The sequence below is a fragment of the Aeromonas sp. R9-2 genome, assembly GCF_040908025.1.
Taxonomy (GTDB): Bacteria; Pseudomonadota; Gammaproteobacteria; order Enterobacterales; family Aeromonadaceae; genus Aeromonas; species Aeromonas veronii.
Genome location: NZ_JBFOCX010000034.1, coordinates 1 through 56,702 on the forward strand (window position 1 = coordinate 1; position 56,702 = coordinate 56,702).

The following is a 56,702-nucleotide window of genomic DNA, read 5'->3' on the forward strand; positions in this document are numbered from 1 at the left end:
ACTTCGGCATGAAGGCTCATATCGGTGTCGATGCCAAGAGTGGCCTGACGCACAGTCTGGAGACCACGGCAGCCAATGAGCACGACCTCAATCAAGTGGGAAATCGGCTCCATGGCGAGGAGGCATTTGTGTTCGCTGACGCAGGATGTCAGGGTGCAGAAAACCGTGAAGAGCTGGCGGATGTAAAGGCACAATGGGCGATTGTGATGCGACCTGGCAGGCTCAAGGAGCTCAAAAAGCATCCGCGCAAAAACAAGGCTGTGATTGCCTTTGAGAGGCTCAAATCCAGCATCCGCGCCAAAGTGGAGCACCCGTTTCGGATCATCAAACGTCAGTTTGGCTTTGTGAAGGCGCGGTTCAAGGGGCTGCGCAAGAACGACAACCAACTGGCGATGTTGTTTACGCTGGCGAATCTGTTTCGCGTGGACCAGATGATACGGGCATGGGATAGCTGTGCCCAAAAATCGAGATAAGCCTCGAAAATGAGGCTAAATGGCGCTTAATAGCCGAATACTTGCGGAAAAAGTCAGGTTTTTGGAGTGATGTGCATTTCAAATGCGGACAAAGAGTTCGTGGTGAAGGTGCGATCCACTTGTTCGCACCTTCCTTAATAAAGCAGGCGGCTCCAGTCCAGGTATCAAATTTATCGATATAGCTCAGTTGAGTTAGGATGACCATCTATAACTAAGGGGCCAGAGGCGCCATAGTTGACGCACCGAGCTTTGATGAGACCTTCTCTTGCTTTGGGTAACTTGAGGAAATCGTGGCAATGACCTGTCCAAGGGAGTGCTATCAAGGGGTAGGGCAGTCAACATCTAATGACATACTCACTGGCATACCAAGAATTTCAGAAACAAAAAAGCCCAACCGAATCAATCAGCTGGGCTATGTAGATGGCGGAGGAGGTGGGATTTGAACCCACGGATGGTCGCCCATCGCCGGTTTTCAAGACCGGTGCATTCAGCCGCTCTGCCACCCCTCCGAACGGCGTGCATACTACGCTAAGCCCTTGTTCATATGCAATACATATTTCCTGTGGGATAGTGTGCGGGAGCAAAATGGCAGGTGGCTTGAAATTGTTCCTCGTCATCCCTATTTGTTCTACATACAATGCGTAAACATGCAGTAACAAACAGCGATCACGAGGCGGCTGCTCGCCGTCTCACCCGGACATCAAGAGGACACCCAAGATGGATACCCGTTCTATCTACACTGGCACCCAAAGTGCCGTACGCGATACCAACAAGGTGCTGCGTAACACCTATATGCTGCTCTCCCTCACTCTGGGCTTCTCTGCCGTGGTGGCGGGGGTCGCTACCGTGATGAACATGCCGCCGCTGCACTGGGCCGTGTTCCTGATCGGTGTCTACGGTCTGATGTTCCTGACCGAGAAGAATCGCAACAACGGCATGGGTCTGGTCTTCACCTTCGCCCTGACCGGTCTGCTGGGCTATAGCCTGGGCCCCATCATCAACATGTACATGAACAATGGTGGTGGCGAGATCGTGATGACCGCCCTTGGCGGTACCGCGCTTACCTTCTTCGGTCTGTCGGCCTATGCCCTGACCACCAAGCGTGATCTCTCTTTCATAGGCGGTATGCTGTTCGTCGGTTTCTGGGTACTGCTGGTGGCCATGATTGCCAACATCTTCCTGCAGATGAGCGCCCTGAGCCTGGCCCTGTCCGCCATGTTCATGCTCTTCTCCTCCGGTGCCATCCTGCTGACTACCCAGCAGATCGTGCGCGGCGGCGAGACCAACTACATCTCTGCCACCGTCACTCTGTATGTCTCCATCTACAACATCTTCCTGAGCTTGCTGAGCCTGCTTGGCGGCAACCGCAACTAATCAAAAACCCCGCTTCGGCGGGGTTTTTATTGGCGTCGATTTTTGTCAGGATAAGTTGTAAATCAAGGATATGAAGCGAAGTGGCCCNGGGCCACTTCGCGCTTGGCGGGTTACTATCTCGCTCTCGTTTCGATCAAGGGTTTCACCTGTCTCATGCCGATGGATCTCTCTGGCCTGCTGCGCCGACTGCTGATTGATAGTCACATCGATTTTGCTTCGCTCAAGGGTGGTGCCTAGCATGCCCATGGAATTCTCCGGTTTGTTACGCCGACTGCTGACCGATAGTCATATCTACTTCGCTCTCAAGGTGCTGCTGGCCATTCTCGGTCTGCTCGCCTTCACCCTGGCCACCGGCAATATCCAGCTCACCGTGCTGCTCTCCCTCGGGGTAGTGGCGGGCGCCATCGCCGAAACCGACGACAGCCTGTGGGGACGGCTCAAGAACCTCGCCATGACGCTGATTTGCTTCATGTTCGCGTCGCTGTGCGTACAGTATCTCTACCCCACCCCCTGGCTGTTTGCCATCGGGCTGGCCAGCTCCACCTTTATCTTCGTGATGGTGGGGGCGCTCGGCGCTCGCTACGCCACCATCAGCTTCGGCTCGCTGCTGATCGCCATCTACACCATGCTGGGAGCCGCCAAGGCACCGGATCTCTTCTACCAGCCGCTGGCCCTCGGCGCTGGCGCCCTCTGGTACGGGCTGGTCTCGTTTATCTGGCTCTGGCTGCTGCCCTACAAAACCCTGCACGAGCAGCTGGCCCAGAGCTACTTCGCCCTTGGCCGCTACCTGCTGGAAAAGTCCCGCTTCTTCCCTGCGGACGAGCACGGCGCCCAGGCCATTCGCCACAATCTGGCCCAGCTCAACATCAATCTGGTGAGCGCGCTGACCCTCACCAAGTCGGCCCTCAACGCCCGCCTGAGCCGCCGCCACCCGGCGAGCCCCGAGCTTGCCAGCCTGCTGCGCCTCTATCTGCTGGCGCTGGAAATTCACGAGCGTGCCACCTCCAGCCACTACCCCTACAGCCGGCTGGAGGCGGAGCTCAAGCAGGGCATCGTACTGGAAGGATTTCAGGAGCTGTTTCTGCAACTCTCCGAGGCGTGCCAGCGGCTCGGTTACGCCATTCTGGTGCACAAGCCCTACGCCCATAACAAGCGCATTCACTGGACGCTGGAGGCCCTTGGCGATCAGCTGGAGTTCACCAATCTCAAGCAGCACTACCCGAAAACCCTGCTGACGCCGATGAAATTCCTGCGCCGCAATCTGGCCAGCATCAACCAGCTGCTGGGCAGCGCCGAAGTGCTGCAAAACCCCGAGCAGCCAGAGCAGGAGCTGCCCGCGCTGGCACGCCCGCCCCGCCTGCCGCTGCTGGCCCAGCTCAAGCAGCACCTCACCTTGCACTCCATGGTGTTTCGCCATGCGCTGCGTTTGTCACTCGGGCTGGTGATCGGCTACGGCATACTGCAAGCCTTTGATCTGGAAAAGGGCTACTGGATTTTGCTGACCGTGCTGTTTGTCTGCCAGCCCAGCTACAGCGCCACCCGCCGCCGACTGGTGCAGCGGATGCTCGGCACCTTCGCCGGCATACTGGTGGGCATTCCGGTGCTCTGGCTCTTCCCCGAGCTGCACGTTCAGCTGGTAGTGATGGGGCTGGCCGCCTTCCTCTTCTTCACCCAGGTGCGCAACAACTACAGCGCCGCAGTCTGCTTTATCACCCTCTACGTGCTGATGGCGTTCAACCTGCTTGATGGCATCGGCTTTGCGATCCTCGGGCCGCGGCTGCTCGATACCCTGCTTGGCTGCCTGATCTCCTACGGGCTGGTGGCCTGGCTCTGGCCGGACTGGCAATACAAGCGGCTGCCGACGCTGATCGCCAATTCGCTCTCGGCCAACGCCCGCTACCTCTCAGCGGTGCTGGCGAGCCTCAAGCAGCAGCGGGACGAGTCCATCGACTATCGGGTGGCGCGCAAGAGCGCCCATCTGGCAGACAGCGAACTGGCCACCGCCTGGCAGAGCATGCTGGTGGAGCCGCAAAAGCGCCGCCGCTTCCTCGATCTCTGCTTTACCCTCACCTGGCGCAACCACGCCCTGCTCTCCTACATCTCGGCGCTGGGGGCCCATCGCGACAAGCTGGAGGCCATCAGCGGGCTGGATGAGGTGCGCCACCACATCTGCCACACCCTGGAGCAAGCCGCCGGCCATCTGGCAGGCAACCCCTCCAGCTCCATCGGTGGTCAGAGCCCCCTTCTTTGCACGGACAGCAGTGCAGACAGCAGCGAGGAGCAGCTGATGCTGACCCAGCAGCTCAACCTGATCAGCGAGCTGGCGGATCAACTGCTGCATCTGGCCAACGAGAGTCGGTTGCTCACCGGGGATCAAGGCGCTACCATGCCCGCCCAATCCTGATAGCCCCATTAGCGAGGAGCCCTCATGTCTGCGTCCGAAAAACATCAGCTGGAATTCAACGGCCAACTCATCGAGACCGATGCCAAGGGCTACCTGCTCAACAGCAACGACTGGAGCGAGGAGCTGGCGCTGGTGCTGGCCGCGCAGGAGGGGATCACGCTTGAGGAGCCGCACTGGGAAGTAGTGCGCTTTGTGCGCGCCTTCTATCTGGAGTTCAACACCTCCCCCGCCATCCGCGCACTGGTCAAGGCGATGGAGAAGCAGTATGGCCCCGAGAAGGGCAATAGCCGCTACCTCTACAAGCTGTTCCCGGAAGGGCCCGCCAAGCAGGCGACCAAGATTGGCGGCCTGCCCAAGCCGGTGAAGTGCATCTGATCCCATAACAACGGGGGGCCGCAACTGCGGCCCCCCGTTGTGTTTGGTGCGCAACCTTCGCGCACCTCGTATTCATATCCCTCAGGCTTCCAGCAAGCCTTATTCTCGCTTGTCAGCCAGCGCCACCAACTGCTCCGCCAGCCGGTGACCGTGCAGGTAGGAGGTAATCAGCTCGCTATCCGCCTTGCCGATTTCAATCTGCTGATACCAGTGCGCCAGCATGGCAGCAAAGCCGCGCTGGGCCAGCACCGGCTGCCAGTCGTTGGGGCTAAGCATCTGCGCCTGCTTGTCGCGGGCGATGATGCCGCGGGTGCAGTTCTCAAGGTGCAGGGAAAGATTGTCGCCGTAGGCATCGATGCGCTCCTCGGTGATCCCGGCGCTGCGGTTCATGCTGCCGCTGATGGCGCGATCGCCGCTCTGCCAGCTTACGCTCACCCCGGCCAACAGGCTGTTGTCCTGCGCACAGGGGCGCAATACCGCATGAAAGTCGCCGCCCGGCACGCCGCCATAGAAGCAGAGGCTGTCGAGCACATGGATAAAGTCATCGAACATAAAATCCCGCGCCTTGCCCGGCAGGGCGAAGCGGTGTTTCTGCCAGTTCAGCTCAGTGAGCGGCCGAGCCCGCGCCTCGGCCATGGCGGGCAGATAGCGGCGGTTAAAGCCGGTAAAGAGGGCGCAATCTTGCGCGATGGCGAGGTTGGCCAGCGCCTCGGCCTCGGCCAGATTGTCGCACAGGGGCTTGTCGACAAAGGTGGGGATACCGGCGCGCAGGCACTGCTCGGCCAGCTCGCGGTGAACGGCGGTCGCGGCGTGGATCATCACGGCGTCGGGGCGGCTGGCCAGCATGGCCGCCACATCGGTAAAGCACTCGGCGACCCGATACTGGCGGGCCAGCTTTTCCAGCACCGATGGACTCCGGGTGCAGAGCAGCGGGGTGACCCGCTCATCGCTCGCCAGCAGCGGCAGATAGGCTTTTTGGGCTATATCCCCCAGACCAATCATGGCAATGCGCATCTCAACTCCTTTTCACTCGATAACGAGACAAGCGGATAACAGCCCGCACCATCGCAGGATTTACCCCGCAGATCCAGCCTGCCGTTAGCGCACTGGCTGGCATGTGCAGCTCTGTGCAAACGGCGATGTTATCTCGGCATGGCAAGATCGCTGACCGACTTGATCACCTCGGCCAGCCACTCGATGGCGAGATTGCCCTGGCTTTTGCGGTGTCTGCCGACCACCACCTCGAACGGCTGGGGCGCCCCGGCCAGCTCCAGCACACGAAAATCCCCAAGGGCGGCGATGGCCGACGGAATGCAGGCCGCCACGTCATTGACCGACATAAAGGCTTGCAGCGAGGTGTAACAGGGGAGCGTCGCCACCGCCGCGCTGGCAACCTGCTGCGGGCTCATCTGCCCTTCGAAATTGCCGACGCTGTTGGCTAACTGCACAAAGGGGATGGCCGCCAGATCCTGCGGGGCGTTGTCCGGAAGATATCGGGAGTCGCGGCGCAGCACGCAGCAGTAGTGATCCCGGCGCAGGGTGGCACGCAGCAACCCCGGGTCGAGATAGGCATCAAAACCAATCACCAGATCGACCTCGCCACTGGCCAGCGCCTCTAGATGCTGCTCGGCCTGAAAGTCCACCACATCGAGCCGGATGGAGGGCGCCTGAGTGCGCAGGGCGCTCGCCAGCCTTGGGATAATGGCGAGCTGGGCATATTCGTTGGCCATCACCCTGAAGGTGCGCTGGCTGCTGGCGGGATCGAAGGGGGTTGCCACAAAGACCCCGTCGATATCGGCCAGGATCTGCTCAAACCTGGCGGCCAGCTCGCAGGCGTAGTCGGTCGGCTGCAACCCGGCGCTCTGGCGGATAAACAGCTCGGCGGGAAAGAGGTCGCGCAGCTTTTTCAAATGGCTGCTCACCCCCTGCTGGGAGATCTCCAGCAACTCGGCCACCCGCGACACACTCTTGTATCTCACCAGCAGCACCAGCACCCTCATCTGCCTGATATCGATCTTCTCCACCCTTACCTCACCAATATAAGTTGTATCACATACAAACCACCCATGATTTACATTGTATCAGTGGCTATCTAACCTTGCAGCTCTTCCAGCAAAGCTAGGTTAACGATGAAAACTGTCATTATGATTGGTGCTCAGGGGAAAATGGGGCAAGCCGCCCTCAGTGGTCTGGGCAAGCACAAGGTCATTACCGCCAGCCGCTCCGGCGAGGGGTGTGATTTTCAGGTGGATATCACCAGCAGAGAGTCCATCGAGCGGCTCTACCAAAACGTGGGCTCCTTCGATGCAGTGGTCAATACCGCCGGCTATTGCGAATACGCCCCCTTTGGCGAGATGAGCGACGAGCAGTGGCAAACCACCATCCAGAGCAAGCTGATGGGGCAGATCAATCTGGTCAATATCGGCCTCAACTACATCAATCAGGGGGGCTCCTTCACCCTGATCTCCGGCATCCTCAATATCAAGCCGATCCCGCTGGCCATTGCCGATGCCACCACCAGCGGCGCCATCGATACCTTTGTCCAGTGCGTGGCCCACGAGCTGCCCCGCGGCATCCGCATCAATGTGGTCAATCCGACCGTGCTGGAAGAGGCGTGGGACGTATATGGCGAGATGATGCCGGGCTTCCAGCCGGTGCCGGGCGCTTTGGTCGGCAAGGCGTTTGAGCGCTCCGTCGATGGCTTTATTAGCGGCCAGGTGCTCTATGTAGATGCCTGATCTTCTTCAGACCTGATCCCAATGCCTTTGTAATTCTTTGTCGATGTTTTTCCTCTTCCCCGAAAGCTCTGCTCTCGGGGCTTTTTGCATAGAGGAACCGGAGTAGCGACAGAATATGATTTCATTTCGACGGCGGCACACAGATTTATGTCATCCGGGTCACTGTCAGAGCGGCCTCGTTTGGCTTACTATGGCGCTCTTGTCCCTGTTGCCGAGCAAAGGGACTATTTCAGCCATTTGCCGGAATGAATTACCGCTGACCAACGCCCTGTTTGGCCGCTGCTTATTGGCGCGGCCACTATTGCCTGTGCGCTATCGGCACTTATAAAACGCGTTATTTATGGATGTATAACGATGAAATCATCAATTGCACTCAAAGCCTTGTCGCCCTATATATTCGCAATATTGTCAGTTGGACTGATGTCCAGCGGATATCATGCGCTGCCGATCTATTGCGGCCTGGCCATTGTCGTCTATCCGGTGCTGGTTGCCATGATGGCGGACGAGTGGGAAAAACAGGGGCTGGTCTATCGCGAATCAACCCAGGTCGAGGTTGATGTCAATGTGCGCGGGATCCTGATCAAAGAGCAGAGACGGCATCTGGAGAATCTCTATTTTGTCTCGCCGGACGTGATGCAGACCAAACTCACCAGCCTCGCCCGCCTCAAACTGCTGCTCTGCGGCGCCATGTTTGCCGTGTCACTCTATGAACTCGCGCAGCAGGCCGAAGCACAATTTGCCCTGCACGCCGTCAATCAGATCGATATCAATCTGCTGGATATATGTGGCCTGATGATCGGCCTTGGTGGGGTGCTGTTTCTCGGCCACTGCGCGAGAAAAAGCCTCTCCCTCTATGGAACCTGTCGCCATAAAAACTATCTGGTGCAGAGCCATAACGAACCCGGCGTCCAGCTCTATAGCGCAGCCATTTCTACCAAGGCGGCAAACCTGCAAGTGACCCATACCCGCATGTTCGATGCCTTATTGGCGTGGTATTGAGCAACCCTTAATTGGCAATCTTCAATCGACCTCCCCCCTTTGGATCAAGATGGCGGGGCAGGAGGTAAGACAATAAGGCCCCATCCCAAACGCGCTCACGGACCACTCTGCCGTGACAGGCGCAGTGGTTGGTTGAGCCTCTATTGCCCTCCCTATAACCATCCTCTGCCCCTCCCCTTGCTTACTGCTTTATCAGAAGTCATCTGCCTGTCATCTGGCTGACATCCCGCGGTCATTTTCAAGCCATAGAGTTTTTCACTTATTTTTCATATGGATAGATAAGGAACATCATGACTTTCCCGCGCTCTTCTTATGTGGCTGTGGCCGTCTCGCTGGTCTTGCTTGGCGGCTGCCAGTCAGAGAACGAATCGTCTGCCGACAGCCAGGGCAAAACGGCCTATCAATACAGCACCAAAGCGGTCTACAGCCCGCAGCAGCAGGCGGAGAGCTACGAGCCAGCGCCTCAGGGGTTCAGCCCGGTCTTTACCGAGATGGTGGCGCGCCACGGCTCGCGCTCCCTCTCCAGCCCGAAATATGACGTGCTGACCAAGCTGGTATGGGAAGAGGCGCAGCGTCAGGGGGCGCTCACCACTCTCGGGCAGGGGCTGGGAGGCAAGGTCGATCTGGTGACGGCCGCCAACCAGAAACTGGGTTATGGCCTGCTCTCGGCGCTGGGCAAGGAGGAACACGCCAATCTCGCTACCCGGCTGGCGGCGCGGCTGCCGACCCTGCTCAACAGCAGCGAACCCCACTGCATCAAGGTGGTCACCTCGGGCAAGGACAGGGCCAACGAAAGCGCCTTCTACTTTATGGAGAGCCTCAAGCGCAACGTGAGCTATGTCAGCGACTCGGCGCAGTGCTACCTCACGCAGGATGACCCCTCGAAGATCGACAAAAAGCTGGTCAACAAGTTCGAGCTCTACTTCCACAAGACCACGCCCGAGGGGGATTACGCCCGCTACCTGCCCGCCTATGAGAGCTACCAGCGCTTTATCGGCGACGAGGATGCAGGAATCGCCCCGGCCCCCGAGCTGGCCAGGGCGCTGGATCAGCTTAAAAACCTGAGCAAGACCAAAGAGATGGCCCGCAGCATGCTGGAGCGTATCTACAGCAAGGGCTTTGTTGACTATCTGGCGGGCGGCGTCGAGTTTGTCGCCGTCAACCCGGAAGATGGCGGCATGACCTATGTGCGCGACGAGGTGGATGCGGCCCTGATGCTCTACAACCTCTTTATCATCGGCCCCGGCATGATCCGCGAAGCGCAGGCACAGGGCAGCGAGCCCTGGGCGCTGGAGCAGTTCCTCACTCCGGAGGAGTCTGCCTGGTTCTCCTACCTCTCCGATGCGGAAGATTTCTACGAGAAGGGGCCGAGCTTTGCCAACCAGAATGCCCCCTACGCCATTGCCCAGCCGCTGCTCGACGGCCTGTTTGGCGAGGTGCAGCGTCAGGTCGTGGAGGGTGAGCAGAGCCGACAGGCCACCCTGCGCTTTGCCCACGCCGAGGCCATTATCCCCCTCGCCGCCCTGATGAAGCTGGAAGGGAGCCGTCAGGGGGCCAGCGCGGATCAGCTGTTCAGCCAGCAGAACAACGAGTGGCGCGGCGGCTGGGTCTCCCCCTATACCGCCAATATTCAGTGGGATATCTACCAGAACGGGCAGCGGCAGGTGCTGGTCAAGATGCTCTACAACGAAAAGGAGATCGCCTTTAAAACGGGCTGCCAGCCCTACCAAAGCGGCAGCCACTACTACGATTTCGAGGAGCTCAAGCGCTGCTACGGCTATAACGGCTAACCCTTCACGCGCCAGATATGGCAATCACAAGGGGCGACCTGCGGGTCGCCCCAATTCACTCCCTTCCCTGCTTGCCAAAGCGGGATATGGCGATAAAGCCGCCTTCCAGTTCCATTTGCTGATCAAGCGCAAAAAATGATTAATTTCTGATGGTTATGTCACTTAAAGGCTCGCCTCGGCAGTTTCGTTTGGCTTACCATGGCCATTCAGAACCTGTTGAGCTGCGATGGGTTGCTGCCAGCGCAGATCAAGGGAGCATATTGGAAGCTGTAATCCACGGGCGGTAGTGTGTTATTCAGCACTGTTACACCTTGCTTAGAAAAGTTGGTGTATCAAAATTCGATCCCCATCAATTAAACGGAAATTGAGGTGTCAATGTTAAATGATGTAGCTTCAGAGTTGGAAAAATTACAAAAACTATTAAACAGAAGTAACTCTCTTTTTGCTTTTTCGACAGAACTCAGAGGTGCTCATTTCGATTCTAACTCTAAGCTCACAGAGCTGATTTATACATCAACGACAACACCTAAAAATGCAAATGCTACATATTTATTACGCTCAAAACCAATATCATTAAAATTAAAATCCCCCCTATTCATATCAAAAATAGAAATAACATCCTTTACCAAAAGACCAATAATAATATCTTATACCGATACAATTGGGACAGTTCACAGTCAAGTAGGCGACAACTTTAAAACTACTAATATCGAAGGAACTTTTCAATTAGTTTATAGCATTTGTGCTCCAATATCAGAGCTTTCTATATCTACAGTTGATGGAGAGGTGACTCTTAGAAGAGTTCAAGGCTTTATATTCTATGAAACAGCAACAACACAAAATAGCTCTATAGCATTATCAAATCATATTGATCGACTTCGCATTATTCAAAGCAAAGTTAATAAGATATATGATGAATTAACCTCAGAGAAGCTTTCTATAGAAAAACTTGGTACTGAGATCAAAGAAAAAGAAAAAATCTTTGAGAAAAAATCATCTGATCTTGACGCCATAATTTTAGAAAAAGAAGACCAATTAGAAGAGATTGAAAAGGAAATAAAAGCTATTGAAGGTAAACTAGTCGATCAAAAGTCTCAATTAGCTGAGTCAAGTGCAACACTGAGCTTAACACGTAAAGAAACTGAGAGCTTATCACAAGCCAGAAAAACTAATGCGGAAGCGCTAGAACAACTTCAGGCCAACGTTAGAGCCGAAAATTATAAATTACATCAATTACAGAAAGATGTAGATATATTTAGTGAGGATTTAAAGTCATTCACTGGCGAGACTAGAAAACAGCAAATATTTTATGGGGTAATTTGCTTGGTCTTGCTCTGCATTCTAATTTTTATAACAAATTCATTATTTGAAAGAGCTAGCGATTTAATCACCTATTTTGATAACGGGAAAATAAAAAGTATTTGGGATGTCATCTTAAGCCGCATACCATTCATGTTGTCTGTTATTGGTATAGTGACTTTCGTTGCAGAAGGCGTACGGCGATGCCTCAATCAAATTATGATTATTCACGAGCAACGCTTAGCCTTTTTAAGGCTATCAATCGTTGCTCGTGAAGTTATTGATGCATCCACATTAGACTGTGAGCTAAGTAAAGAAGATGTGGTTAAACTGAGAACCAAACTAAAGCTAGCTATGCTTCGCCAGCATATGGAAAAAGATCTCGGAAAAGATGTTGTCACTTTAGAATATATAAGTGATGAACAAAAAAATGCAGATGACGAGGAACTACATAAAAAAGCAGCCTAGCCATAAAATGGCATAACCGCATTTTTATATATAGATATATCCTTTAATAAAAATTTTCTAAAAATAAAAAGGCGACCATCCGGTCGCCTTTTTTATTTCTATCACTTTTCAATCAGGAAACTCACCGAGCCGGTCGCTTGGCACCATTGCCTTTAGCCGCAGGCTTGCCGCCCTGAGTGGCGGGTTTGGCCCCCGGCTTGGCAGATCCTGCGCGGGTCGGGGTTTTACCCTTATGGGCGGGTTTTCCGGCAGGTTTGCTTTTACCTGCATTCTGGCCCGCACTCTTGCCTTCACCCTGTACGGCCGGTTTGCCGTTAGCCGCCCCTTTCTGCAACTGGGAACCCACCGGCTTGCCGCCGGTCGGCTTGTTGCCTGTGCCATTGCCACGCTGGTGACTGATGTTGCTGTGACGGGTCAGGGCCGGTTTCAGCCCCTTGCCGCTGGCGGCGCGCTCGTTGCGACCTTCCGCCGGCACCAGACAGCCGGGACCGTTGCCAATCAGGTGGCCCTTGCCCATGGCGAGCAGGGCTTCGCGGATCATCGGCCAGCCAGCGGGGTCGTGGTAGCGCAGCAGCGCCTTGTGCAGGCGGCGACGGCGCTCGCCCTTGGCAACAAACACATCGCCACCGGTGCGGCTCACCTTGTTTAACGGGTTTTTCTCCGTGTAATACATGGTGGTGGCGTTGGCGAGCGGCGACGGATAGAAGTTCTGCACCTGATCGAGCTTGAAGCGGTTCTCTTTGACCCAGAGCGCCAGATTGATCATGTCTTCATCGGTGGTGCCCGGGTGGGCGGAGATAAAGTAGGGGATCAGGTACTGCTGCTTACCCGCCTCTTTGGAGTATTTGTCGAACAGCTCCTTGAACTGGTAGTAGCTGCCCATGCCCGGCTTCATCATCTTGGAGAGCGGCCCCTCCTCGGTGTGTTCCGGTGCGATCTTGAGGTAGCCGCCGACGTGGTACTTGGCCAGCTCCTTGATATAGCGGGGATCTTCCACCGCGATGTCGTAACGCACGCCGGAGGCGATGAGGATCTTCTTGATCCCCTTGAGGTCGCGCGCCTTGCGATAGAGGTTGATGGTCGGGCTGTGGTCGGTGTCCATGTGCGGGCAGATGGTGGGCCAGACACAGGAGGCGCGACGGCAGGTCTGCTCGGCCTTGGGGCTCTTGCAGCGCAGCTTGTACATGTTGGCGGTAGGGCCGCCGAGATCCGAGATGACGCCGGTAAAGCCCGGCACCTTGTCGCGGATATCTTCGATTTCCTTGAGGATCGACTCTTCCGAGCGGCTCTGGATGATGCGCCCTTCGTGCTCGGTGATGGAGCAGAAGGAGCAGCCGCCAAAGCAGCCGCGCATGATATTGACCGAGGTCTTGATCATCTCGAAGGCCGGGATCTTCTCGTTGCCATAGGCCGGGTGCGGCACCCGCTGGTAGGGCAGGCCGAATACGCCGTCCATCTCCTCGGTTTCCAGCGGGAAGGCGGGCGGGTTGACCCAGACGATGCGATCGCCGTGAGCCTGCGACAGGGCGCGGGCACAGCCGGGGTTAGTCTCGTGGTGCAGAATGCGCGAGGCGTGGGCGTAGAGCACCTTGTCCTCTTTCACCCGCTCGAACGCCGGCAGCTTCACATAGGTTTTTTCCCACGGCTTGGGTTTGGCCGGCTGCACCAGCACGGGCTGGGCTTCCTGCGCGGCAGGTGCCGCGTCGGTGGCATCGTCAGAGCATGGGGCCCCTTCCATATAGGGGTTCATGATGGGATCGATGCGGCCAATCTGGTCGAGCTTGCTCGAATCCACCCCTTTCCAGCCCGGCAGCGGCTCCTTGCGGATGACGGCAGTGCCGCGAATATCCTGCATGGTCTCGATGGTCTCCCCCGCCGCGATGCGGTGGGCGACTTCCACCAGCGGCCGCTCGGCGTTGCCGTAGATGAGGATATCGGCCTTGGCATCGAGCAGGATGGAGCGGCGGATGGTCTCGGACCAGTAGTCGTAGTGGGCGATGCGGCGCAGGGATGCCTCGATGCCACCGATGACCACCGGCACCTCTTTGAAGGCTTCTTTACAGCGCTGGGTATAGACCAGAGTCGCGCGATCCGGCCGCTTGCCGCCCACATCCCCCGGGGTGTAGGCGTCGTCGTGGCGCAGCTTTTTGTCGGAGGTGTAGCGGTTGATCATGGAGTCCATGTTGCCCGCGGTCACCCCGAAGAAGAGGTTCGGTTTGCCCAGACGCATAAAGTCATCCTTCGATGACCAGTCCGGCTGGGCGATGATGCCGACCCGAAAACCCTGCGCTTCGAGCATCCGGCCGATGACCGCCATACCGAAGCTCGGGTGATCCACATAGGCATCCCCCGTCACCAGAATGACGTCGCAGCTGTCCCAACCGAGCTTGTCCATCTCTTTGCGGGACATGGGCAGGAAGGGCGCCGTGCCGTAGCACTCGGCCCAATAGCGGGGATAGGAGAAAAGGTTGGTAACCGGCTGCATTTTAACCACCTGGAACAATTCGGGTCGCGCATTATACCGATTGCGGCCAAGGGGGGCGATGGCTTTTTGTCCCTATAGATCCCGCGGAATAAGCCGCTGCCCGCAATAGCAAGGGCGCCCGCAGGCGCCCTTGTGATGATGGAGGCTGATAACCGGCCCCGCTTGAGCGCGCAGGTCAGGGTTCAGGCCAGGATTGAGGCCAAAGTGCTGATCAGGGCGCCGGAGGGTGCGACTCCCCTGCCCCCTTGGCGGCCAGCGCTTCGTCTACCTGTTGATCCCGCGCCCCTGTCATGCCAGCGTGACGGGCGATCAGATGGTAGATGGCGGGCACCACCAGCAGGGTAACCAGGGTTGCCAGCGACAGTCCGAAGAAGACCACAGTACCCACCGCCATCCGGCTCTCGTAGCCGGCCCCCATGGAGAGCATCAGCGGTACCGCGCCGATAATGGCGGTGAGCGAGGTCATCAGGATAGGGCGCAAGCGGCGCACCGAGCCTGCGATGATCGCCTCCTCGAACCCTTCCCCGCGCTGGCGCAGCTGGTTGATGAACTCGACGATGAGGATGCCGTTCTTGGTCACCATGCCAATCAGCATGATCATGCCGATCTGGCTGTAGATGCTCATCTCCTGCCCTGTCAGCCAGAGGCCAAGCAGGCCGCCGAAGATGCCGAGCGGCACCGTCACCATCACCACCGCCGGGGTCAGGGTGCTCTCGAACTGGGCCACCAGCACCAGATAGACCACCAGCAGGGCGAGGCCAAAGACCAGCACCATCTCCCCCTGATTGTCGCGGTAATCCTTGGAATCACCGGCGTAATCCACCGTCATGCCGGTGGGCAGGTTGGCGTTGGCCCAGCCATCGAGGAAATCGAGGGCCTCACCCAGGGTGTGATCCGGGTGCACATCGGCGGTCAGGGTAATCGCCTTTTGCCGCTGGTAGTGGTTGAGTCGGTTGGCAGTCGCCACCTGCTTGACGGTCGCCAGGGTCGAGAGACTGACCATCTCGCCGTTGGCGGCCTTCAGGTAGATTCGACCGAGATCCGAGATGCCGTTGAACTCGGTCTGGTTGCCGCGCAGGTAGACGTCATACTCCTCACCCCTGTCCACATAGGTGGTCTTGCTCGCCCCGCCCAACAGGGTCTGCAAGCTGTTGGCCACGGTGGAGACCGGAATGCCAAGCTGGCTGGCGCTGTCGCGATTGATGGTCACCTGCAGCTCGGGGGTCTTCTCGGCGTAGTCGAGATCCGGGCTCAGCATCAGGCCGCTGCCCTGCGCCGCCTGTTGCAGCGCCAACCCTTGCTGGTAGAGCTCGGCATAGTCGTTACCCTGCAGCACGAACTGCACCGGTGCGGTGGAGCCACCGCGGAAACCGGGCTGGAAGGTGCGGATCATCACATCGGGAATGCCGGAGAGCTTGGCACCCAGCGAGCGGGAGAACTCGGTGGCGGTGACGTCGCGCTCGGCCCAGTCGGTGAGCTGGATGATCACCATACCGGTCTGATCGCCGCCACGGCCAAAGGCAGGGGTACTGAAGCTCAGCGCCTGCACCACCCCTTTGCCCAGCATCGGCATGATGGCGGACTCCACCTGCTGCATGTTGCGCTTCATCCGCTCGATGCTGGTCCCCTCTGCCCCCTTGACGAAGACATAGATGACGCCGCGATCCTCGGTCGGGGTGAGGCTGGTCGGCAGTTGGGTAAAGAGGGCACCGATACCGCCCAGACAGAGCAGCAGCACCAGCGGCGTCCAGCGGGAGCGATGCAGCACCCACGCCAGCAGGTGGCGATAGTGCCCCTCCAGCCAGCCGAGCCCGCGATCGAGCCCGGCGGTGAGCCGGTTCGGTTTATCAAGCGGGCGCATCAGCCAGGAGCCCATGGCCGGGGTCAGGGTCAGCGCCACCAGCGAGGAGCAGAGCACCGCCAGCGATAGCAATATCGCAAACTCGGTAAAGAGCCGCCCCACCATGCCATCCATAAAGGCGATGGGGACGAACACCATCACCAGCACGGCGGTGGTGGCGATGACCGCAAAGCCCACCTCGCGGGTGCCGTGCCAGGCGGCCAGCAGCGGCGGTTCACCCCGCTGCAGATGGTGGTGGATGTTCTCCACCACCACGATGGCATCATCCACCACCAGGCCGATGGCGAGGATCAGCGCCAGCAGGGTGATGAGGTTGATGGAAAAGCCGAAATACCAGGCGCCGATAAAGGCGGAGATGAGCGACACCGGCACCGTGATGGCCGGAATGAGCGTGGTGCGCCCCTGCCCGAGGAACAGATAGAGCACCGCCACCACCAGCACGGCGCAGATGGCCAGGGTCTCGTACACCTCGTCGATGGCCTGCTTGATAAAGATGGTGGAGTCGTAATCCACCTCGAGCTTGGCCCCCTCCGGCAGGAAGCGCTGCATCTCGCCGAGTTTCTTCTCGATCCCCTGCGCCACCGCCAGCGGGTTGGCGGTGGACTGGGCGACGATGCCGATACCCAGACTCTCTTTGCCGTTGCGCTGGTAGGCGCTGTCTTCGTTCTTGGCCCCCACCTCCACATCGGCGATATCGGCCAGATAGACGCTCTGGCCGTTGGCGGCGGTGGTGACTTGCAGTTGTTGGAAATCTTCCGCTGTGTGATAGAGACGGGCGATCTGCACCGCCATGGTCATGGAGTTGTTGCGGATCTCGCCGCCCGGCAGCTCGATATTCTCCCGCTTGAGGGCCTCTTCCACATCGCTCACCGTGATGCCACGGGCCGCCATGTCGGCCGGGCGCAGCCGCACATACATCACCTGGGTGAGATCGCCGGAGAGCGCCACTTCGCTCACGCCGTCCACCAGACTCAGGGGGTCAACCAGCACCCGGTTGGCGTAGTCGGTCATGGCGGTGCGATCCATCTGGCTGCTGCTGAAGTTGAGCCAGATCGCCACATCGCCGTTGCCACTGTCCTTGGTCACCAACGGCTCGTCCACATCATCGGGCAGCCGTGGCCGCGCGCGGGAGAGGGCATCGCGCACATCGGAGATCCCCTCCACCATGTTCCAGCCGAGCTTGAACTCGACGGTGATCATCGAGCGCCCCTTGCGAGTCATGGAGTTGATGTTCTTGATGCCGCTGATGCCGGAAAGCTGATCCTCGATGGGCTTGGTGACCTGACTCTCCATCACCGAGGGGGCCGCCCCCTCATAGGTGGTGGTGATGGAGACCGAGGGGATCTGCACGTCCGGCATCTCCCGCACCGTCAATTTGCTGAAGGCGACCAGACCAAACACGGTGAGCAGGGCACTGAGCACCACCGCCACCAGCGGGCGGCGAACTGAGATATCGGAGAGCCACATCAGCCGTTCACCTCGGCCAGATCACGCACCTGCACCCCATCACGCAGATTGACCAGCCCCTCGACCACGATGCGATCGCCGACCTTGAGCCCCTCGGTGACCCAGACGGTCTCCCCTTCGGTTTCGCCGAGCACCACTGGCACCCGCTTGACCCGGCCATCGGCCTCGAGACGGTAAACAAAGCGCTGCTCACCGGCATACTCCACCGACTGGGCGGGGATCAGGGTAAGCTGCTGGGCAGGCAGTGCCAGCTCCACATTGAGCAGCATGCCCGGGCGCAACTGACCGTTGCCATTGGGGATCATCACCCGCGCCTTGATGTTCTGGGTATCGTTGGAAATGCGGCTGTCGAGGGTGGTCAGGGTGCCGTTGAATTGCTGATCCGGCCAGGCGGTACTGGTGGCGGTCACCGCCATGCCGGGGCGCAGCAGGGCGAGGTAGCGCTCCGGCACCGCCAGATCGAGGCGCAGTTTGTCCAGTTCATCCAGATGCAACAGGGTGTCGCCGCTGTTGACCAGCGCCCCTTCACTCAAGTCAATCAGACTCACGGTACCGGCAAAGGGCGCCTGCAGGGTACGCAGGGAGAGCTCGTAACGGGCGGCATCAAGGCGTGCCTGCACCTGGGCCACGATGGCCTCCTGCCCCTCCAGCTCGGATTGGGTCACGGCGCCACGGGCCACCAGCTTGCGCATATCACTCAGCTTGCGGTTCTCGTCGCGCAGACTGGCGCTCTGCTCGGCCAGCTCCGCCTGCTGCTTGCCCGCATCCAGCGCGATCAGGGTCTCCCCCTTCGCCACGCTCTGGCCTGATTGCACCGCAATCTTGACGATGCGGCCGGTCACTTCGGGGCTGATGATGACGGAACGATTGGCCGCCAGCTTGCCCACCAGCTTGAGAGTCGGCTCGGCCAGACTCTGTTTGACGGTTTGAGTGCGGATATTGACCTGTCTGGTCGGTGCTTTGGCGGCGGGTTCGCTGTGACGCAGCGCCCAGACGCCGGCAACCACGATTAGAAGAAGGCCCAAGCCGAGCCAGATACGCATTTTCATCGAACAATCCATGAAGAGTGAGAGGGTAAATCCAGATTGGGGCCATTTTAGCCCCAGACTATGCCGTGACTATGTATAAATGTGACAAAACGTAACAAGAGCGGGATAAGCTCACTCTGTTTCAGGTCGCGCCGTTTGTTTTCACGCCACATCGCATACACTAACGACAATTTCCTTCGCAACCCGACTGACTGCCTATGCCCAAAATGTCTGACCACCGCTTTCTCACACGCCTGACCTGGCTCCTGTTCGCCGTGGTCATCCTGCTGATTGGTCTGACCTTGCGGCAAAGCCTGAAACAGATAGAACGCCTCTACCAGAGCGATACCCTCAACAGCGCCATCTACCTGCGAGATCGGTTCAAGCAGACCGAAGTGTTTCTGGAAGCGATGCGCGGGCAGGCCGAAGAGCGACTGCGCAGCGACCCCCAGTCGGTGCTCACCCGCCAGCTCTATGGCCATATCGAGGCGCTGCCAGAGGGGCTGGCCCTCGACAAACTCCCCGGTGATTTGCCAGCCGGACTGGCGGGCAACCTCACCGGTGACGGCCCGCTGCCGCCCCCCGGCAGTGCGCGGGAGGCGCAACTTCATTTGGCCCTGAGCCTCTCCCCCTTGCTGGCCACCGCCAGTCAGCGCCTGGGCAGCGAGATCGCCTGGGCCTACTTCACCGGGGTGGACAACTTTATCTACCTCTATCCCTGGATCCCCTCCAGCCAGTTTCGTTTTGCCCGCAGCATCTATGACAAGCACTACTGGCAGGATGCGCTGATGTCACCCAACCCCAGCCGGGACACCATTCTCTCCCGCCCCTACGAAGATTTTGCCGGACTGGGCACCATGGTCACCATGTCCCAGCCTCTCTACAAGGACGGCTCGCTGGTAGGGATGATCAGCATGGACATCCTGCTCTCACGCTTGCAATCGCAGCTCAATCAGCTGGCGCCGGCGCTGGGTGAGTATCTGCTGCTCAATCAGTACCATCAGGTGCTGGCCAGCAGCGCACTCCAGCCCGTAGTGCCGCAAGACCCCGAGCCGACCGACGAATACCAGTGGCAACAAGGGGCATTGCAGCTGACCATGGCAATCCCAGATACCCCGTTGCGACTGGTGCACAACGTCACCCTGCTGCCGCTGGTGTGGGCCATGCTCTGCCAGTCCACGCCGACCCTGCTCGCCATCCTCTTTATGCTGCTGGCCGCCCTCTCCAACCTGAGGTCCCATCGCCTCAACCAGCGGCTCAATTATCTCTCCTGCCACGATGCCCTCACCGGCGCCTTCAACCGCCACTATCTGGTGCTGCTGGAGCAGGCGGGCGATCTGGCCCGGCTGCAAGCGGGGATCCTGATGTTCGATGCGGATCACTTCAAACGGGTCAATGACAACTTCGGCCATGCCGTCGGCGATATCGTGCTGATCCGGCTGGTGCAGCTCTGCCAGCAGCAGATTAGGCCCACTGATCGCCTGATCCGCTGGGGGGGCGAAGAGTTTCTGCTGCTGATTGGCCGCGCTGATGCAACGCAGCTCGGCGAGCTGGCGGAGCGGCTGAGAAAGGCGGTGGCGGATCACGACTGGGCCGCCATCGAGCCCGGGCTGGAGGTCACCATCAGCCTCGGCTATCTGCCCCACCAGGAGAACCTTCCCCTGCACGAAGCGGTGCGCCGCGCCGATGTGGCGCTCTATCAGGCCAAGGCCAACGGTCGCAACCGCAGCGAAAGATGGCAGGGTGACGCCTCCTGACTCTCGGAGTAAGCTGAGCCCTCAACCCCTTTTTTGGAGGACTGTCGTGCCACGTAAACCCCGCGTAGGGCTCGCTCTCGGGAGCGGCGCCGCCAGAGGATGGGCCCATATCGGCGTCATCCGCGCCCTTGAACGTCTCGGCATCAAACCGGATTTGATCGCTGGCTGCTCCATCGGCAGCTTTGTCGGTGCCGCCTATGCCGCCGGAGAACTGGATCGACTGGAAACCTGGGTGCGCGGCTTTACCCGCCTGCAGGTGGTCAGCCTGCTCGACCCGGCCCTCTCCGGCGGTCTGTTTCGCGGCGAAAAGGTATTTGGCCTTGCCGCCAGCCATCTGGGGGACCCCGATCTCGAGAATCTGCCCATCCCCTTCGCCTGCATCGCCACCGAACTCGATACCGGCCGCGAGATCTGGCTGCAACAGGGCCCGCTGCGCCAGTCGGTGCGCGCCTCCTGCGGCATGCCGGGGATCCTCACCCCGACCCGGATCAACGACCGCTGGCTGGTCGATGGCGCCGTGGTCAATCCGGTGCCCATCTCGCTGGCCCGCGCCATGGGGGCCGAGGTGGTGATTGCGGTCAACCTCAACACCGATATGCACCAACCCTGGACCGATGAGCCGGATCAACCCGGCAGCGGCGGCCTGCTCAGCCAGTGGCTCAATCGCGGTGAGTCCGCGCCAGCCACCCCGGGTCTGTGGAGCGTGATGAGTGGCTCCATCAACATCATGCAGGAGCGGATCACCCGCGCCCGGATGGCCGGTGACCCGCCGGAGATCCAGCTCTGCCCGCGCCTTGGCAGCTTCTCCATCATGGATTTTCATCGCGCCAGCGATGCCATCAACGAGGGGGAAGCCTGTGTCGAGCGCAACCTCGATCAGCTCAAGGATGAACTGGGCCGCCTCGGGTTGCTGGGCAGTTAGTTGTCGACATGCTGTGGTTTACACATGAAAAAAGCGCCATTCGGCGCTTTTTTTTCAACTCACTTACCCGGTCACTCCTTACGGTAGAAGAGCAACCCGAGCAGAATCACCCCCACAGAGACCAGCAGATAGAGTCCCAGACTGGGATTGGTGATACCGCCATACAGAATGATGAGCGCGCCCAGGGTGGCGCAGGTCGGGATCACAAACCGCTTTATCCAGCCCAACTCGGTAAAGGTGCGCATGTACCAGACATAGAGGAACAGATAGAGGCCATAAATCAGCACGATCGGCATCTCGTCCAGAGCGATGTAACGACCGAATGTCTCGTTGATGCTGCAGTACCACAGCACTGAGTAAATCACCGACAACAACGCTGCCGCGAGGGCCGAGTTGATTGGCATGTGGTGATGCGGTTCGATACGGCTCATCCACTTGGGGGCCGGCCCCTGATTGCGGATCGCCAGGGAGTAGGGAATGCGCATGGTCGCCAACACCAGACCATTGAGGGTGCCGAGGCAGGAGATAATCACGAACACGGTCAAAATGGTCGAGGCAGTCCCGCCAAACAGGCTGGTTGTCGCGAGATTTACCGCGTTATCCCCTTGCGCCACTATCTCGTCCGTCGGCAAGACGCTGGCGATCCCCAGAAAATAGGTGACATAGACCACAAAGACTATCAGGGTGCCAATCACCAGCGCTCTGGGCAGATTCTTCTTGGAATCGCGAATTTCACTGTTGATGGTCACGGCGGCGATCCACCCTTCATAAGCGAAGGCGGTGGCAACCACTGCCGTGGCCAGAGTGCCTCCGGTGCTTCCTATCCCATCCATTGCCTGCACAAAGTTGGTCACGGTGACACCATTGAGCAAGCCTGAAATGGTGCCCACAATGGCAACCAGGATCAGCGGGATCAACTTGATCAGGGTAGAACCCACTTGCAGCTTGCCCGCCAGGACCGGGGTATAGAAGTTGATCAGATAGGTGACCGTCATATAGACAGCCGCCAGTATCCAGGTCGCACCAGAGTTGGTCGGATTATCACTGCCGAGCAAGATCATGGTGTACAGAGCGGCGACCCAGGCAAGGATGGCGGAAAGAGGGGCGTAATAGAGTACGCCTTTGAACCACCCCACCAGATAACCAAACATTTTGCCGTATGCCGCTTCGGCATAATCGACGATACCGTTGGACTTTTCGATCCGCTGGGCAAACTCGGCAAACACCAGCGCGCCGAAGATCATCGAAAATGCCCCCAGCGCCCATGCCAGCAGCGCAATGGCCAGATTACCGCCAGTCAGACGCAGTACATCATCGGCCTTGAAGAAGACACCGGAGCCGATCACCACGCCGACCACCATCGCAATGGCAGTCATCAGGCCATAGCGTTTATCCAACTCATTACTGCTCATACCCATACTCCATACGATTGCTCATATCATCCTGAATGTAATAGTGTTCGGGTGGCCAGATACCACCAGGGGCCCACTTTTCGGGGCCGCTTATTCTCGTTGGCCTGCATGGATAATTCAAAGCGTGTTAGATCAAAATATCGATCGGCAACCCAAAAAAAATACCGCCCGAAGGCGGCATTTCTATTCACATCGATGATCACGCCTTGGCGAGGTCATCCGGGCCAATCTGGCCGATTTCGGCGACTTTCTTGTCTGCCAGCAGCCAGAGGGTGAACTTGTGCAGATCCGGGTGGTGCGCCAGGGCAACCAGGAAGGCGCCCCCAACTTCACGGTAACCCAGCTCGTAGTTTTTCAGCGTGGTGGGAGGAACACCCAGCAAATCTGCAAACTTCGGACGGCTCAAACCGACCGCTTCACGGATCTGACGGATCTTCTTGCCAACAGTGACGATATTTGAATTCATAATGTTCCATACTCCGTTTGGCGGATTTACTCCGCCTTTTATTTTTCGCGACGACTCGTAGTCAAGTGTATCAGTTTTGTTCGGACTCGTTATGGTCGAGCCTCTATCTTATGAGCGCCTTTCGGCGACAACCCTTGCCTTCAAGGGGGGATGGTAATCGCTCAGCCGCCTCAGGTAAACAGTCTCGAAAAGAAACCTTTATTGTGCCCCCCCAATAACTCGTATAATCCGCCGGATACCCATTAAGAGGAATAAGTATGGCGTTTCCCGGCATTATCTCTCGCCTGCACCCCGTATCCAGCACAGAAGAACTGGCACAACAGCGCCTGCAGGGTGAACAATATCGCGCCGAAGCATTCTGGCTTCCGGCCTTGATGTCCAGCCACGCCAGCGAACTGCTGGCCGCCCTGCCGGAGAGCTGCAGCCTGTTTCTTGAACAGTCATGCCCGGACCTGGCCTTGCGCAGCCACGACGGCACCCTGCATAACAATGAGCAGCTCGTCACGGTAAATGGTCAGGCGATTGCTCTGGCAACCACTCAAGGTGATGGTGGTCTGGTGCCCGAATCGGGCATGTGCGAGATGGCCGACTGGCTGGAGGCGGGACACCGTCATTTCATCTGTTCAGCTGCGGTTCAGCCTGTGGCGCGCGCCATCCTCAACATCTGGCCCCTTGACCCCTATCTGGCCCGACATTTCTTGATGACATTTACCCCCCTGCTGCAGAGCGCAACCCAGGCTGATTACCTCTCGGTCTTTGCCGCCAGAGCGAATCCTGCCAGCCCGCATAGCGACTGGGTTCAGGCTTATATGAAGCTGGAGAAGAAACTGCACAGGGCCTATCTGGATCACTAATTAATCAAAATAAACAGCCAGTTAAGAGCACGACACAATTTGCCACAAGGCTCATTTGTGAGCTTGATCATGTTTTAAAATCGGCATAGAGTGCGCCTCGTCATCGGAATGACATCAGTTGCCTGGCAGTGGTTTCTCACGCATTGCGTGCCATGCCAGCGCACTCGACACACCAGGAGAGTGTGCAACCCGGTTATACCGGGTCATCTGCCAGACTCGACGCCAGCCGTACGGCGGAGCCTGCAGCTTACATAAATTACAAAGTGTGAAGCACGTGAATAACGTGCGATCTCAACGAGGATTTTTTTATGATGAAAATGGCTCCTTCCATGATCGCCATCGCCATGGCTGCTCTGGGTGCTACCGCTGCTCACGCTGCTGACGACATCTACTTCGGTGCCGGTGTCGGTGCTACTCACTTCAACGGCCTGAACAAGCTGGAAAGCACCAATGTAGGCCAGGAAGACGCGGCTGCTGCCAACGCCTTCATGGGTTACAACTTCACCGAGAACTTCGGTACCGAACTGGGCTACCAGTACACCGGTCGTGGCAACACCGACGGCAACCGTTACGAGAGCCAGGGTGCCACCCTGTCCGGTATCGCCCGTATGCCGGTTGGCAACGACTTCTCCCTGTTCGCTGAAGGCGGCGCCTACTGGGGTCACACCGATGGTCTGGGCACCAGCGACACTAAAGTTTCCCCGCTGGCCGGTGCTGGTGTGACTTACAAGGTAAATGACGCGCTGGATCTGCAAGCTCGCTACCGCTACATGTGGGACGTGGCTGACCTGCACGCCAACGGTGAGCGTTACAAAGCCAACCAGAGCATCGCTACTCTGGAAGCGGTATACCACCCGTTCCGTACTTCCTACGTAGCTCCGGTAGCTGCTCCGGTAGTTGAAGAAGCGCCGGCTCCTGCTCCGCAAGTGGTAGAGAAGAACTTCGCCCTGAACTCAGACGTGCTGTTTGCCTTCGGCAAAGACACCCTGAAGCCGGAAGGCGTTGCAGCCCTGAACGGTCTGTATCAGCAAATCGTTGAGTTCCAGCCGAAAGATGGCAACGCTGTTGTTGTTGGTTACACCGACCGTATCGGTTCCGACGCTTACAACCAGAAGCTGTCTGAAGCCCGTGCCCGTACCGTTGCCAACTTCCTGGTGAGCAAAGGTATGGCTGCCAGCAAAGTTGCCATCGAAGGTCGTGGCGAAGCCAACCCGGTTACCGGCACCAAGTGCAACGGCGTAACCGCTAAAGCTCAACTGATCTCCTGCCTGGCTCCGGATCGTCGCGTAGAAGTTCGCGTATCTGGCGTACAAGAAGTTCAGCAATAATCTGACCTCGTTCAGATAGTGCGAAAAAAAGGGATGCTGCGGCATCCCTTTTTGTTTGTCTCGTTCTCGCTTGCATCCCTCATTCCCGCCTCCCTGCCCTTGCCTGCCCCGTCTCGAAAGCATAAAGTAGTTGCGCCTGTAAGGTATTGGATAAGCACTAAAAAGCGCTTCTTGTCCGGTCTGTTGTCCATGACGCCAATGCATCATGAGAGTCCAAAGCCTTCGCTATCCACTTTGCTGGCGATTTTTCGCAGCAATAAAAACAAGTGCATTGCCCGACATGGGCTAACACAACGAGGATAAACCGATGAAACTCAAAATGGCTCCTACCCTGATTGCACTGGCGCTCGCCGCCGCAGGCACCACAGCTCAGGCTGCCGATGACTGGTACACCGGTGTTGGTGCAGGTTGGGCATATGCTCACAACCTTGACGATGTACAAGGTCTGGATACAGACAAAGACGCCACCGCGCTGAGCCTGTTCGGCGGTTACAACTTCAACGACTACTACGCAGCGGAACTGGGCTATCTCTACGCCGGTAAAGCGGGTGTTGACGGTGCCGATTTCAAAACCCAGGGAGCCACCCTCTCCGGTATCGCCCGCCTGCCGCTGGGCGACATCTTCTCGGTGTTTGCTGAAGGTGGTGCCTACTTCAATCATGTCAACGGTAATGGCAACAGCGACAACGGCACTGCGCCGCTGGCGGGTCTGGGTCTGACTGCCAAGCTCTCCGACCTTATCGATGTGCAGGCACGCTACCGCTATCTGTGGAATCTGGGTGACGAGCAGAAAACCTGGGAGAGCGACATGAGCGTCGCGACCCTGGAGCTGGTGATGCACCCGAATCGCACCTCTTATGTTGCCCCGGTTGCCGCCCCTGCGCCTGAGCCGGTTCCCGAGCCGGTACTGGTCGACAAGAACTTCGCCCTGAGCTCTGACGTGCTGTTTGCCTTTGGCAAATCCACCCTCAAGCCAGAAGGTGTCGCAGCGCTGAATACGCTGTATCAGCAGATCGTTGATGTTCAGCCGAAAGATGGCAGCGCCGTGGTCGTCGGTTACACCGACCGTATCGGCTCTGACGCCTACAACCTGAAACTATCCGAAGCGCGTGCTCGTACCGTAGCCGACTTCCTGGTTGGCAAAGGTCTGCCGGCTGGCAAAGTTGCCATCGAAGGTCGCGGTGAAGCCAATCCGGTCACCGGTACCCAGTGCAACAGCGTCAAGGGCAAGGCTCAGCTGATCTCCTGCCTGGCACCGGATCGCCGTGTAGAAGTACGCGTCACCGGCGTGCAGCAAGTACAACAGTAATCCTGCAGTCCGACATAACAAGGAGGCCACCTGGCCTCCTTTTTCTTGCCGCTTATTTCACCCACCTGGAACCCTCTTTTGCCCCCTTCCTCTTCCCGTCTCGCGCCCTAGTTCACGGCGTGTCGCCCCCCATACCTCTTTGGTGGTTAAAAACAGCCCGTCACCTATACATAAGTGTGGGGTTTGACCAGCAGGCAACCCCACTACACCAAACATCGACGAGGATACGCGATGAACATAAGAGTAAAACCTGTGTGGATTGCACTGGCATTGGCGAGCACAGGCGCACAAGCGGAACCGGTTCACGACTGGTACGCCGGGGTTGGCGGTGGCTGGGCCATTGCCCACAATCTGAATGATTTCAGTCAGGATGTCGGCAAGGATGCGACTGCGCTCTCCCTGTTTGGCGGCTACAACTTCACGGAAAATCTGGGGGCCGAGATTGGCTATCTCTCCACCGGTGACTGGGATATCAGCGGCCATGACTTCAACAGCAAGGGAGCCACGCTGTCAGTCATTGGCCGCCTGCCGCTCAGCGAGATGTTCTCGCTCTTTGCCGAGGGTGGTGGCTATATCTATCACGTCGAATCGGTCAATGGCGGGGACGACAACCTGGCGCCGCTGGCGGGTCTGGGAGTGACGGCCCGGCTCCATGACTGGGTCGATCTGCAGGCACGCTACCGCTACATAGTGCGCGTTGGCGATGATCCGGATAACGGCAAAGCCAACAGCGGCACCCAGCGCTGGGTCAGCGACATCAGCACCGCCACGCTGGAGCTGGTGATCCACCCGAACCGCAGCCAACCCAAAGAAGCAGCCCCCACGCCCGCCCCGGTCGTGGTTCCCCCGCCACCGGCCGAACCGGAGGTGGTGGATCAGACCTTCAACCTCAGTTCCGATGTGTTGTTCGCCTTTGGCAAAGCGGACCTCAAACAGGAGGGGATGAGTGCGCTGGACGATCTCTACCAGCAGATCGTCGACGTGCAGCCCAAGGATGGCAGTGCGGTGGTGATGGGGTATACCGACCGCATCGGCTCGGATGCCAACAATCAGAGGTTGTCAGAAGCTCGGGCCCAAACTGTTGCCGACTTTCTGATCAGCAAAGGATTGCCTGCCGACAAGGTGAGCATCCAGGGCAATGGCGCGAGTAATCCGGTCACCGGCAACCAGTGTGATGCCATCAAGGCGAAGGCGGCGCTCATCGACTGCCTTGGGCCGGATCGCCGGGTAGAGGTGCGTGTCACCGGCGTACAGGGCGGCAGCGAGTAGTTGATCTTGAGGCGATAACCATGTCAGACGTGCAGTAAAAAGGGATGCCGAGGCATCCCTTTTGCTTTGCATCTTCTCGCAGAAATCAGAACGAGGTGCGACGGTAGCGGCGATATTCCGGATGCCAGAAGTTGGCGTCGATGGCCTGATCGATCACCTCGTCCGGGGTCTGCACCGCTTTGCCCTGCAGCATGGCGGTCTTGGCCACCATCTTGGCGATGTAGCGGGAGACCTGATGGATATCCGCCAGATCCGGCAGCAGAGAACCCTCCTCCCCTTTCACCAGCGGCGAACACTCCGCCAGCGCGCGGCTGGCCGACATCAGCATGGCGTCGGTCACCCGGGTGGCGCCGGAGGCGATGACGCCAAGGCCGATCCCCGGGAAGATGAAGGAGTTGTTGCACTGGGCGATGACGTAGCGCTTGCCCTTGTGCTCCACCGGTGCAAACGGACTGCCGGTGGCCACCAGCGCCTGACCGTCGGTCCAGCGGATCAAATCCGCAGGAGTCGCCTCGACCCGGGAGGTGGGGTTGGAGAGCGGGAAGATGATGGGACGGGCACAGTGCTTGTGCATGGTCTTGACCACCTCTTCGGTGAACAGCCCCGGCTGACCGGAGACCCCGATCAGGATGTCCGGGCGACCGTGCTCCATCACCTCCAGCAGGGAGATATTGTCCCCCACCGGCCAGTCAGCGATGCGCTCCACCGGTTGGGAGAGACGGCGCTGGAAGTCGAGCTGGTTGGGGATCTTGTCGGTGATAAGACCGAAGCGATCCACCATAAAGACCCTGCTGCGCGCCTGCGCATCAGTCAGCCCTTCGGCCTTCATCTGCGCCACGATCTGCTCGGCGATACCGCAACCGGCGCTGCCCGCGCCGAGGAAGGCAACCCGCTTCTCGGAGAGCTTGGCGCCGGAGGCCTTGCAGGCGGCGATCAGGCTGCCCAGCGTCACGGCAGCAGTGCCCTGAATGTCGTCGTTGAAGCAGCAGAGCTCGTTCTTGTAGCGGTTGAGCAGTGGCATGGCGTTGTTCTGGGCGAAGTCCTCGAACTGCAGCAGGATGTCGGGCCAACGGCGCTTGACCGCCTGAATGAAGGCATCGACGAACTCGGCATACTCATCCCCCGAGATACGCGGATTGCGCCACCCCATATAGAAGGGGTCATTGAGCAGTTGCTGGTTGTTGGTGCCGACATCCAGCACCACCGGCAGGCAGTAGGCGGGCGAGATGCCGCCACAGGCGGTGTAGAGGGAGAGCTTGCCGATGGGAATGCCCATGCCGCCGATACCCTGGTCACCCAGACCCAGGATCCGCTCGCCATCGGTCACTACGATCACTTTGACGTTCTGCTTGGTGGCGTTTTGCAGCATGTCATCGATCCTGTCCTTGTCCGGATAGGAGATAAACAGGCCACGGGCGCGGCGATAGATGTTGGAGAACTCTTCGCACGCCTTGCCGACCGTCGGGGTGTAGATGATGGGCAGCATCTCGGTCAGGTGGTTGTGCAGCAGACGGTAGAACAGTGTCTCGTTGGTATCCTGGATGTTGCGCAGATAGATGTGCTTGTCCATGTCGTTGCCAAACGCCATGAACTGGCGATAGGCGCGCTCGGCCTGCTCTTCGATGGTCTCGATATTCTGGGGCAACAGACCTTCGAGGTTGAAGTTGCTGCGCTCTTCGCTGGTGAAGGCGCTGCCCTTGTTGAGCAAGGGGGTCTCCAGCAGGGCGGGACCGGCGTAGGGAATGTAGAGAGGACGTTTCTGGTTATTATCTTCAAACATGGATCTTGGTACCTAAACGGTTAGCTAGACGCAGGGACCCGCCGATCCTAGGGGCTTGTCTCATTAATTTCAAAGAGTTTGCACATCCGTTGCAAAAGGTTTGCGACCCAGTCGACGAAAGGCGCCGGGGGTCTGACCAGTCAGACGACGAAAGCGGTTGGCAAAGTTGGCCCCATCGCTGTAACCGACCCGGGCCGCCAGCTCGCCAAGTGGCCAGTTGGTATAGAGCAGCAGCTGGCGCGCCTTGTTCATTCTGAGCTCGGTCACCCTCGCCATCGGCCCCATACCGAACGCTTGCTGACAGAGCCGGTGCAGATGGGGCACGGAGCAGGCCATCTGCCGGGCCAGCAGGGCGACACTCCAGGGTTCGTCCAGGCGCGCCTCCACCCGGCGAAACAGTGCCTGCAATCTGAGTTCAGGGGTGCCGCGCACCTCCCCTTGCAGGGTCCGCTCCAGCAGCGCCAGCAAAAGGCTGAGCAGTTGGGGTTGAAGCGGGGAGCGAACCCCCTCCCCCTGCATCAGGCTGAGCAGATGGTAGAGCTGATCGCCGCCATCCCCTTGCCAGACACGGTGACCAAGGCGATGCAGGTGCTGCCAACGCGGCACGTCATCGAGCAAAATCCAGCTGATCTGCCAACTTTCGCCAATCAGTTTGAGACCACCGGGCACGGCGGCGGGCAGGAAAATCAGTGACCCGGCCGGAATGGCTTGCTCCCCCTCGTCGGTGAGCAGAGCGCCCCCCTCATCGTGACTCACCATCAGGATGTGAAACTCGGGGCGATTGCGGCGGATGAGGTAGTGATCCCGCACCCGTGAGAGGCCGGTCAGGAAGATCCCCGCCTCGCCGAGCAGGGGCAGCCCTTCACGTCCCAGCATCTGCTCTTCACAGGCTGGCGCTATCTCCAGACACTCGCTGGCAAATGGCATAACACCTCAACAGGATAGTTTTACACAAGAAAATCGAGAGCTACTCACAGTGAGAAGAGCCTCGCCAGCCCCTATCATACCCCTGACAAACCTTGCTTTTCTCATACCCGGTTAACAACTATGAATTATTGGCAAGCGATTTTAAAACAAACCACCGATCGCGAGTTCATGACCCGATTGTGGCGGCTGGCCCTGCCTGTCTCGCTGCAATCCATGATGTTCTCCCTGCTCGGCCTCATCGATATCATGATGGTGAGCCAGCTTGGCACCACGGCTGTGGCGGCGGTCGGCTTGGGTAACCGGGTCTTCTTCTTCAATCTGCTGGTGATAGCGGGCCTCGCGGGCGGGGTCTCGGTATTGGCAGCACAATACTTCGGGCGCGGGGAGATGGCCGGGGTGCGCCGCTCCCTGGCGCTGGCAATAGTGGGCGCCCTGCTGGTCACCCTGCCCTTTGCCTTCATCTATGTGTTATCACCGGGCAGTGTACTCGGCTTTGCCAGTCAGGATCCGGCACTGCGGGCACTGGCGGATCAATTCTTGATGATCACCGGCGCCACCATCCTCTGTACCGCTATCGTAGTGCCGCTGGAATCAGCCCTGCGCTCGGTCGGCAATGCCGCCGCGCCAACCCGCATCGGCATTATCGCCATCATCGCCAACGTCATCCTCAACTACGCCCTCATCTTCGGTCACTTCGGCTTCGAGGCGATGGGGGTGGCCGGCTCGGCCTGGGGCACCACCATTTCCCGGCTGCTGCAGACAGCCCTGCTGCTGCTCTACGTAAAGCGTTATGAGGCGCGCCTGATCCCGCGTGCACCAGACTGGCTGGCCGCCTTCAAACGCAAGGAGGTGGTGCGCTTTACCCTGATCGCCCTGCCGCTGCTGTTCCATGACGGCCTCTGGGCCTTCGGCATGCTGATTTACGGCTTTCTCTATGCCCATCTTGGCACCGATTCGCTGGCCATCATGACCACCCTCGGCACCCTGGAGAGCATCCTTATCTCCCTCTTCTTCGGACTGGCGGTGGCCTGCTCCACCCTGCTCGGCCACCGGCTCGGGGCCGAGGAGTACGAGGTCGCCTGGCAGCACTCCCAGCTGTTCCTGCTGCTGGCACCGATTGGCGCGCTACTGGTGGGGATCATCGTCTGGCTGCTGCAAGCCAACCTGCTGCAGTGGGTCGGCAACCTGCCCCCCGAGCTGATGACGGAAGCGGGACAGGTGCTCGGCATCATGTGCCTCGGGATGCTGCTCAAGGTGTTCAACATGGTGGGGATCATCGGAGTGCTGCGTTCTGGCGGTGATGTGAACTACAGCATCTTTATCGACATCGTCGGCATGTGGTGCATCGGCATCCCGCTCGCCTGGGTGGCGGTCACGCTGCTCGGCTGGCCCCTCTCCTGGGTGGTGGCGGTGGTCTTGCTGGAGGAGCTCAGCAAGGTACTGCTGGTGCAGCGCCGTATTCGCCAACGCTGCTGGTTGAAGAATCTGGTGATCGGATAAACAGCCACAAATCGGGGTCATATCAATGACAGAAAAACCCTGTTTGCAGTATGCTGGGCGCCTCTTCAATCAGAGACAGGGATCCACGGTTTCCCTGTCCAGTAGTCGTTTAAGGAGACGAGCATGCAACCACAGAAAGAGCTGATCACCGAGACGGCCCTGCTTGAGATGGCCAACAAGATCATCAAAGAGCATGAAGACTTCATCCACGGTATGCGCGCCGATTCGGTGGAGCAGAAGGGGGATATTCTGGTGTTCAAGGGGGAGTATTTCCTAGCCGAAGACGGCACCCCGACCGGCAAGACCATGGCAGTCTTCAACATGTTCAAGCTGCTGGCCCAGCAGCTCTCCGGCAAGTACAAGCTGGCCTGATTTCACCAGCACATTGCCAACAGGATGCCGCCCTCAGGCGGCATCTGTTTTTGCGCGGTTCAGCCCCTCGACCACCACGCAGTTGCGTCCCGCCATCTTGGCCTGATAGAGACACTCGTCGGCACGGTTGATCAGAATATCGATGGTGTCATCGGAACGGGCCATGGCAATCCCGATACTCACCGTCACTTCCAGCAATTCGTCCGAGGTGGGGCTCTTCACCAGACGCGCCTCGACAGCAATGCGCAGCCGCTCGGCCATTTTGCTCGCCAGCGCCGGATCTGCGCAGTTGTGCATCAGGATGGCAAACTCTTCGCCGCCATAACGCCCCAGCACCATGTCAGGCTCCAGCTGCTCCCCCAGGGTGGTCGCCACCTCCTTGAGCACCGCATCCCCCGCCAGATGGCCGTAGATATCGTTGATCCGCTTGAAGCGATCGAGATCCAGCAGCATCACCGCAAAGGGCTTCTTCTTGAGTTGCAGCCGGATTCTGGCCTGCTCCAGCTGCTTCATCAGCAAGCGGCGGTTCATCATGCCGGTCAGCTCATCGGTGGTCGATTCCCGATAGAGACGCAGCAGCATGTTGAGTTGGCCGCACTGCACCCAGCAACTGGCCATGGTAAACATGCCGAGCACCCACACCTGATTCAGGGTGGCCTGACTCCAGATGCTCTGCCCCACCAACAGCCAGTGGCCCAGCAGCATGGTCACCAGTACCACGCCTGCCAGTTGCAAGCCGAGGGAGAGGGGGATGGGGAAGATGGCAAACAGGGTGATCAGCAGATAGGGAAAGGCCGCATAACCCGCCTGCAACTCCTGTCCGGCGCCAAAGCTGTTCAGGCAGAAGAGGGAGAAGAGCATCATCACGGCCATCAGGTAGCCAAGGGCCAGCTTCATCCGCTCCCGCTTGAAGTGGATGAGGTACGAGAGCGGAATAAGTGGCGAGAGCGCAAGGGTGCAGAAGATCCTGGCCTGGAACAGCTGCTCGAAATGAACGGCGGGCAAGGTCAACCAATCCACCACTGCCCAGGCGGGCAATCCAAGCATCAGCAAGCAGGTCAGCAGGCGCAACCGCACCGTCATAAACCCCATGCGAGTACGAGTAAAATCTTCGGAGTGAACCCTCGCACTCCAGAACTCTGACAACTTGAGCATCCAGAGTCTCCACGATGAATACTGAGGGCTCATTCTACACCTACAAAGTGGTAAAAATGTCATTAGCGGGGAGAATAAAAAGGAGAGGTCGATCACACAAACCGACAGATGATAATCTCAGCGCGCAAACGTTTCAACCCATCAAAAAATAAACCTTTTTTTGCATAATTAGCGCTGGTCAGCCTCATTTCAATCACTACAATAGCGCCCAATTTTCTCCCCCTCCCCACACAATTCGAGGTACTTATGGAACAGGCTGCTGTCACACGCGCCAATCGAGAGGCACATCCACCCAGGCGAGCCCATAGCGAACTGGTCTATGGCATAGAGGATGTCCCGCCTCTGCCCCAGACGCTGTTCGCCGCCCTGCAGCATATGCTCGCCATGTTTGTCGCCATCATTACCCCGCCCCTGATTATCGCCAATGCCCTCGGCCTCCCTGCCGCCGACACCCGTTATATCGTTTCCATGTCGCTGGTCATGTCCGGCATCGCCTCCTTCATTCAAACCCGCCGCTTCGGCCCCATCGGTTCCGGCCTGCTCTCGGTACAGGGCACCAGCTTCAACTTCCTCGGCCCCATCATCGCATCCGGTCTCGCCCTCAAACAGGCCGCCATGCCCACCGAGGATCTGTTGGGCACATTGTTCGGCACCATGATGGTTGCCGCACTGACCATAGTGGTGATGAGCCGCTTCCTCCATCTGGTGAAACGGATCATCACCCCGCTGGTCACCGGCATAGTGGTGTTGCTGATCGGCCTGACCCTGATCAAAGTGGGCCTGATCAGCATGGGCGGCGGCTATGCAGCCCTCTCTGATGGCAGCTTCGCCAGTCACACCAACCTCTTCCTCTCCCTGCTGGTGCTCGGCCTGATCGTGTTGCTGCAACGCAGTCGCAACCCCTGGTTGCGCCTCTCCGCCATCATGATCGCCATGCTGGCGGGCTATGCCGTGGCGCTGTTGCTGGGCAAAGTGAGCGCCCCCACCTTCGACGGCCCGCTGGTGATGGTGCCCATTCCGCTCCACTACGGCCTCGGCTTTGACTGGCAACTGTTCGTGCCACTCGCCATCATCTTCGTGGTCACGGCGCTCGAAGCGATCGGCGACATGACCGCCACCTCGGATATCTCCGGCGAGCCACTGGAAGGGCCTGTCTATATGGAGCGGATCAAAGGCGGCGTGCTGGCTGATGGTGCCAACTCCATGCTGGCGGCAGTTTTCTCCACCTTCCCCATGTCCACCTTCGCCCAGAATAACGGCGTCATTCAGCTGACCGGCGTCGCCAGCCGTCACGTCGGGCTCTTTATCGCCGCCATGCTGGCGCTGCTCGGCCTGTTCCCGGCGGTCGCCAGCCTGGTACAGCAGATCCCCGAGCCCGTGCTGGGGGGCGCCACTATCGTGATGTTCGGCACCATCGCCGCCGCAGGCGTGCGCATCATTGCCCGCGAGGAGCTGGATCGCCGCGCCCTGATGATCCTGGCAGTGTCGCTGGCCATGGGGCTGGGAGTCGCGCAGGTGCCGGAAGTGCTGCAACACCTGCCGGAGCTGGCCAAGAGCGTACTCTCCTACGGCGTAGCCACCGGTGGCATTACCGCCATCGTGCTCAACCTGCTGCTGCCCAAGCGCGAAGCGCGTCACTCCTGAGACATCGTCCACCGATAGCCAACCCAAGCCCCGCACTTGCGGGGCTTTACCTTGCCTGTCGCCACGGGTAGTGTGCTGGGCAGCCTTTTTTGAGGATGCCGCCATGCCCTATCCCCTGCTCTCTCCCCTCCCCGATACCGCTTCACCCGCACAGATACTGACGCAAGAGCAGTGCTGGTTGCGCGACTGTGCCCATGACGGCCAGCCCCGCGCTCACCTCTGGCAGGCGCCCCAATGCCTGATTGTCACCCGCAAGGATACCCGCCTCCCCCGTTACGAAGCCGCCTGCCAGCAACTTGCAGATGAAGGCTGGCCGGTACATGTGCGCGACAGTGGCGGTACCGCCGTGCCCCACGGGGCGGGGATCCTCAACCTATCCCTGCTGCTGCCCCGCACTACCACAGATCTCGCCCACTACTACCGGCTGCTGGGGGCGCCGCTGCTGACCTTGCTGGCAGAGTACGGCCTGGAGGGGAGCTATGACTTCGTGCCCGGCTCCTTTTGCGATGGTCAGTACAATCTGGTGATCGGGGGACGCAAGATCACCGGTACCGCCCAGCGCTGGCTGGCGCCGGGACAGGATCACCAGGGCGCCGTGCTGGCACAAGCCATGCTGCTGGTGGCGGGTGATGTGGATGAGGGAACCAGGATGGCAAGCCGCTTCTACGAGCTGGCGGGCGGCGAACTGCGTTTTATGGCGAGAACCTCCACCACGCTGGCAAGCTGCATCGATTGGCGCGGTAGCGATCAGGCACTGGTAGAGAAAGTGCGAGCACGTCTGGATAGCCTGCTGAGCGAGGGGCTATCTCCCCCATCCTGACCTTATTCCGAAGGGAGAGGGAAAGTCCCCGTCCATAGACACAGCGCACAAAAAAGCCACGACCGGAGTCGTGGCTTGTTCTTTTCAATGGGAACGTGAAACGGGCTGGGCGCTCAGGCCGTCTGCGGCTCCGGCTCGGCTTCGCTATCCAGATCCCGGCAAAAATAGGCGCGGGTCTCGGCGATCACCACATGGCGCAGGCCAATCAGGCCGATGAGGTTGGGCACCGCCATCAGGCCGTTAACGATATCGGCCAGCAGCCAAATCATGTCCAGATGGAGGAAAGCACCGCTCGCCACCAGCGCCAGATAGACCAGACGATAGGGCTTGATTGCCTTCACCCCGAACAGGTATTCGGTGCAGCGCTCGCCGTAGTAGTTCCAGCCAAGGATGGTGGTAAAAGCGAAGAACAGCAGGCCAATGCTCACCAGATACTGGCCGACATGAGCATCGAGCCCCTGGGCAAAGGCCAGACTGGTCATGGCCGCGCCGCTTGCATCGCCGCTCCACACGCCGGTGACCACCAGGGTCAGGCCGGTCATGGTGCAGATGATGATGGTGTCGATGAAGGTACCTGTCATGGAGACCAGCCCCTGCTCCACGCACGAATCGGTCTTGGCTGCCGCCGCCGCGATGGGCGCAGAGCCCAGTCCCGACTCGTTGGAGAAGACCCCGCGCGCCACCCCTGACTGAATGGCCAGCATGATGCTGGCACCGACGAAGCCGCCGGTCGCCGCATGGCCGGTGAAGGCACTCTCGATAACCAGCATGACGGCATCGGGCAGGGCGCTGGCGTTGTTCACCAGCACACCCAGACAGGCGACGATGTAGAAGATGGCCATGAAGGGCACCACCTTGCTCGACACGCTGGAGATGGACTTGATCCCCCCCAGGGTCACCAGCGCCACGATCAGGGTCAGCACCACGGCAGTCGCTTCACGGGGCACCGAGAAGGAGAGGCTCATGGCGTCGGAGATGGCATTGACCTGCGGGAAGGTACCGATCCCGAAGAAGGCCACACCGATACCAAACAGGGCAAACAGCTTGGCGAGCGGCTTGGAACCGAGCCCCTTCTCCAGATAGTACATGGGGCCACCCGCCATCTGGCCGTTGGCATCCTGCTCGCGGTATTTGACCGCCAGCAGGCACTCGGCATACTTGGTGGCCATGCCGAACAGTGCCGCCATCCACATCCAGAACAGGGCACCGGGGCCGCCGAGCTTGATGGCGGTAGCCACCCCGACGATGTTACCGGTGCCAATGGTGGCAGAGAGAGCGGTGCACAAGGCGCCGAAGCTGGAGACATCCCCCTGCTTGCCCTGACCCTGATCGCGGCCGAAGACCAGCCGCAGAGCGAGCGGCAAGCGCACCACCTGAAGCAGACCCAGACGCAGGGTGAGATAGATACCGGTCCCGACCAGCAGGATCAGCAGGGGTGGTCCCCAGATAAAGCTATCGATGGCGGTTAACGCCGATTGAATTGATGACATGCATCCTCCTTAAGAAACAGAAATTAAGGAGGAGAAGGATGATCTTCCCATAGGTGTCGCGATCGGCCAGAGGCGATCGGATGCGGGCCAAGCCCAGGTACAACCATCCCATCCCCTCTGTCCTTTTGCCTGAGAGTTTCCGGCGCCAGCCTGCCCTTGCGGGTAGTCATGGTGCCTTGCTCCTTCGGCGCCCGATTTAACGGGTCTCTCCAGAGTATCGTCCAGTAGCAGTCCACACCGGTTGCCCGGTACCTGAAAGATTCACTTCTTCGGTGGATGGTTGCCCATCGCTCTCCTGCTACCTTCATCCGAACTAGTTTGGATTAGGAAGTCGGCATGTTAATCCAAAAAATGTGAGCTGTCTCGCACTTGGCCGCCCCCATTTATATTTTTTTAGTGACCGCCAGAACCGCGGCAAGAATGTTAAATGTTAGTTAACTATCAACAAGTTAGGCTCTCACGGATCAAATGTGGCCCAAACGGGAAAAATGGCGGATAGAGAACAGTGATCCCTCTCGTTTCGCCAAGAAAATCTTGCCGACATATCCAATCAAAATGCTTGCACACAGAATCAATAAGCCGATAATCCGCTGCATAACCAAGCACTTTGCCATCAATTTATGCACTGTGTTCGGTTGGTCCCACCGGACCGCTCGCCTGACCCGGCCGTCGCCGGTTCAATCGCATATGGCTTGGGCATATCACGCCCCCTAAGGATGACCAAAAGAGAATGAACGAGACCCTGGTTGCAAAAGATGTGGTCGCACAAGATTACCGTCAGCTGGTTGAACAATTCGGCTCCCCCCTGCTACTGCTCGACAAGGCAGCCGTCCGCAAACAGTATCGGGCCCTGGCCGCCGCCCTGCCCGATGTACGATTGCACTATGCACTCAAACCCCTGCCCCATGAGGCGGTGGTCTCTGTCTTGAAGGAAGAGGGGGCCTGTTTCGATCTGGCCACCAATGGCGAAGTGGATCTGGTGCGCAGTCAGGGGGTTCGCCCGGGACGTTGCATTCATACCCATCCCATCAAGCGCGACAGCGATATCCGTTATGCGCTGGAGTTTGGCTGCACCGTGTTTGTCTACGACAACCCGCTGGAGCTGGAAAAGTTCATTCCCTACAAAGACGAAGTGAAACTGCTGCTGCGGGTCAGCTTCCCCAACCCCGAGACCAAGGTCGATCTCTCCAAGAAGTTCGGCTGCACTCCGGAGCAGGCGCTGCCGCTGCTGCAACTGGCCCACGCCAAGGGGATCAAGGTGATGGGGCTGTCGTTCCACGTCGGCTCCCAAGTACCTCATGCCCGTCGCCATGTGCAGGCCATCGACGCCTGCCGCGAGATCATGGAGCAGGCCTGGGCGCTCGGGCTCAAGCCCTGGGTGCTGGATATCGGCGGCGGTTTCCCGGTGGATTATGAAGGGGGCGAGTTCGATATCGACGGTTTCTGCGCGCCGATCCGCGAAGCGCTGGCCAAGTTGCCCGCCACGGTGCAGAAGATTGCCGAACCGGGCCGCTTTATCAGCGCGCCGGCCATGACTTCGGTATCCAGCGTGATGGGCAAGGCCCACCGTGGCGACAAGATCTGGTACTACCTGGATGACGGCCTCTACGGCAGCTACAACGGCCAGCTCTATGACCACGTCACCTATCCGGTGAGCACGCCTTATGCCAGTGGCGAGCAGCACAACTCGGTGCTCTCCGGCCCCACCTGCGACAGCGTGGATGTGATCCGCGATGGCATCATGCTGCCGGACCTGGCTATCGGCGAGTTGGTGGTTGGCAAGGTGATGGGCGCCTACACCTGGGCCTCCGCCTCCACCTTCAACTTCTTCCCCAAGGCCAGCATCCTCATTCTGGACAGCAGCCAGAAAGGGCAGAAACTGGTGGCAGTAGCCTGAGCACACCGCTCGCTCGCCAACAGGTTCACTGGGCAAAAACAAGAGGGGGAAGCTTGAGCTTCCCCCTCTATCATTTCACTAACCTCTATCAGATAAACTGACTGGTCAGCAGCCAGCCGGTGTAGGCGACGAAGCAGGTGAGCAGCACGCCCCCCTCCAACCGGTTGATACGGCCCTGCCCCTTGCGGCCCAGACACATCACCAGCAGCAGCAGGGTCAGCCCCATCATGATGCTCCAGTCACGGGTGAGTACCTCCGGCGCCACATCGAGCGGGTGGATGCCCGCCGCAATCCCCACCACCGCCAGGGTGTTGAACAGGTTGGAGCCGAGCACGTTGCCAAGGGCCAGATCATGCTCGTTCTTGCGAATGGCGATGAGGGAAGAGGCCAGCTCCGGCAGGGAGGTTCCCACCGCGACTATGGTGAGACCAATCACCAGATCGCTGATACCGAGCGCCTGAGCGATGGTCACCGCCCCCCAGACCAGCAGACGGGAAGCACCGATCAACAGCACCAGCCCGACCACCAGCCAGAAGATGGCACTCTTGAGGGACATCCCCTCGCTCTCGATATCCTCGGCGGTCTCGGTATCCAGCGCATCTCCCTTGCCATTCATGCCAGCCCAGATGGACCAGCCCATCAGGGCAACGAAGACGGCCCCCAGAATGACCGCATCCATCCGGCCCAGATGACCATCGATCAGCAGGGCGCCGGAGAGCAGGGTAATACCGAGCAGGATCGGGATCTCCTTGCGCACCACCTGAGAGGCCACCGCGATAGGGCTGATCAGTGCCGTCAGACCCAGGATCAGCGCGATATTGGTGATGTTGGAGCCATAGGCATTGCCAAGCGCCAACCCGGGATTGCCCTGTGACGCCGCCAGTGCCGAGACCACCATCTCCGGGGCCGAGGTACCAAAACCGATGATCACCATGCCGATCAGCAGCGGCGGCATCCCCGCATAACGGGCAGTGGCGGCGGCACCGTCGACAAACTTGTCTGCACTCCAGACCAGCAGCGCCAGTCCGGCAATCAGGGCAACAAAAGCCAGGGTCATAGGATCTTCATCTCTTGTTATCTGCAACGAAGCGCCAGCCCAAACGGGCAGGCACCATGGGAAAGTGGCGCCAGTGTAGCTGTGCCACCTCCCATTTCAAGGGGAAATCAAACCGTGATTAACATTTCACAGTGCAGCCAGCAGGCTCGCGGCATCGGAGACCTCAAACTTGCCTGGCGCCTCCAAAAACAGCTGCTCGACCACACCATCGTTGGCGATCAACGCAAAGCGCTGGGCACGGATGCCGCCAAAGGCGCCGGTATCCTTGGCCAGGCCCAGCGCCCGGGTCCAGCTGCCATCGCCATCGGCCAGCATGGTGATCGCCTCGGCATTCTGGGCCGTCTGCCAGGCCCGCATCACGAAAGCATCGTTGACCGACAGACAACAGATGGCATCCACCCCTTTGGCCATAAACTGATCGGCCAGCACCACATAGCCGGGCAGATGAGCATTGGAGCAGATGGGAGTAAAGGCGCCAGGTACCGCAAACAGCACTACTTTTTTACCGGCGAACAGCGTCTGGCTATCCCGCAGCTGCTTGCCCTCGGCGGTGATAAAGGTAAATTCGCCCGCAGGCAGGGGTTGTCCTACAGCAATCATGATTTCTCGTCCTGAGTCGTGATGGGAAGTCGCCAGTTTATCCCAGAGTGACGATGCCACCTAACAGCGGCTCTGAGCCTGACCATGGATAGCGGCAGGCATTTTCCCCTTGGGCAGACTACTCTTGAGCTGGTTTCACGGCGCCAGGAGGCCCCATGCAACACTATTACGATGGTCTGGAAATTCGTCCCCCCGCCATGCGCGAACAGCAGCAACTGGACCAGCTCAATCATCAGCTTACCCATGTCAGTCAATATTGCGCCGGTTACTCCAGCGCCTATCGCCAGTGCCGCCTCGAGGATCTGGCAGAGCTGGCCACCCTGCCACTGCTCGATAGCAAAGAGCTCTTTGCCGCCCAGCAGGCTCATCCCCCCTTTGCCGGTCTCACCGGCCGTCCGGCCAGTCAGGCGCTGCGGGTCTTCTCCTGTCCGGGTCAGCTGGCCATCCCCGAATATGCCGGGGCAGACTGGTGGGGCGCCGCCCGAGCACTGTTTGCCGCCGGCTTCAAGGCGGGGGAAGTGATGCTCAACGGCCACGACTATCATGCTGGCCCCACCGCCTTTATCTTCGATAACGGCGCCCGCCAGCTGGGGGCTCCCGTGGTACCCTGCGGCCCCCACGATACCCAGCGCCAGCTGGAGGCACTGCTGCGCTATCAACCCACCGGCTACGTCGGTCCGCTGGTGACCCTGCTCGACCTGCTGGAAGCGGCCGAGGCGGCGGAGATCCCGAGCGACTCGCTGCGCCGCGCCCTATTGTGCGAAGCCACCCATCCCGAAACGGCACCACTGCGCGCCATTCACGGCATTGCGGCCCTCAACTGTCTGGTGTGGCAGGATGTGGGGGTGGTGGCCTACGAGAGTCAGCCCGGTCAGGGCTTTATCGTCAACGAGAGCTGCATCGTCGAGATCATCGATCCCGCCAGCGGCAATCCTGTGAGTGGCGACGAGACCGGCCAGCTGGTGGTGACCCGACTCGATCTGGAGTATCCGCTGCTGCGGCTAGCCACCGACTGGCAAGGTCACTGGCTCGCCAAGCCGAGCGCTTGCGGGCGCACCAACCGACGCCTCAAGCTGGTGTAGCAGACCCAGTAAATGCACAAAGGCAAACGGGCAGCCATCAGGCTGCCCGTCTTGTCTCTGGAGAAGAGAATATATGAAGTTGGTCAGCGCCTTGCCTGCCAGGTGGCGATGGCGAGCAGGGAGTCGGGGGTAAATTCGCTGGCGCGCTCGGCAATCTCGGCCAGGCTCATCCAGTGCACCGCGCTCACCTCTTCGGCCTGCAACTGCAGCGGCCCCTTATAATGGCAACTGAAGAGGCCACCCCAGACCCGGTAGCCCTCCCCTTCCGCATAAAAGCTGCCAAAGCCCTGCAGTGGAACATCCATAATCCCCAGCTCTTCGGCCAGCTCGCGGCGGGCGGAGCGCTCCATCTCCTCACCGGTGGTGACCACACCACCGGCGCAGGCATCCAGCATGCCGGGGCAGAAATCCTTGCTGAGGGTGCGTCGCTGCACCAGGATCCGATCCGCGTCGTCGAGCACCAGAATATAGCTGGCGCGATGGCAGAGATTCTCCCGCCGCACCTCGGCTCGCTCGGCCACACCAATCACCCGGTTGTTCCCGTCCACCACATCAACCCATTCCACGCACAGGCCCTTTTATTTGTTCCATTCAAGCCCGCAGTATATCGGTGCGGTGGTTTGCCATGGCACAATTATTTCGATGATGCCGTCAATTTGCCGAGCTCACTGGCAAAATAAGGATTCATGCAAATCTTTATAAACCGTCATATCAGTGTCATCGACCGACACCATAGTGTGCCCTGTCCAGGCAATCAGGGAACCGTGTGATGAAGGTATTCAAGCAGTTATCCCCACGGCAGATCGCTCGCTACATCAAGAGCTTTCATCGAGGCTATTTTGCCATCGAGTCGCTGGGGACATTTGAATTCAACGCGGGCAGGATCAGCCTCCATGGCCTGACCTGCCGCCAGCGGCTAAGACTGGCTCGCCAGATCAATCTGGCTGTCAGACAACTTGGTCACCGCGACCCCTTGCCGGACATGTGAGTCAAAGGGTCTTGCCCTACTGTCTGTTGTGCATCCATGCTTTGCCCGCCGGCTACTGGCCGCGCGGGCCGTTTTCGATATCGGTAATGATGCCGTTGCGCACCGTCACAAAGCGCATGAACTCGTTCTTGCCGAAGTTGTAGGTCCAGCGTTCACCATATTTGACCTGCACCATGTTGCCAAACTGGTTCTCCTCGTTGCGGTTGAGCTCTTCACGCAACATCGGCTCACCGCACTTGAGCAGCATCTCGGCGGTGGTGTCTCCCTCGGTGATCAGGGCGTTCTTGCAGCGCATGGCATCAGCACTGGCCGGAATGCTCAGCAGCAACAGAGCAAGCCCCGCTACTTTCTTCATCTTCTTGCTCATCGGGTTCTCCTTATCCTCTCTAATGAGTCGCAGTATGCCTGTTCCCGTTTCTGAAAAAACCAGTCAATGGCGCAAAAGTGCCGCCCTTTTCTGCTCTCCAGCCCGCGGGTCGCGACAAATGCTGTCTATCACATAACCCAAAAACAAACGGCGACCCGAGGGTCGCCGTTTGCATCAAGCCAGCAGGATCACAGGATGTCCAGCAGCTCGACTTCAAATACCAGTGCAGAGTAGGGCGGGATAGAACCGGCACCACGAGCACCGTAGGCCAGATCGTGGGGGATGTAGAGCTTCCACTTGGAACCAACCGGCATCAGCTGCAGCGCTTCAACCCAGCCAGCGATCACGCCGGTCACCGGGAATTCAGCTGGCTGGCCGCGAGCAACGGAGCTGTCGAATACACCACCGTGGGTGAAGGTACCGTGGTAATGCACACGCACGGACTGACCGGCTACCGGAACGGCACCGTTGCCTTCTACCAGCACTTCGTACTGCAGACCGGAGTCAGTCACCTTCACTTCAGCGCGCTTGGCGTTGTCAGCCAGGAAGGCTTCGCCGTCAGCAGCAGCGGCCTTGGCGGCGGCTTCCTGCTCTTCTTGCATACGTGCAGTGATCACCTGGAAGGCATCATTGATATCGTCACGGCTGACCGCGAACTCCAGACCATTCAGGGCATCTGCCAGACCTTGTTGCAGGGCCGGGATATCCAGACCAGCGAAGGCTTGCTGCGCCAGCTGATCACCCATGTTGCGGCCGATGCCATAGCTGGCCTTCTGTTCGATAGAGTCGTATTGGGACATTGAGATGTTGCTCCAGATCCATGTAGTAAAGAGGCGGGATAATATCAGACTTTTGGCCGGGGTGCTGCCGGGGGCGCCCCTGATTTCCCCGTCAGTGGGAGGAACTTCACACAAGATGCGGATGAACGCCGCCCAACGGCGGCGATCTGCTTAACCGCGATCCAGCAAGGCTCTGACCGCAGCCACCTTGGCGCCATCGGTGATATTGACCCGACCATCATCCGAAGTGCCCATATTCACTCCGTGCGGCACCATGCCACCGCGCCAACCCATGCCGGACATATGCACTTCGCTCACCCCGGTGAACTCGATGATGGTACGCACGTTGTCGGCATTGACCCCGGCCCCCGGCATCAGGCTGGCACGCCCCGCCAGCGCCTGCTGCATCTCCTGCAGGGTTTCCAACCCAGCCAACGCGGTCGGCGCATGGCCCGAGCTCAGAATGCGCTCGCAACCGGCCGCGACTATGGTCTCCAGATCGAGGCGCCAGTCGGAGGAGAGGTCGATGGCGCGATGGAAGGTAACCCCCAACGGCCCTGCAGCATCCACCAGCTGTTTGAGCCTGGCGGCAGGCACCCGACCCTCCTCATCCAGCAAACCGACCACCACCCCTTGCAGCCCCGCAGCACGTGCCGCCGCGATATCTTGCAGCATCATCTCGAACTCGCCGTCGTTGAAGCAAAAATCCCCGGCGCGCGGGCGGATCATGGAGTAAACCGGCACGGTGGCGTGGCGGGCTGCCTGCTGCATAAAACCGTAGGAGGGGGTCAGGCCGCCCAGACCCAGCGCAGAGCAGAGCTCGATGCGATCAGCCCCGGATTGCTGGGCGGTGAACAGGGATTCCAGGTTGTCGATACAGATTTCAAGACGGGTCATGAGGACTCCTTTTTCGGGGAGATCAGACCCCACATCTGATCTCATAGATTGAGCAAGGCTGCGCCGCGCACACCACCGGCACCGCCGAAGCGAGCCTGGCGGATCTCGGGCAGGGCGACCCCGGGCAGCAAGTGACCGGGCAGACGCAGCGGCAGCTGTTCATAGAGGGCGGGCAGGCCGCTCAGGCCGCCCCCCAACACCACCACCTCGGGATCAATCACCGAAATGGCGGTGGCAAGCCCGGCGGCCATGATCTCCAACCAGCAGTCGACCGTCTCGACCGCATGGGGTTCATGGGCCTCGAAGCGTCCCACAATCTGGTGACCCGTGGCGCGCTGGCCATGGAAATGGTGATAGAGACGCTCCAGACCGGTGCCGGAGGCATAGGTTTCAAAACAGACCAGACGGCCGCAGCCACAACGGGGACGGGGCAACTCGGGGTACTTCATCAGCATGGTCGCGGGCAGGGGGTAGTGACCAATCTCGCCAGCCAGCCAGTTGCGCCCCTGAATAAGCTTGCCCGCCAGATAGACGGCACCACCGATGCCGGTGCCGATGGTGACGCCGAGCGCACTGCCGGCGCCGTCGGCTGCCCCTTGATGCACTTCGGACCAGAGGAAGCAGTTGGCGTCGTTATCTACCTTGACCGGCCGCTCCAGCAGCTCGGCCAGATCGGCGCCCAGATGGCGACCATTGATGGAGGGCAGATTGGCCGCCACTATGCTGTGATCCTGGCTGTTGATGACACCGGGGAAACCGATGCCGACCGAGCCCCGAGCGCCGAAGCGGGCATCCGCCTGCTCGACCCGGGAGCGGATCAACTGCTGCAACCCCTCGTAATCGTTGCCCGGGGTGCTCATGCGCTCCTCATGGCAGAGGTTCAATGCACCGTCATAGACCGCAAAAGCGATCTTGGTGCCACCGATATCAAAGCCGTAATACATGCCAGCACTCCCTTGTCAGCCCGTGTTTATCCAACTCTGTTCCAAGGGGGACATTGTATTAATTCGCAAAAAAAATAAAGTGACCGAAGGCGAAAAACGGGAGAGTGATCAGAGCAAACGGCTCATTTGTCGCTGCAGGCAGGGCTGCCCGAGGCTTATCAGGGTGCGATCCTCGCCATCAAAGACGAAGCCACGGCGCAGGTAGAACCCCTCGCCGATGTGGTTGCCATCGAGCAGCCACAATTTGACGCTATGGCAGCCGGCGCGGCGCATCTGCATCGCCACCGCCTGCCACAGCCGTTTGCCATAGCCTTGTCGCCAATGGTCGGGATGGAGGTAAAAGGCGCGGATCAGGGCGCTGCTCTGCCCCGCGTCCTGCTGTGGTTGCCAGTAGAGCAGGCCAATCACCACCTCATCGAGACAAAGCAGCATGGGCCTTGGGCCCGGCTCGGCCAGACGGCTCTGCCAAATCTGCAGATGAGCGGTGACGTCCAGCTGCTCCAGCAAGTCGGCACCGAGCACCTGGCCATAGGCAGCGAGCCAGCTGGCTCGCTGCATCACCGTCATGGCGGCGGCATCGTCGCTGCGCGCCATGCGCAGGCTTATGCCTTGCATTGGGGCACCAGACCGTTGGCGCGGGCCTGCTCATAGAGCGGCAGCACTTGCGCCTGTTGCGCCTGCAACTCGGCGATCCGGTTCTCGTTGCTCGGGTGGGTGGAGAGCAGTTGCGGCGGCGTGTTGCCACCGGCGGCGGCACTCATGTTTTGCCACAGGGGGATTGCCTCGGCCGGATTGAACCCGGCACGCGCCATCAGCTCAAGTCCGAGCCGATCCGCTTCGCTCTCCTGAGTTCGGCCATAGGGCAACATCACCCCCACCTCGACCCCGAGGCCAAGGGCGGCCATGGTGGCGCCGCGATACTCGCTGGTGCCCATGGCAATGTCCGCAGCCGCCAGACCAATCCCCGCCAGCTGGCTGCGCGAGAGTCGTTCGTTGGAGTGCTGGGCCAGTACGTGAGTCAGCTCGTGACCGATGACGGTCGCCAGCTGATCCTGATTCTTGGCCACCTTGAGCAGACCGCTGTAGACACCAATCTTGCCGCCGGGCAGGGCGAAGGCGTTGACCTGTTTGGAGTCAAACACCACCACTTCCCAGTTGGTGATGCCATAGCTGGCCGGCACCTGAGCGGTCACCGCCTTGGCGACACAGGAGACATAGGCGTTGAGTTTGGCATCCTTGCTCACCTTCTCCTGCTTCTTCATCTGTTCGAAGGAGTCGGCGCCCAGCTGGTTCATCTGCTGGGGAGAGTAGAGCAGCATCTGGCTGCGGCCGGTCGGCGACTGGGCGCAGGCGACCAGCAGGGAACTACAGAGGGCTACCATGCCAAACTTGGTGAGGGACGCAATCATGAAGGGATCCTTTGCCATAACGTTGCCCTATTCTCGGAAATGCCGCCCGGCTACGCAAGGGAGCCAGCCCCCGGCTGGCGGAAAATTATCCATCCTGCGCTATTAACAAAACTGACAGCCGCCAAAAACAAAACGAGCCCGCTTGGGGCTCGTTTTATCAGGGCATGCTGACTGCAGGCAGTTACATGATACCCAGCTTTTTCAGGTCAGCCTGTACCACCTTGGCCGGCACCGGCACGTAGCCATCTTTGGCAACGATGTTCTGGCCCGCTTTGGAGAGCATCATCTTGACGAACTCTTGCTCCATCGGGGAGAGCGGCTTGTTCGGATGCTTGTTCACGTAAACGTACAGGAAGCGTGACAGCGGATACTTGCCGGTGATGGCGTTATCGGAGGTCGCTTCGATGAAGGTCTTGCCATCTTTGGAGAGCGGTACTGCACGCACGCCGGAGGTGACATAACCGATACCGGAGTAGCCGATGCCGTTCAGGGAGGCAGAGACAGACTGCACCACGGAGGCAGAGCCCGGCTGCTCGTTCACGCCGCTCTTGAAGTCGCCGTTACACAGGGCGTGCTCCTTGAAGTAACCGTAGGTACCGGATACGGAGTTGCGACCAAACAGTTGCAGATCCTTGCTGGACCAGTTGCCGTCCAGACCCAGATCAGACCACTTGGTGGCAGCCTTGGCTTCGCCGCACTTCAGGGTGCTGGAGAAGATGGCGTCGATCTGCGGCATGGTCAGCCCCTTGATGGGGTTGTCCTTGTTGACGAACACCGCCAGGGCATCGACTGCAACGCGGATGGCAGTCGGCTTGTAGCCGTAACGCTTCTCGAATGCTTCCTCTTCACCGGCCTTCATGGCACGGCTCATCGGACCGAACTGGGCAACACCTTCGGTCAGGGCAGTCGGGGCGGTAGAAGAACCGGCGGCCTGGATCTGCACGTTGACGTTGGGGTACAAACGCTTAAATTCTTCGGCCCACAGGGTCATCATGTTGGCCAGGGTGTCCGAGCCGACAGAGGACAGGTTGCCCGAAATGCCGCTGGTCGGTGTGTAATCCGGCAGATCTTTATCCACACCGGCAGCCAGGGCGCTGACAGAAAACAGGGTTGCTGCGGTGAATCCGATTACACCAGCCAGTTTGTTGAGTTTCATCCAATCTCTCCAAAGTTACAGAAGGTCCGTTCTTAAGACGGCGCCAGTATCTGACCTGGCAGTGACAAATTTATGGATTTAATGTGACACTTTAATGACATGGCGACAGATTTGAACAAATGAAAAGAGGGCCCGTTCAAAGGCCCTCTTTTTGCAGCTAACCCATTGCCATAAAAGACTATTTAATCACCACCATGCGACTCGGGATGAGAAAGCTGAAGCGGCTGCCAAGGCCGACCCGGCTCTCGATATCGAGCTGGCAGTCATGATGACTGAGGGCATGCTTGACGATGGCAAGGCCCAAGCCTGAGCCGCCGGTGTGGCGCGAGCGTGCCTTGTCGACCCGATAGAACCGCTCGGTCAGCCGCGCCAGATGCTCGGGGGCAATCCCCTCCCCTTCATCGCTCACGGCAAACAGCGCCATCGCCCCCTGCTTGCGCCACTCCACAGTAATTTTTCGCCCCGCCGGGGTGTAGTGGATAGCGTTGTAGACCAGGTTGGAGACGGCACTGCGCAGCTGCTCCTGATCCCCGCGCACCAGCAGATTGGGCTGCACCACAAATTCAATCTGGTGGACCCGTTCGCCCGAGAGCGCCCGCGCCTCCTGCTCCAGCAGCCCCAGCATGGCAGGCATGTCCACCAGATGGGAGAGATCCACGGTCGGAGCCGCCTCGATACGGGAGAGGGTGAGCAGCTGATTGACCAGATTATCCATCCGGATGGTCTGCTCCATCATCACCCGATGCGCCTTGGCCCACATGGCGGGCGGGGGCGGCTCCTCGGTCATCTCCAGATAGCCCTTGAGCACGGTCAGCGGGGTGCGCAGCTCGTGAGAGACGTTGGAGACAAAGTGCTTGCGGGTCTTCTCGAGACTGCGCAAGCGGGTGACATCGCGCACCACCAGCATCGCCTGATCCGAGGCGTAGGGCATGATGCGAAACTCGAGAAACTTCTCCTCATTGACCGGGGAGTGCATCTCGAGGGGCTCGTCATATGCCCCCTTGCCCAGATAGGCGTTAAAGGCCGGATTGCGAATGAGGTTGCCGATATGCTGGCCGGCATCCTCCGGCCAGCGAAAACCGAGCAGTTGCTCCGCCAGCCGGTTGCACCAGAGGATGCTGCCATCGGTGCGAAACACCACGGCGGCATCGGGCAGCGCCTCGGCCCCCTCCCGGAAGCGGCGGATCAGCCCCGCCAGCTCGCGGCGACGGGCGCGGTGACGCTGCTGCAGCTTGTAGATACCGTTGAAGATGTACTCCCAGCTGCCATTGCCGCTGGGGGGCACCAGGCTGCGGTCGTGCCACAGCCAGTCAGAGAGCCGCTTCTGGAAGCGATAGTGCCAGCCCAGATGCAACACGGCCGCCACCAACAGGCAGAGGGCAAGATGATCAATCAACCAGCCAACCAATGCGAAGGGGGCGTAAAAAAACGCCATTCGCCACAACTGTCGCCGCCAGGCGTAAGGTTGCAACATAACTGCCTCTAGAGACGGGTTGAGAAGCGGTATCCGGCTCCACGCACCGTCTGGATCAATCTGTCGTGCCCTGTCTCTTCAATCGCCTTGCGCAGGCGACGAATATGCACATCCACGGTTCTGTCCTCGACGTACACATTGGTACCCCAGACATTATTGAGCAGCTGTTCACGGCTGTAGACCCGCTCGGGGTGAGTCATGAAGAAGTGAAGCAGCTTGAATTCGGTCGGTCCCATGTCGAGCGCCTTCTCTTCGGCACTGACCCGGTGGGAGACAGGATCGAGTTTCAGCCCCTGCACCTCGATCACCTCATCCACCGAGGTGGGCGACACGCGGCGCATCACAGCATGGAGGCGAGCGGTCAGCTCCTTGGGCGAGAACGGCTTGGTGATATAGTCGTCGGCACCGGCCTCCAGACCACGCACCTTGTCCTCCTCTTCACCACGAGCGGTGAGCATCACCACCGGGATCTGGCGCGTCACCTCATCTTGCTTGAGCTGCTTGATAAACTGGATGCCACTGCCGCCCGGCATCATCCAGTCGAGCACGATGAGTTCGGGGTAGGGTTCGCGCACCTTCGCCAGTCCATCGGCGTAATCTTCCGCTTCAATCGTCTCATATCCCTTCTGCTCCAACACGAAGCAGAGCATTTCGCGGATCGGTGCTTCGTCCTCGACCACCAGAATTCGCTTAGCCATTCCCTTCTCTCTCCTCTGTGAAGATGGGTGCGCCAATTATTAGAATTTTCTGTGACACTTTTATGACTTTATGACAGGCGGGATGATAAACGTTTTCAGATTCAGTTGGCAGCAGTACGTTGCAACAAGTCCCACCGGTTGCCGCTGATATCCTCAAATACCACCACCGTGCCATAAGGCTCGTCGCGGGGCTGTTCACAAAAATGAACACCGTACGCCTGCATACGCTGGTAATCCCCCCAGAAATCAGTGGTCTCGAGGAACAGAAATACCCGGCCACCGCCCTGCTGGCCGATGGCGGCCTGCTGCTGCGCATTGGCCGCTTGTGCCAGCAGCAACGCGGAACCGGGGGTGCCTTTGGGGGCAACCCGCACCCAGCGCTTGCCCGGTTTACCCGGTTCATCGAGCCGAGTGTCTTCCAGGAGCGCAAAGCCAAGTCCCTCGGTAAAAAAGCGAATGGCCTGATCGTAATCAGCCACCAGCAGGGTCAGCGCCCCTATGTGTTGTGACATGGCAGAAAATCCTCAACGGATGAGTCAACGGGCGCAATGCCCCGGCCAGGGCGCATCATAGCGGCTGGACGGGCAGGGCTCCAGCCATCATGTGCGTCTTGAAACGACCGATGAGGGGGAGTGGCACTCAAGGCGCTTCGCGCAGCGTCCGGTAGAGGGTGGTGCGGCTGATCCCCAGCTGGCGCGCGGCCTCGCTCACATTTCCGCCGCATGCCGCCAGCGTTTGCTGTACCTGCCGCCGGGTTTGTTCACGCAAGCAGGTCACCTCCCCCATCGGCAAGGCGCCGGGCTCATTGGCCACACTGGGCAGATGCAGGTGGGCGGGTTCTATCCAACCCAACCCCTCTGCCAGCACACAGGCCACTTCCAGTGCCTGCTTGAGCTGACGCACGTTGCCGGGCAGCGGATGGGCCAGCAGCTGTTGCTCCGCATCGCGGGTCAGACGCAGGGTCGGGTCCATCTCCGCCAACAGTCGCTGGATCAGCTCCAGACGCTCAGCGGCAGGCCAACGGCGCAGCGGCATCAGCTGCTGGCGCCAGCCGCAGATCCGGTAATAGAGGTCTTCGCGAAATGCGCCACTCTGCACCATGGCCGCCAGATCCCGGTGGCTGGCACTGACCAGCCAGAAATCCACCGCCTCCGGCTTGTGACTGCCAACCGGTGTCACGCTGCGTTCCTGCAAAACCCTCAGCAGTCGAGTTTGAGCCTGCAGCGGCAGTTCGCCAATTTCATCGAGCATCAGCATGCCGCCGTGGGCTGCGCGCAGATAACCCTGACTGCCCTGGCTGCGGGCACCGCTGAAGGCCCCGCCCACATAGCCAAACAGCTCGGCTTCCACCAGATCTGTTGGTAACGCGCCACAGTTGACGCACACCAGTGGCTGCTCCCGCCGACTGGACGCTCGGTGCAGGGCCCGCACCAGATGCTCCTTGCCGCTGCCGGTCTCCCCCTCGATAAGCAGCGAAATGCCGCGCTCCAGCATCTTGAGCGGCACCTGCTGCGGATGTGGCACCGGGCTTGAGTGACCCGGCAGCGCGGTGCAGGAAGATGTCGCGTCCGCTTCTGGCAACAGCCGCAAGCCACGCCCCTCGCGCAGCAGTTGCCTGCCATCGAAAGGATGCTGACCGAGCCAGAGTCGGCCTGCCCGGTTGGCGCCGAGCAGTTCCCCCTCCTCTCCCAGCAACAGGCGAGCGGACCAGAGGCTCTGGGGATCGAGATCCACCAGCCAGCCCGGCTGACGCGCCAATAGTGCGTTTTCGAGGGTCATGGCCAGCAGCCGCACCGTGCCCAGCATGTCGCCGTCGTGGTGGACCGCATCGGTGGAAATATCGAGCACACCCAGCAATTGCCCGTCCGGCCCGAGCAACGGGCAAGCGCTGCAACTGAGGAAGCTGTGCTGGGCGAAGAAGTGCTGATTGCCGAGCACCTGCACTTCGCTCTGCTCGGCCAGCGCGGTACCGATGGCATTGGTGCCCTTGCTCGCCTCACCCCAGCGGGCACCACTGCGCAAAAAGATACGCTCGGCATGACGGGCGAACCCCTCATCACCACTGGCGGCCAGAATGGCCCCCTCACCGTCACACAACAACAGGCGACAGGGGCGACCCGCCAGCAGCTGGGCAAACAGCGGCAGCACGAAGCGCTGGAAGCAGGCGATCAGCCCCCTGTGCTGCTCCTGACGGGCCGACAGCTCCCCCTGGGGCAGCAAGTCCAGATCGGCGCTCTGCTGGCGGCTCAGCCCCTGATACAGGCAGCGCAGCCAGGAACGCTGGATCGGACCGGGACCGGGTTGAAGTGACTCACTCATCACGCCTCCTGTTCACAAACAGCACGACTGTCTCGGCCACTGTCCAGAAACGGTACAGTTTTATCGCAATAGCCGTGGTCATTGGTTAACCAAGATACGCCGCCACACCCCATTTGATAACGTTTTTGTAACCTTTTGCCTGCTGGTCAGACCCTTTGGCACGCCCCTTGCGATATCAGCTGCCAACCGGTCTGTCAGCCAGTCCGGTCAGGATCACACACATAAAGGATGATGAGATGATTTATACCGCTCCCGGTCAGGCAGGTGCCCTGGTCAGCTTCAAGTCCCGTTACGACAACTTCATCGGTGGTGAGTGGGTGGCTCCTCGCGCCGGCCGCTACTTTGAAAACATCTCGCCGGTGGATGGCAAAGTATTCTGCGAGGTCGCTCGCTCCGACGCCGCCGATATCGAGCTGGCGCTGGATGCCGCCCACAAGGCGTTCACCAGCTGGAGCAAAACCAGCGTCACCGAGCGCAGCAACCTGCTGCTGCGCATCGCCGATCGCATCGAGCAGAACATCGAACGGCTCGCCATCGCCGAAACCTGGGAGAACGGCAAGGCGGTGCGTGAAACCCTGGCCGCCGACCTGCCGCTGGTGGTGGATCACTTCCGCTACTTCGCTGGCTGCATTCGTGCTCAGGAGGGCTCGGCCGCCGAGCTGGATCAGAACACCGTCAGCTACCACTGCAAGGAGCCCATCGGCGTGGTCGGCCAGATCATCCCGTGGAACTTCCCGCTGCTGATGGCCGCCTGGAAGCTTGCCCCTGTGCTGGCGGCCGGTTGCTGCAGCGTGCTCAAGCCCGCCGAGCAGACCCCGGTCACCATCATGCTGATGATGGATCTCATCAAGGACATCCTGCCTGCCGGCGTAGTCAACGTGGTCAACGGCTTCGGCGCCGAGGCAGGTCAGGCTCTGGCCACCAGCAACCGGATCCAGAAACTCGCCTTCACCGGTTCGACCGAAGTGGGCGCCCATATCCTGCGCTGCGCCGCCGACAAGCTGATCCCCTCCACCGTGGAGCTGGGGGGAAAGTCCCCCAATATCTATTTCGCCGACGTGATGCAGCACGAGAGCAGCTACATCGACAAGGCGGTAGAAGGGATGTTGATGACCTTCTTCAACCAGGGGGAAGTGTGTACCTGTCCCTCCCGCGCGCTGGTGCAGGCCAGCATCTATGACGACTTCATGGACCGAGTGCTGGCCCGTGCCCGCACCATAGTGCAGGGCAACCCCCTCGATACCGCCACTCAGGTGGGTGCGCAGGCGTCCCGCGAGCAGTTCGACAAGATCCTGGGCTACATGGAGATCGGCCGCGGCGAAGGGGCCAAGATGCTGATCGGCGGCGGCCCGGCCAAGGTGAGCGGACTGGAGGGGGGGTTCTACATCCAGCCCACCATCTTCTCCGGTCAGAACAAGATGCGGGTATTCCAGGAGGAGATCTTCGGGCCAGCGCTCGGGGTCACCACCTTCAAGGACGAGGCGGATGCTCTGGCCATTGCCAACGACACCCAGTACGGGTTGGGGGCAGGCCTGTGGACCCGCGACAGCAATCTGGCCTGGCGCATGGGGCGTGGCATTCAGGCTGGCCGGGTCTGGGTCAACTGCTACCACGCCTACCCGGCACACGCCGCCTTTGGCGGCTACAAAAAGTCGGGGATCGGCCGCGAGACCCACAAGATGATGCTGGACCACTACCAGAACACCAAAAACCTGCTGGTGAGCCACGACATCAACCCGCTCGGCTTCTTCTAGTGCAAGCAGATGTCATCAGAAAGGGCGCCTGCGGGCGCCCTTCTTGTTTTGCTTCATCAGATGACATGTCCGGCGATTTGTTATCTGCCCGACTGTAGGCGATAACGCTGGGGGGAGCAGCCCAGCTCCCGGTTGAACATGGCGATAAAGGCCGAGGTGGAGCCGTAACCGAGCCGCCAGCTGATCTCCTGAATGGGCATGTCCCCCTTGAGCCAGGCCAGCGCCTTGAGCAGCCGCAACCGCGCCCGCCACTGACCGAAACTCATCCCCAGCTCCCGCAGGCAGCGCCGCGCCAGGGTGCGCTCTGTGGTGTGCAGTTGTCCGGCCCACTGAGCCAGAGTACGGGGATCGGCAGGATCGCTGTGCAACGCCGCCAGCATGGGAGCCAGCAGCTTGTCCTGACTCATCGGCAGGTAGCTCTCCTGACAGCGGGTGCGCGCCAGTCGCTCCACCAGCAACTCGGCCTGTCGCTGATCCCACTCATCCACCATATGGCCTACCCGCCGTTCGCAAAAATCGCTCAGCAGGGCGCGAATAAGTGGGGTTAGCAGCAGCAATCTGGGCTCTGGCGGCAGCTTTGCCGCCAGCTCGTGGCTGACGTAGATGGAGGTGTAGTCGAGGGTCTGCTCGTTGTAAGAGGTGTGGTCGAGATCCGCCGGTACCCAGATAAGGTAGTCGGCAGGGGCCACCAGTCGCTGATCCCCCAACTCTATCTCCATGATCCCCAGGCTGATTATATTGAGCTGGCCCCAGGGGTGGGAGTGCAGCACGGTCGCGCTGTCGGCCAGCATCTGCTGGTAACTGAAAAAGAGCGGATTGGGAACGGGCAGAACGACATCTACCGGCTGAAACTGGTGAGTGGCCATCAGCGCCCCTTGTCAGCGAGAGAGAGGAGCAGGCGTGATGCAACGCCCTGTTGGCTCGGTCTCCGGCACAGGCCAAAAGCAGCCATCAGTTGCGGGCTGACGCAGCCTGTGTGGGCCGGAATAAGGTACATCAGAAAGAGTTGTCTTTTCTGCTGGGTCATCTGTCTGTTTTACGCTACTTGATAATATAAAGACAAGGGTAGACTTGGCCCCCTGTTAATAAGGAGCCTCTGATGCGAATCTTTTCCCCTCTTCTCTTTCCGCTGATGGCGGTGCTGATCTGGGCTACCAATACCGTGGTGTCCAAGGCGGCTGCCAGCGTGCTCGACCCCGCGGCTATCTCCTTCTATCGCTGGGTGATTGCCGCCCTGGCGCTGACCCCTTTCTGCCTGCCCACCCTTTGGCGGCGACGCAGTGAGGTTCGCCCCTGGCTCGGCAAGCTGCTGGTGCTGGCGGCGCTCGGTATGGTGCTCTACCAGTGTCTGGCCTATTACGCCGCCCACAGCACCTCGGCTACCAATATGGGGGTGATCGGCTCCCTCATTCCGCTGCTTACTCTGCTGCAAGGGGCGCTCTTCTTCGGCCAGCGTCCCGGCAAACAGGCACTGCTCGGCATGAGTATCTCCCTGTTCGGGGTGCTCTGGCTGCT

Annotated in this window: 49 protein-coding genes, 1 tRNA gene and 1 riboswitch (1 of these 51 running past the window's edge); of the genes, 23 read left to right on the forward strand and 27 right to left on the reverse strand. The window is 59.5% G+C overall.

The annotated features are described in order from the left end of the window. Nucleotides 1-473 (forward strand): IS5 family transposase (locus AB5Y71_RS18350; protein ID WP_368172132.1); only part of this gene is annotated, 473 nt, incomplete at its 5' end. Between the two features lie 421 nt (nt 474-894). Here the strand turns inward: AB5Y71_RS18350 and AB5Y71_RS18355 are convergent. After that, nucleotides 895-982: transfer RNA gene (locus AB5Y71_RS18355), tRNA-Ser, on the reverse strand. Nucleotides 983-1,190: 208 nt separating this feature from the next. Here AB5Y71_RS18355 and AB5Y71_RS18360 point away from each other — a divergent pair. From AB5Y71_RS18360 to AB5Y71_RS18370, 3 genes are all read left to right on the forward strand, one after another. After that, nucleotides 1,191-1,847 carry a Bax inhibitor-1/YccA family protein gene (locus AB5Y71_RS18360; RefSeq protein ID WP_005338308.1) on the forward strand — a complete coding sequence of 219 codons (657 nt, stop codon included), beginning with the start codon at nt 1,191-1,193 and terminating at the stop codon, nt 1,845-1,847. A 238-nt stretch (nt 1,848-2,085) separates the two neighbouring features. Beyond that, a complete protein-coding gene (yccS, locus tag AB5Y71_RS18365) occupies nt 2,086-4,251 on the forward strand; it encodes a YccS family putative transporter (RefSeq protein WP_368172183.1) in 2,166 nt (721 codons plus the stop codon). 24 nt (nt 4,252-4,275) lie between these two features. Continuing rightward, nucleotides 4,276-4,626, forward strand: coding sequence for a TusE/DsrC/DsvC family sulfur relay protein (locus AB5Y71_RS18370; RefSeq protein ID WP_019446869.1), 351 nt, complete (start codon nt 4,276-4,278; stop codon nt 4,624-4,626). A 99-nt stretch (nt 4,627-4,725) separates the two neighbouring features. On the opposite strand, the gene AB5Y71_RS18375 is transcribed toward AB5Y71_RS18370, so the two are convergent. Beyond that, entirely contained in the window at nt 4,726-5,640 is a 915-nt protein-coding gene (locus AB5Y71_RS18375; RefSeq protein WP_368172184.1) for a Gfo/Idh/MocA family protein, read from the reverse strand. A 128-nt stretch (nt 5,641-5,768) separates the two neighbouring features. After that, entirely contained in the window at nt 5,769-6,650 is an 882-nt protein-coding gene (locus tag AB5Y71_RS18380; RefSeq protein WP_368172185.1) for a LysR family transcriptional regulator, read from the reverse strand. A gap of 105 nt (nt 6,651-6,755) precedes the next feature. Here AB5Y71_RS18380 and AB5Y71_RS18385 point away from each other — a divergent pair, with 105 nt between their 5' ends. The 4 genes from AB5Y71_RS18385 (at nt 6,756) to AB5Y71_RS18400 (ending at nt 11,920) form a co-directional block, all read left to right on the forward strand. After that, nucleotides 6,756-7,364: a short chain dehydrogenase gene (locus AB5Y71_RS18385; RefSeq protein ID WP_107684251.1), complete on the forward strand. Its 609-nt coding sequence runs from the start codon at nt 6,756-6,758 to the stop codon at nt 7,362-7,364. Nucleotides 7,365-7,784: 420 nt separating this feature from the next. Continuing rightward, a complete protein-coding gene (locus tag AB5Y71_RS18390; protein WP_368172186.1) occupies nt 7,785-8,363 on the forward strand; it encodes a hypothetical protein in 579 nt (192 codons plus the stop codon). Between the two features lie 290 nt (nt 8,364-8,653). Further along, a complete protein-coding gene (locus AB5Y71_RS18395; protein ID WP_368172187.1) occupies nt 8,654-10,153 on the forward strand; it encodes a histidine-type phosphatase in 1,500 nt (499 codons plus the stop codon). A 375-nt stretch (nt 10,154-10,528) separates the two neighbouring features. Further along, on the forward strand, nt 10,529-11,920 hold the full coding sequence (locus AB5Y71_RS18400) for a hypothetical protein (RefSeq protein ID WP_368172188.1): 1,392 nt from the start codon (nt 10,529-10,531) through the stop codon (nt 11,918-11,920). Nucleotides 11,921-12,041: 121 nt separating this feature from the next. On the opposite strand, the gene AB5Y71_RS18405 is transcribed toward AB5Y71_RS18400, so the two are convergent. The 3 genes from AB5Y71_RS18405 to AB5Y71_RS18415 form a co-directional block, all read right to left on the reverse strand. Then, nucleotides 12,042-14,405, reverse strand: coding sequence for a YgiQ family radical SAM protein (locus AB5Y71_RS18405; RefSeq protein WP_368172189.1), 2,364 nt, complete (start codon nt 14,403-14,405; stop codon nt 12,042-12,044). 211 nt (nt 14,406-14,616) lie between these two features. After that, nucleotides 14,617-17,733, reverse strand: a complete 3,117-nt coding sequence (locus AB5Y71_RS18410; RefSeq protein ID WP_368172190.1) for an efflux RND transporter permease subunit — start codon at nt 17,731-17,733, stop codon at nt 14,617-14,619. After that, nucleotides 17,733-18,782, reverse strand: coding sequence for an efflux RND transporter periplasmic adaptor subunit (locus AB5Y71_RS18415; protein WP_368172191.1), 1,050 nt, complete (start codon nt 18,780-18,782; stop codon nt 17,733-17,735). The genes AB5Y71_RS18410 and AB5Y71_RS18415 overlap by 1 nt, the downstream gene beginning before the upstream one ends. Before the next feature lie 197 nt (nt 18,783-18,979). Between AB5Y71_RS18415 and AB5Y71_RS18420 the strand changes: the two genes are divergently transcribed. Together AB5Y71_RS18420 and AB5Y71_RS18425 are read left to right on the forward strand one after the other, a co-directional pair. After that, complete coding sequence (locus tag AB5Y71_RS18420) at nt 18,980-20,518, forward strand: diguanylate cyclase (protein ID WP_368172192.1); 1,539 nt, start codon at nt 18,980-18,982, stop codon at nt 20,516-20,518. Nucleotides 20,519-20,564: 46 nt separating this feature from the next. Then, nucleotides 20,565-21,440, forward strand: coding sequence for a patatin-like phospholipase family protein (locus tag AB5Y71_RS18425; protein WP_005338362.1), 876 nt, complete (start codon nt 20,565-20,567; stop codon nt 21,438-21,440). A 71-nt stretch (nt 21,441-21,511) separates the two neighbouring features. Here the strand turns inward: AB5Y71_RS18425 and AB5Y71_RS18430 are convergent, their stop codons facing one another. Together AB5Y71_RS18430 and AB5Y71_RS18435 are read right to left on the reverse strand one after the other, a co-directional pair. Beyond that, nucleotides 21,512-22,852: an APC family permease gene (locus AB5Y71_RS18430; protein ID WP_005338365.1), complete on the reverse strand. Its 1,341-nt coding sequence runs from the start codon at nt 22,850-22,852 to the stop codon at nt 21,512-21,514. A 199-nt stretch (nt 22,853-23,051) separates the two neighbouring features. Further along, the gene (locus AB5Y71_RS18435; RefSeq protein ID WP_005338367.1) at nt 23,052-23,318 is read right to left on the reverse strand and encodes a DNA-binding transcriptional regulator; all 267 of its coding nucleotides are present in this window, start codon (nt 23,316-23,318) and stop codon (nt 23,052-23,054) included. A 257-nt stretch (nt 23,319-23,575) separates the two neighbouring features. Here AB5Y71_RS18435 and AB5Y71_RS18440 point away from each other — a divergent pair, with 257 nt between their 5' ends. From AB5Y71_RS18440 to AB5Y71_RS18455, 4 genes are all read left to right on the forward strand, one after another. Continuing rightward, nucleotides 23,576-24,172, forward strand: coding sequence for a hypothetical protein (locus AB5Y71_RS18440; protein WP_368172193.1), 597 nt, complete (start codon nt 23,576-23,578; stop codon nt 24,170-24,172). A 308-nt stretch (nt 24,173-24,480) separates the two neighbouring features. Next, nucleotides 24,481-25,500 carry a porin OmpA gene (gene ompA / locus AB5Y71_RS18445; RefSeq protein ID WP_013723997.1) on the forward strand — a complete coding sequence of 340 codons (1,020 nt, stop codon included), beginning with the start codon at nt 24,481-24,483 and terminating at the stop codon, nt 25,498-25,500. Nucleotides 25,501-25,807: 307 nt separating this feature from the next. Next, nucleotides 25,808-26,809 carry a porin OmpA gene (gene ompA / locus AB5Y71_RS18450; RefSeq protein WP_139405970.1) on the forward strand — a complete coding sequence of 334 codons (1,002 nt, stop codon included), beginning with the start codon at nt 25,808-25,810 and terminating at the stop codon, nt 26,807-26,809. 231 nt (nt 26,810-27,040) lie between these two features. Continuing rightward, nucleotides 27,041-28,078: an OmpA family protein gene (locus AB5Y71_RS18455; RefSeq protein WP_123173541.1), complete on the forward strand. Its 1,038-nt coding sequence runs from the start codon at nt 27,041-27,043 to the stop codon at nt 28,076-28,078. Between the two features lie 85 nt (nt 28,079-28,163). Here AB5Y71_RS18455 and AB5Y71_RS18460 read toward each other — a convergent pair whose 3' ends face one another. Both AB5Y71_RS18460 and AB5Y71_RS18465 read right to left on the reverse strand, forming a co-directional pair. Beyond that, a complete protein-coding gene (locus AB5Y71_RS18460; RefSeq protein WP_005338379.1) occupies nt 28,164-29,858 on the reverse strand; it encodes an NAD-dependent malic enzyme in 1,695 nt (564 codons plus the stop codon). Between the two features lie 69 nt (nt 29,859-29,927). Beyond that, on the reverse strand, nt 29,928-30,785 hold the full coding sequence (locus AB5Y71_RS18465) for an AraC family transcriptional regulator (protein ID WP_236356433.1): 858 nt from the start codon (nt 30,783-30,785) through the stop codon (nt 29,928-29,930). Nucleotides 30,786-30,905: 120 nt separating this feature from the next. Here AB5Y71_RS18465 and AB5Y71_RS18470 point away from each other — a divergent pair, with 120 nt between their 5' ends. Beyond that, a complete protein-coding gene (locus AB5Y71_RS18470) occupies nt 30,906-32,285 on the forward strand; it encodes an MATE family efflux transporter (RefSeq protein ID WP_005338381.1) in 1,380 nt (459 codons plus the stop codon). Nucleotides 32,286-32,408: 123 nt separating this feature from the next. After that, on the forward strand, nt 32,409-32,657 hold the full coding sequence (locus AB5Y71_RS18475) for a YciN family protein (protein WP_005338382.1): 249 nt from the start codon (nt 32,409-32,411) through the stop codon (nt 32,655-32,657). 33 nt (nt 32,658-32,690) lie between these two features. Here AB5Y71_RS18475 and AB5Y71_RS18480 read toward each other — a convergent pair whose 3' ends face one another. Then, nucleotides 32,691-33,812, reverse strand: coding sequence for a GGDEF domain-containing protein (locus tag AB5Y71_RS18480; protein ID WP_236356432.1), 1,122 nt, complete (start codon nt 33,810-33,812; stop codon nt 32,691-32,693). A 246-nt stretch (nt 33,813-34,058) separates the two neighbouring features. Here AB5Y71_RS18480 and AB5Y71_RS18485 point away from each other — a divergent pair, with 246 nt between their 5' ends. Next, nucleotides 34,059-35,456: a nucleobase:cation symporter-2 family protein gene (locus AB5Y71_RS18485; RefSeq protein ID WP_040066712.1), complete on the forward strand. Its 1,398-nt coding sequence runs from the start codon at nt 34,059-34,061 to the stop codon at nt 35,454-35,456. A gap of 103 nt (nt 35,457-35,559) precedes the next feature. Then, a complete protein-coding gene (locus AB5Y71_RS18490) occupies nt 35,560-36,276 on the forward strand; it encodes a protein ligase (RefSeq protein WP_368172194.1) in 717 nt (238 codons plus the stop codon). A 113-nt stretch (nt 36,277-36,389) separates the two neighbouring features. Here the strand turns inward: AB5Y71_RS18490 and AB5Y71_RS18495 are convergent, their stop codons facing one another. Beyond that, nucleotides 36,390-37,766, reverse strand: a complete 1,377-nt coding sequence (locus AB5Y71_RS18495) for a sodium:alanine symporter family protein (protein WP_139477487.1) — start codon at nt 37,764-37,766, stop codon at nt 36,390-36,392. A 107-nt stretch (nt 37,767-37,873) separates the two neighbouring features. Beyond that, nucleotides 37,874-37,989, reverse strand: a riboswitch (glycine riboswitch). 507 nt (nt 37,990-38,496) lie between these two features. Between AB5Y71_RS18495 and AB5Y71_RS18500 the strand changes: the two genes are divergently transcribed. Then, complete coding sequence (locus AB5Y71_RS18500) at nt 38,497-39,663, forward strand: type III PLP-dependent enzyme (RefSeq protein WP_043818871.1); 1,167 nt, start codon at nt 38,497-38,499, stop codon at nt 39,661-39,663. Nucleotides 39,664-39,751: 88 nt separating this feature from the next. On the opposite strand, the gene AB5Y71_RS18505 is transcribed toward AB5Y71_RS18500, so the two are convergent. Together AB5Y71_RS18505 and AB5Y71_RS18510 are read right to left on the reverse strand one after the other, a co-directional pair. Then, nucleotides 39,752-40,720 (reverse strand): calcium/sodium antiporter, encoded by a 969-nt coding sequence (locus tag AB5Y71_RS18505; protein ID WP_005343920.1) that lies wholly within the window; start codon nt 40,718-40,720, stop codon nt 39,752-39,754. A gap of 126 nt (nt 40,721-40,846) precedes the next feature. Beyond that, nucleotides 40,847-41,320, reverse strand: coding sequence for a peroxiredoxin (locus AB5Y71_RS18510; protein ID WP_368172195.1), 474 nt, complete (start codon nt 41,318-41,320; stop codon nt 40,847-40,849). Nucleotides 41,321-41,475: 155 nt separating this feature from the next. Between AB5Y71_RS18510 and AB5Y71_RS18515 the strand changes: the two genes are divergently transcribed. Continuing rightward, nucleotides 41,476-42,402 (forward strand): phenylacetate--CoA ligase family protein, encoded by a 927-nt coding sequence (locus AB5Y71_RS18515; RefSeq protein ID WP_058056707.1) that lies wholly within the window; start codon nt 41,476-41,478, stop codon nt 42,400-42,402. 83 nt (nt 42,403-42,485) lie between these two features. Here the strand turns inward: AB5Y71_RS18515 and yfcD are convergent, their stop codons facing one another. Then, nucleotides 42,486-42,968 (reverse strand): NUDIX hydrolase YfcD, encoded by a 483-nt coding sequence (gene yfcD, locus AB5Y71_RS18520; RefSeq protein ID WP_368172196.1) that lies wholly within the window; start codon nt 42,966-42,968, stop codon nt 42,486-42,488. Nucleotides 42,969-43,171: 203 nt separating this feature from the next. Between yfcD and AB5Y71_RS18525 the strand changes: the two genes are divergently transcribed. After that, a complete protein-coding gene (locus AB5Y71_RS18525; protein WP_005338403.1) occupies nt 43,172-43,390 on the forward strand; it encodes a DUF1107 family protein in 219 nt (72 codons plus the stop codon). 52 nt (nt 43,391-43,442) lie between these two features. Here the strand turns inward: AB5Y71_RS18525 and AB5Y71_RS18530 are convergent, their stop codons facing one another. The 11 genes from AB5Y71_RS18530 to AB5Y71_RS18580 form a co-directional block, all read right to left on the reverse strand. Beyond that, a complete protein-coding gene (locus AB5Y71_RS18530) occupies nt 43,443-43,757 on the reverse strand; it encodes a DUF2845 domain-containing protein (RefSeq protein WP_005338404.1) in 315 nt (104 codons plus the stop codon). A 188-nt stretch (nt 43,758-43,945) separates the two neighbouring features. Further along, nucleotides 43,946-44,557, reverse strand: coding sequence for an FKBP-type peptidyl-prolyl cis-trans isomerase (locus tag AB5Y71_RS18535; RefSeq protein WP_005338405.1), 612 nt, complete (start codon nt 44,555-44,557; stop codon nt 43,946-43,948). Between the two features lie 150 nt (nt 44,558-44,707). Beyond that, entirely contained in the window at nt 44,708-45,433 is a 726-nt protein-coding gene (locus AB5Y71_RS18540) for a copper homeostasis protein CutC (RefSeq protein ID WP_368172197.1), read from the reverse strand. A gap of 41 nt (nt 45,434-45,474) precedes the next feature. Next, nucleotides 45,475-46,377 (reverse strand): ROK family protein, encoded by a 903-nt coding sequence (locus AB5Y71_RS18545; protein WP_005343908.1) that lies wholly within the window; start codon nt 46,375-46,377, stop codon nt 45,475-45,477. Nucleotides 46,378-46,485: 108 nt separating this feature from the next. Further along, entirely contained in the window at nt 46,486-46,992 is a 507-nt protein-coding gene (locus AB5Y71_RS18550; protein ID WP_368172198.1) for an N-acetyltransferase family protein, read from the reverse strand. Next, nucleotides 46,980-47,786 (reverse strand): M48 family metallopeptidase, encoded by an 807-nt coding sequence (locus AB5Y71_RS18555; RefSeq protein ID WP_005338409.1) that lies wholly within the window; start codon nt 47,784-47,786, stop codon nt 46,980-46,982. Before AB5Y71_RS18555 ends, AB5Y71_RS18550 begins: the two co-directional genes overlap by 13 nt. 181 nt (nt 47,787-47,967) lie before the next feature. Beyond that, nucleotides 47,968-48,942, reverse strand: coding sequence for a PstS family phosphate ABC transporter substrate-binding protein (locus AB5Y71_RS18560; RefSeq protein WP_005338411.1), 975 nt, complete (start codon nt 48,940-48,942; stop codon nt 47,968-47,970). A 178-nt stretch (nt 48,943-49,120) separates the two neighbouring features. Beyond that, nucleotides 49,121-50,416, reverse strand: a complete 1,296-nt coding sequence (phoR, locus tag AB5Y71_RS18565) for a phosphate regulon sensor histidine kinase PhoR (protein ID WP_236395605.1) — start codon at nt 50,414-50,416, stop codon at nt 49,121-49,123. Between the two features lie 8 nt (nt 50,417-50,424). Continuing rightward, nucleotides 50,425-51,114 carry a phosphate regulon transcriptional regulator PhoB gene (gene phoB, locus AB5Y71_RS18570; protein WP_005338414.1) on the reverse strand — a complete coding sequence of 230 codons (690 nt, stop codon included), beginning with the start codon at nt 51,112-51,114 and terminating at the stop codon, nt 50,425-50,427. A 101-nt stretch (nt 51,115-51,215) separates the two neighbouring features. Next, nucleotides 51,216-51,626: a VOC family protein gene (locus AB5Y71_RS18575; RefSeq protein WP_106842433.1), complete on the reverse strand. Its 411-nt coding sequence runs from the start codon at nt 51,624-51,626 to the stop codon at nt 51,216-51,218. 127 nt (nt 51,627-51,753) lie between these two features. Beyond that, a complete protein-coding gene (locus AB5Y71_RS18580) occupies nt 51,754-53,433 on the reverse strand; it encodes a sigma-54-dependent Fis family transcriptional regulator (protein ID WP_368172199.1) in 1,680 nt (559 codons plus the stop codon). Between the two features lie 236 nt (nt 53,434-53,669). On the opposite strand from AB5Y71_RS18580, the gene AB5Y71_RS18585 reads away from it, so the two are divergent. Then, a complete protein-coding gene (locus tag AB5Y71_RS18585) occupies nt 53,670-55,187 on the forward strand; it encodes an aldehyde dehydrogenase family protein (protein ID WP_368172200.1) in 1,518 nt (505 codons plus the stop codon). 80 nt (nt 55,188-55,267) lie between these two features. Here AB5Y71_RS18585 and AB5Y71_RS18590 read toward each other — a convergent pair whose 3' ends face one another. Next, nucleotides 55,268-56,053 (reverse strand): AraC family transcriptional regulator, encoded by a 786-nt coding sequence (locus AB5Y71_RS18590; protein WP_368172201.1) that lies wholly within the window; start codon nt 56,051-56,053, stop codon nt 55,268-55,270. A gap of 233 nt (nt 56,054-56,286) precedes the next feature. On the opposite strand from AB5Y71_RS18590, the gene AB5Y71_RS18595 reads away from it, so the two are divergent. Further along, a protein-coding gene (locus AB5Y71_RS18595; protein WP_100654282.1) for a DMT family transporter crosses the window boundary here: on the forward strand, nt 56,287-56,702 show its 5' portion. It continues 484 nt past the right edge of the window; 416 of the gene's 900 nt are visible here — the first part of the coding sequence; its start codon is at nt 56,287-56,289; its stop codon lies off the right edge, out of view.

What these genes read in the sequence shown, in the direction of transcription:
- AB5Y71_RS18485 (WP_040066712.1), top strand. Translation starts at nt 34,059, where the DNA reads ATGGAACAGGCTGCTGTCACACGCGCCAATCGAGAGGCACATCCACCC.
- AB5Y71_RS18410 (WP_368172190.1), bottom strand. Translation starts at nt 17,733, where the DNA reads ATGTGGCTCTCCGATATCTCAGTTCGCCGCCCGCTGGTGGCGGTGGTG.
- AB5Y71_RS18385 (WP_107684251.1), top strand. Translation starts at nt 6,756, where the DNA reads ATGAAAACTGTCATTATGATTGGTGCTCAGGGGAAAATGGGGCAAGCC.
- AB5Y71_RS18490 (WP_368172194.1), top strand. Translation starts at nt 35,560, where the DNA reads ATGCCCTATCCCCTGCTCTCTCCCCTCCCCGATACCGCTTCACCCGCA.
- AB5Y71_RS18555 (WP_005338409.1), bottom strand. Translation starts at nt 47,786, where the DNA reads ATGATTGCGTCCCTCACCAAGTTTGGCATGGTAGCCCTCTGTAGTTCC.
- AB5Y71_RS18550 (WP_368172198.1), bottom strand. Translation starts at nt 46,992, where the DNA reads ATGCAAGGCATAAGCCTGCGCATGGCGCGCAGCGACGATGCCGCCGCC.
- AB5Y71_RS18455 (WP_123173541.1), top strand. Translation starts at nt 27,041, where the DNA reads ATGAACATAAGAGTAAAACCTGTGTGGATTGCACTGGCATTGGCGAGC.
- AB5Y71_RS18470 (WP_005338381.1), top strand. Translation starts at nt 30,906, where the DNA reads ATGAATTATTGGCAAGCGATTTTAAAACAAACCACCGATCGCGAGTTC.
- AB5Y71_RS18525 (WP_005338403.1), top strand. Translation starts at nt 43,172, where the DNA reads ATGAAGGTATTCAAGCAGTTATCCCCACGGCAGATCGCTCGCTACATC.
- phoB (WP_005338414.1), bottom strand. Translation starts at nt 51,114, where the DNA reads ATGGCTAAGCGAATTCTGGTGGTCGAGGACGAAGCACCGATCCGCGAA.
- phoR (WP_236395605.1), bottom strand. Translation starts at nt 50,416, where the DNA reads ATGTTGCAACCTTACGCCTGGCGGCGACAGTTGTGGCGAATGGCGTTT.
- AB5Y71_RS18405 (WP_368172189.1), bottom strand. Translation starts at nt 14,405, where the DNA reads ATGCAGCCGGTTACCAACCTTTTCTCCTATCCCCGCTATTGGGCCGAG.
- AB5Y71_RS18585 (WP_368172200.1), top strand. Translation starts at nt 53,670, where the DNA reads ATGATTTATACCGCTCCCGGTCAGGCAGGTGCCCTGGTCAGCTTCAAG.
- yccS (WP_368172183.1), top strand. Translation starts at nt 2,086, where the DNA reads ATGCCCATGGAATTCTCCGGTTTGTTACGCCGACTGCTGACCGATAGT.
- AB5Y71_RS18370 (WP_019446869.1), top strand. Translation starts at nt 4,276, where the DNA reads ATGTCTGCGTCCGAAAAACATCAGCTGGAATTCAACGGCCAACTCATC.
- AB5Y71_RS18395 (WP_368172187.1), top strand. Translation starts at nt 8,654, where the DNA reads ATGACTTTCCCGCGCTCTTCTTATGTGGCTGTGGCCGTCTCGCTGGTC.
- AB5Y71_RS18375 (WP_368172184.1), bottom strand. Translation starts at nt 5,640, where the DNA reads ATGCGCATTGCCATGATTGGTCTGGGGGATATAGCCCAAAAAGCCTAT.
- AB5Y71_RS18560 (WP_005338411.1), bottom strand. Translation starts at nt 48,942, where the DNA reads ATGAAACTCAACAAACTGGCTGGTGTAATCGGATTCACCGCAGCAACC.
- AB5Y71_RS18495 (WP_139477487.1), bottom strand. Translation starts at nt 37,766, where the DNA reads ATGTCATCAATTCAATCGGCGTTAACCGCCATCGATAGCTTTATCTGG.
- ompA (WP_139405970.1), top strand. Translation starts at nt 25,808, where the DNA reads ATGAAACTCAAAATGGCTCCTACCCTGATTGCACTGGCGCTCGCCGCC.
- AB5Y71_RS18440 (WP_368172193.1), top strand. Translation starts at nt 23,576, where the DNA reads ATGGCGTTTCCCGGCATTATCTCTCGCCTGCACCCCGTATCCAGCACA.
- AB5Y71_RS18430 (WP_005338365.1), bottom strand. Translation starts at nt 22,852, where the DNA reads ATGAGCAGTAATGAGTTGGATAAACGCTATGGCCTGATGACTGCCATT.
- AB5Y71_RS18390 (WP_368172186.1), top strand. Translation starts at nt 7,785, where the DNA reads ATGTCCAGCGGATATCATGCGCTGCCGATCTATTGCGGCCTGGCCATT.
- AB5Y71_RS18590 (WP_368172201.1), bottom strand. Translation starts at nt 56,053, where the DNA reads ATGGCCACTCACCAGTTTCAGCCGGTAGATGTCGTTCTGCCCGTTCCC.
- AB5Y71_RS18540 (WP_368172197.1), bottom strand. Translation starts at nt 45,433, where the DNA reads ATGACCCGTCTTGAAATCTGTATCGACAACCTGGAATCCCTGTTCACC.
- AB5Y71_RS18575 (WP_106842433.1), bottom strand. Translation starts at nt 51,626, where the DNA reads ATGTCACAACACATAGGGGCGCTGACCCTGCTGGTGGCTGATTACGAT.
- AB5Y71_RS18505 (WP_005343920.1), bottom strand. Translation starts at nt 40,720, where the DNA reads ATGACCCTGGCTTTTGTTGCCCTGATTGCCGGACTGGCGCTGCTGGTC.
- AB5Y71_RS18435 (WP_005338367.1), bottom strand. Translation starts at nt 23,318, where the DNA reads ATGAATTCAAATATCGTCACTGTTGGCAAGAAGATCCGTCAGATCCGT.
- AB5Y71_RS18515 (WP_058056707.1), top strand. Translation starts at nt 41,476, where the DNA reads ATGCAACACTATTACGATGGTCTGGAAATTCGTCCCCCCGCCATGCGC.
- AB5Y71_RS18465 (WP_236356433.1), bottom strand. Translation starts at nt 30,785, where the DNA reads ATGCCATTTGCCAGCGAGTGTCTGGAGATAGCGCCAGCCTGTGAAGAG.
- ompA (WP_013723997.1), top strand. Translation starts at nt 24,481, where the DNA reads ATGATGAAAATGGCTCCTTCCATGATCGCCATCGCCATGGCTGCTCTG.
- AB5Y71_RS18535 (WP_005338405.1), bottom strand. Translation starts at nt 44,557, where the DNA reads ATGTCCCAATACGACTCTATCGAACAGAAGGCCAGCTATGGCATCGGC.
- AB5Y71_RS18510 (WP_368172195.1), bottom strand. Translation starts at nt 41,320, where the DNA reads ATGATTGCTGTAGGACAACCCCTGCCTGCGGGCGAATTTACCTTTATC.
- AB5Y71_RS18475 (WP_005338382.1), top strand. Translation starts at nt 32,409, where the DNA reads ATGCAACCACAGAAAGAGCTGATCACCGAGACGGCCCTGCTTGAGATG.
- AB5Y71_RS18530 (WP_005338404.1), bottom strand. Translation starts at nt 43,757, where the DNA reads ATGAGCAAGAAGATGAAGAAAGTAGCGGGGCTTGCTCTGTTGCTGCTG.
- AB5Y71_RS18400 (WP_368172188.1), top strand. Translation starts at nt 10,529, where the DNA reads ATGTTAAATGATGTAGCTTCAGAGTTGGAAAAATTACAAAAACTATTA.
- AB5Y71_RS18360 (WP_005338308.1), top strand. Translation starts at nt 1,191, where the DNA reads ATGGATACCCGTTCTATCTACACTGGCACCCAAAGTGCCGTACGCGAT.
- AB5Y71_RS18460 (WP_005338379.1), bottom strand. Translation starts at nt 29,858, where the DNA reads ATGTTTGAAGATAATAACCAGAAACGTCCTCTCTACATTCCCTACGCC.
- AB5Y71_RS18480 (WP_236356432.1), bottom strand. Translation starts at nt 33,812, where the DNA reads ATGCTCAAGTTGTCAGAGTTCTGGAGTGCGAGGGTTCACTCCGAAGAT.
- AB5Y71_RS18580 (WP_368172199.1), bottom strand. Translation starts at nt 53,433, where the DNA reads ATGAGTGAGTCACTTCAACCCGGTCCCGGTCCGATCCAGCGTTCCTGG.
- AB5Y71_RS18500 (WP_043818871.1), top strand. Translation starts at nt 38,497, where the DNA reads ATGAACGAGACCCTGGTTGCAAAAGATGTGGTCGCACAAGATTACCGT.
- AB5Y71_RS18545 (WP_005343908.1), bottom strand. Translation starts at nt 46,377, where the DNA reads ATGTATTACGGCTTTGATATCGGTGGCACCAAGATCGCTTTTGCGGTC.
- AB5Y71_RS18415 (WP_368172191.1), bottom strand. Translation starts at nt 18,782, where the DNA reads ATGAAAATGCGTATCTGGCTCGGCTTGGGCCTTCTTCTAATCGTGGTT.
- AB5Y71_RS18420 (WP_368172192.1), top strand. Translation starts at nt 18,980, where the DNA reads ATGCCCAAAATGTCTGACCACCGCTTTCTCACACGCCTGACCTGGCTC.